Here is a 57085-nt window from a genome sequence, read left to right as displayed (position 1 = left end):
TCGAGCTGAACCCGCTGCTCCACGAGCTGGCCGCGGAGCTGCCGGCGCTGCGCGACCTGCTTTCTTGACACGTTCGGCACGCATGGCTCAACATGGCCGACGCCGCTCTCGCGGCACGCCTTGCGTCCGCAAGCACAACACCCGAGCACGGTGACCACTCCATGGCAGACGACGCCAAGCAAACGATCGACCGTTACGTCGCATCCACGCTGAGAGCTCGCACGGCGGAATCGACGGCCGCCGCGTCCGCGGCGCGCGACGAGATCCTGGCGGCCGTCGCCCGGCTGGAGGCGGCGCTCTCGGCAGCGGGCGAGGAATTCTCCCTTCCGGCGGAGCTCATGCCGGCTCCGGCCCCCGTTCCGGCGCCGGCGCCGCCGCCGGCGGCCGAGGTGGGGCTCACGTCGCACGTCCTCACGGCGCAGCGGGAGCTTCTCGCGGCAACGGATCAGGTCGGGCTGTTGACCCAGCTCCTTCTGGTGTCCACCGTCTCATGCTCCCGTGTGGCTTTCTTCATCGTGAAGAAGGACTCCCTCGCCGGATGGGCGGCGCGCGGCTTCGAGCGCGCGCAGGACGCGGACGTCCGGGGCCTTTCCATTCCATTCGGCGACGACACGATCGTGGGCGCGGCCTGCAGCTCGGGACAGACCGTGCGCGGACGCGCCGGCGATCACCCGAAGGATTCCCAGTTCCTGTCGCGACTCGGCGGTGAGATGCCCCGGGACGCGATGGCCGTTCCGATCTGGATCCGCGACAAGGTCGCGGCGGTTCTGTACGGCGACTGCGGGAAGGACGAGCAGATTCTCGACCCCGAGGTCCCCGAGATCCTCGCCGTTCATGCGGGGCTCTGCCTCGAGACGCTGGCGACGCGGCAGAAGGCCCCGCGGCCGAAGGGGACCGATGCCTCGGGGCCGCAGCCCCAGGCGCAGCCCTCGGCGGCGGCTCCCGCGCCGTCCATGTCGGCCTCCGGCCCCATCTCGATGACGGGGACGACGCCCGCCGTGCCGGAAAAGTCGGCGCTGACGGCCTCCACCCCGTCGGCATCCGCCTCGACGGCTTCCGCCTCGACGGCTTCCATGATGAGCGGCGGCTCGCGTCCCGCCAGCCCGAGCGCACCCGCGCCTCAGCCGGCCCCGGTGGCCGCTCCGGTGCCGCCTCCTCCCGCGCCACCGCAGGCGCCCGCGATGTCGCTCGACCACCTTCCCGACGAGGAGCGAAAGCTTCACGAGGAGGCGCGGCGATTCGCCCGGCTTCTCGTGAGCGAGATCGTCCTGTACAACGAGCGGCAGGTCGAGGAGGGGCGCCGCCAGAAGGATCTCTACGAGCGCCTCAGGGAGGACATCGACAGGAGCCGCGGCATGTACGATCAGCGGGTGAACGCGAGGGTCCGGGCGGCGACGAATTACTTCCTGCAGGAGCTCGTCCGGACGCTCGCCAACGGCGACGAAAGCGCGATCCGCGTCCCGTGGGCCTGAGGCCCGACCTCAAGGCCGATCTCTCGCTCCTCGCGCTCAGCGCCCTCTGGGGCGGAACGTTCGTCGTCGTCAAGCGCGCCCTCGTGGACGCCTCCCCTTTCGCGTTTCTCGCCGTGCGGTTCGGCATCGCGACGCTCGCGCTCGGCCTCGTCTTCCGCCGGGACGCCTTTCCGATCCGTCGGGACACGGCGCGCGCGGGCGCGTGGCTCGGGCTCCTGCTCGGCTCGGGCTTCGCCCTTCAGACCCTCGGCCTCACGCACACCACCGCGACACGCTCGGCGTTCCTGACAGGCCTCTCCGTCGCCGTCGTCCCGCTCCTCGCGGCGATGATCGGGCGCGGGGGCCTGACGCCCGGGTCGCTCGCCGGCGCGGCGATGGCGGTGGCCGGGCTTCGACTCGTCACGCTCCCCGCCGCGGGAGTCGAAACGGGAGGCTTCGGCGTCGGGGAGGTGCTCACGGTCCTCTGCGCCATCATCTTCGCGGCGCACATCGTCGGCGTGGACATCGCCGCCCGGCGCCACGAGGTCCGGAGCCTCGTCTTCCACCAGATCACCGCCGCGTTCCTCGTCTGCGCTCCGCTCGCGCTCTTCGCCGAGTCCACGCGGTTCACGCTCACCCCCGCGCTCGCCTCAGCGCTGCTCGTGACCGGCCTCGGGGGGACGGCGCTCGCGTTCGTCGTGCAGAACGCATTCCAGCCCGACACCACGGCGTCGCGCGCGGCGATCATCTTCGCCACCGAGCCGATGTTCGCCGCGCTCACCGCGTACGTCGTCGACGGAGAGAAGCCGACCGCGCGCTTCACCCTCGGGGCGGCGCTCATCGCCGGGGCGATGGTGGCGCCCCGGATCCCGCTCGGCCGGCGCCGGCGGGAGGTCTCCGCGGGATGACGGCGCCGCTCCTCGTCGCCGGCGTCGCCGCCCTGATCGCCGGAGAGGCCTTCTTCGCGCTCTCCGAGGTCGCCCTCGTCTCGGCGAACCGGGCGCGGCTGCGCGTCCGGGCCGACGCGGGCTCGGGCGCCGCGGCCTGCGCCCTCGGCATGCTGGCCCACCCGGAGACACTCCTCGCGACCACCCTCACGGGAACGAACCTCTGCGTCGTCTGCGCCTCGTTCACGGCGAACGAGGTGGCGGCGCGCGGGCTGGGCGATGCGCGCTCCGCCTGGGCGATCGTCGCTCTCGCACCGTTCATGCTGGTCTTCGGCGAGATCCTGCCGAAGGCTCTGGCGCGGAGGCACGCCGACTCGCTGGCGTCGCTCGTCGCCTATCCCGTGCGCGGCGCGATGACCCTGCTGGCCCCCGCGGTCGCGGTCGCCGGCGGGCTCTCCCGCCGCCTCGTCGCCTCGGTCGAGACGCCGGGGGCCAGGCATCCGTTCGTCACGCGCGAGGAGCTCCGCGCGCTGCTGCGCGCGGAGCGGCGCGCCGCCCTCGATCCGGAGGAGGCGCGGATGATCCACCGCCTGCTCGGCATGGCGGCCTCGAAGGTGCGCGAGGTGATGACGCCCCTCCCGGACGTCGTCTCGATCGAGGCGGGCTCCAGCGTGGCGGCGGCCTGCGAGACGATTCGCCGCGTGGGGTATTCCCGCCTGCCGGTGTACCAGGAGCGCACCGACAACATCGTCGGCGTCGTCCACGCGCTCGACATCGTGACGAGCGGCGCCACGGGCGCCGGGGTCGCCTCGGTGCTCCGCCGCCCCTTCTACGTCCCCGAGTCGGCGCGCCTGAACCAGATCCTCGACGAGTTCCGCCGCCGCGGCCAGGAGATGGCGATCGTCGTCGACGAGTTCGGCGCCTCGTGCGGGATCGTCACCTTCGAGGACGTGCTCGAGGAGATGGTCGGAGACATCCTCGACGAGTTCGATCGCCCCCATCGCGACGATCTCCAGCGCGAGCCGTCGGGGGATCACGTCGCAGCGGGAAGCGTCCGGTTGAGCGAGCTCTCCGACCGGCTCGGCGTGTCTTTTCCCAGGGCGGGGTACGAGACCCTCGCGGGCTTCATCGCTCACAGGCTCCAGCGGATCCCGCGGACGGGCGATGCCGTCGAGTTCGAGAACCTGGTCCTGACGGTCGTCGACGCCGGAGAGCGGCGCGTCCGGAAGGTCAGGATCCGGTCGAAGCCGGGGCCATCTTCCGGCTCATCGTGAGCCCGGTCGGCCCCTGCAGCGTCGCGTGAATCCTGACGACGCCCGGCGGGCCGGGAGATCCTCCGGGGGCGGGATCAGGCTCCGTCGGGAGGGGGACCTCGATCTCCGCGTCGATCTTCACGTCCGCCGCGAGCGACGTGAAGTGGCCTTCGCGAAGGTCGAACGTCGCGTGGCCGGCGCCCCGGCCCGAGAGCTTCACCTTCATGCGCGGAGTGGCCTCGCCGGAGGCGTCGGAGGTGACGGTGCTCTCCGTGTCGAACCGGGCCTCCCCCTCCCCCGCGCTCTTCAGCGTGAAGACGATCTTCGAGGCGACGGGAATCCGCCCCGCCATCGGCAGCCCCGGCACCGCTCCCCTGGAGACGACCTCGAAGGTGTCGCCCGGTCGCAGCGTCCGCTCCGGACGGGGCGGCAGCGCCTGCATGACGCGATCGGCCGTGTCCGGCGGAAGCCCCGGCGCCCCCTTCGCGGAGCCGGGATCGAGCTCCACGGCCCGGCCGTCGGGGCTCAGCCGCCCGCTCCACGACGGTGAGGCCGCCAGCGCCTCCCGGGCGCCCGGGATCTCGATCGTCTGGCCGGCCAGGGTCATCTCCATGACGCCGCCTGACAGCGTGAGCTCGACGGGCAGACCGCGATCCGCGGCGGGCTCGCCCGTTCGAAGGATCGTCCTGAGCTCGGTCCTCTGGCTCGCGTCGCCGAGGAGCGCCCGCATCATCGCGGCGGCCTCCTCGGGGAGCCCCTCCATCGTCACGTGCGTCGCCAGCGTCGCGCGCATCGTCCCCTCGTACACCGCTCCCGGGCGGAGCGCGTAGCGGAGACTCACTCCGTCGGCCGCGGCGGCCGGCGCGGCGGCCGGCGCCAGAAGGCACGCGAGCCCCGCGAGGACCGCGGCGATCGGTCGCGCCGGCTGGCGCGTCGAGGCGCTCATGGAATCCGGATCCTCCCGGTGAGCACCGTCACGGCCGTTCCGTGAATCGAGATGTTCTTCACGGAGGGCGGGGCCGCGCCGAGATCGGCGTCGAGCTCCACCTCGATGCGGCATCTCCTGCCCAGGAAGTCCCCCTGCTCGGCGGTGTAGCCGATCCTCCCGCCGGCGGCTCGGTGGAACTTTCGGATGGGACGCGTCGGCTCGTCGTCCCCACCCCCTGCCGTCCCCGCCCGCGATCCCGCCGCGCCCGAGAAGTAACCGGCGCGCGCGAGCCAGGCGGCGACGGGCCCCTGGGCCGAGCCGGTGCCCGGATCCTCGGCGAGGCCCGCGGCCGGAGCGAACATGCGAAGGTGGACCGCCGAGAGAGGCTCGGTCGTGTGCGTCGTGACGACGATGACGCCGTCCGCGCCCCCCGGAAGGGGAATCCGGCGAAGCGCCGTGACGTCGGGCTTGAGATCCTTGAGCGCCCTGAGGTGTCCCACCGGCAGGAGGACGTACTCGCCGCACTGGATCGGCGGCGCCTCGCGGGCCACCGCATCGGTCGCGAGCCCGAGCGCCGCGCGCACCGCGCCGGTGTCCTGCCATTCGGTGACGTGCGGGTCGGGAAGCCCCATCCGGACGAGCGCCGGCGCGCCCGGGCGGAGATCGACTTCGACCGGGAGGATCCCAGCCCGCGTCTCGACCCGCAGGCGGCGCGTCCCCTCCCCCGCGAGCCCCCACGACCCTTCCTCGGCGGCGACGTGGAACGACGCGATCGTGGCGTGCCCGCACAGGCTCACCTCGACCGCCGGCGTGAACCAGCGGATGCGGAGATCAGCCCCCGGCTTCGAGGCCGGGAGGAGGAAGGCCGTCTCCGAGACGTTCATCTCCCGGGCGATGCTCAGCATCTGCGCGTCGCTGAGATCCTCCCCGCCGCGCGTCACGACGCCCGCCGGGTTCCCCTGAAACGCGACGGCGGTGAAGGCATCGACCCTGGCGATCGCGAGATCCCGAGCCATCAGCGACCCTCCTTCCCCGCGGTCGCTGCGCGCGCCGCGGCCTCGCGCCGCCGCTTCGATCGCCGAAGCCTGAGGCGTGTCCTCGTGGTGACGATGAGCTTGCGGATCAGCCGGCTCTCCGGCGCAAGAAGAAGCAGGCCGGGCAGCGCGAACATCCACCCCTGGATCACGGGGAGGAGCACGCCGATGATGCCGAGCACGAGCAGGAGGATCCCCGCGACGAGGCGGATCACCCGCAGCACGGGGTGCGGGTGGGCGAGGCGCTTTTTCACGCCAGCATCTCGCGGACGAGGCGCCCGCGGAAGAGCATCCTCACCTCGCCCGCGAGCGTCGCCTCGAGACGGCCCGAGCTCCGCGACACGACCACGCGGCTCTCGAGCCCCTCGCGATTGCGGCAGACGATCGGAGAGCCGGGGATGCCGAGGAGGTCGCACGCGACGGCCACCGAGATGCTGCCGCTGCCGCTGCTCAGCGTCTCGGCCTCGACCCCTCGCTCGAAGAACCTCACGTCGCAGCGCCCCTCCCCGCGGGGCGTGAAGTAGTCCACGTTCGCCCCTTCGGCGCCGAGCCGCGGATGAGATCTGAGCTGGGGGGCCGAGTCGAGGACCCCCGCGGCGAAGGCGTCGTCGACCCGGACGACGAAGTGGGGGACCCCCGCCTTCACGCGCACTCCGTCGAAGGACCGGCCGCCCGCGTCGAGGGTGAGCCGCGTGGGCTCCGCCGCGCCCAGCGGGAGCGTGAACCAGGGGGGCTCGGCGACGCCATCGGCGGCGAGAACCCCGGCGCCGGTCTCCACCCGCATCGCGCGGGGGAAGGAGCCGGTCCGGGAGGCCCATCGCGCGACACACCGCAGGCCGTTGCCGCAGAGATCCGCGCGCCCCCCGTCGCGGTTGTAGTAGACCATCTTCAGGTCCGCTGAATCCGACGGCTCGATGAAGATCATCCCGTCGGCCCCGACGCCGAGCCCCCGGTGGCAGACGCGCCGCACGAGGTCGCCGAGATCCCCCGAGAACCTGCCGTTCCGGTTGTCGATGAGGACGAAGTCGTTCCCCCCGCCGGTCACCTTCTGGAACGGCGCCCCCTCGGCGGCCCGGATCAGCGCCTCGCTCACGACCGGACTCACGGCAGGATCTCCTCCGCAGGCTCGGACCACCCGCTCTCGTTGGGGCTCGCGGCCCCGTCGACGGCCGAGACGACGTAAGTGTACCGCGTTCCGCGGCGGACGTCGGTGTCCGCGTACGTCGTGGCGGGGATCGGTGTGGCGGTGAGCAGCCGGAACGGCTCGCGGGGCCCGTCGCTCCGGTAGACGAGGTAGCCCGCGATGTCGAGCTCGGGTCCGGGAGTCCAGAAGAGGCGGATCAGCTTGTCCTCGGCCGCCGCCGCGAGGCCCACGGGCCGGGCCGGAGGGAAGACATCGATGCGCGTCGCCGAGGCTGTCGCCGAGGCGCTCTCGCACCGGTTGGGCTCATCGGCGCGCCCGAACCGGATCTCGTACCGGTACTCGGCGCCGATCTCGGCCGTCTCGTCGAGGAACGTGGTGGTCCCCGCCGGCAGCGTCCGGTACGGCTTCTCGCCGAACTCCGCGGCGGGGGCCGCGCGGTAGATCTGCACTGGCGGTGCTCCCTTCTCCGCGGCCGGCCACCAGACGAGGATCCCGGTGGGGGCCGGCCGGGCTTCCGCGCGCGCCGGGGGGGCGGGGGCCGCGCAGAGCGTGATCGCGATCGGCCCGGCGGGCGCGCTGCGCCAGCGCTTCCCCTCCTGCACCTCCACCACGAAGGAGACGCGCCGCCCCGAGAGGCCTTCCTTCCCCGCGAGCTCCGGAAGGCCGAGGCTCGCGAGATGAATCGGGATCTCGAGCCGATCGCCGGCGGCATAGCCGGGCCATTCGTCGCGCGGAACGACCCACGAGGTCGATCCGGGGCGCTGGGACGGCGGGCGCTGCTTGACCCGCCTCCCCTCCTGGCGGCCCGGGCGCGCGGCGGCCTCGGGAAGCAGCGTGACGCGGAGCTGCACGGGCTGCTCGAACGGCTCCCCGTCGGTGCGCTCCTTCGGCGGCGCCAGGCTCACGACGACCTCGTCGCCGCGCTGCAGGAGGCGAAGGCCCTGGGCGGGCTTCGGGCGGATCCACTGCGGGGGCTTGGGGAGGCCCTTCTTCCCGCACGCCGCGGAGGCCGCGAGCGCGAGCACGGCGAGGGCGAGAAGGGCTTCGCTTCGGCGCGCGATCACAGGATGTACTTGCTGAGGTCCTGGTCCTTCACGATGTCCGCGAGCATCCGGTGGACGTACGCGGCGTCGATCACCTGGGTCTTCGACGGGAGATCGGCCCCCTCGAAGAGGATGTCGTCGAGGAGCTTCTCCATGATCGTGTGAAGACGTCGCGCGCCGATGTTCTCCATCCGGTCGTTCACCGTCGCGGCGTAGTCGGCGACGGCGCCGACCGCCTCGGGGGTGAAGCGCAGCTCGACCCCTTCGATGTCCATGAGGGCCGTGTACTGCTTGACGAGGGAGCTCTCCGGCTGCGTGAGGATGCGGATGAAATCGTCGCGCGTCAGCGCATCGAGCTCCACGCGGATGGGAAATCTCCCCTGCAGCTCCGGGATGAGGTCCGAGGGCTTGCTGACGTGGAAGGCCCCCGAGGCGATGAACAGGATGTGATCGGTCCGCACCATCCCGTGCTTCGTGCTGACCGTCGTCCCCTCGATGATCGGGAGGAGATCGCGCTGAACCCCCTCGCGGGAGACGTCGGGGCCCTGGCTCCCCTCGCGGCCTGCGATCTTGTCGATCTCGTCCAGGAAGATGATCCCCGACTGCTCGACGCGGCGGAGCGCGATCTTCGCGACCTCGTCCTGATCGACCAGCCGGTCTTCTTCCTCCCGCAGGAAGTGCTCGCGCGCCTCCTCGACCGTCATGCGGCGCGTCTTCGTTTTCCCCGGGAAGAGGCCGGGCATCATCGACTGGAGGTTGATGTTCATCTCCTCCATCCCCGCGTTCGAGAAAATCTTGAGCCCCTGGTTCGGGCGCTCCCGGACGTCCACCTCGATGACGCGGTCGTCGAGGAGCCCTTTCTTCAGCTCGTCGCGCAGCCTCTCGCGCGCCTCGACCATCTCGGCCGGAGTCGCCGCGCCGTCCCCGTCCTTCGGGGTGAGCTCGGACAGCAGGCGCTCCTCGACGCGCGCCCGGGCGCGCTGGCGGATCTCCCCCACCTTCTCCTGCCGGACCATGTCGACGGCCAACTCGGTGATGTCGCGGACCATCGATTCGACGTCGCGCCCGACGTACCCGACCTCGGTGAACTTGGACGCCTCGATCTTGAGGAACGGCGAGCGCGTGAGGCGCGCGAGACGGCGCGCGATCTCGGTCTTCCCGACGCCGGTCGGCCCGATCATGATGATGTTCTTCGGGGCGATCTCCTCGGCGAGCTCCGGCGCGAGCCGCTGGCGGCGGATGCGGTTCCGGAGCGCGATCGCGACGGCGCGCTTGGCGCGGGACTGGCCGACGATGTGCTTGTCGAGCTCCTGGACGATGGCGCGCGGCGTGAGGCCCGCGTCGGTCACCTCGGGAGCGGCGAGCGTCTTCATAGCTCCTCGACGGAGATGTTGTCGTTGGTGTAGATGTCCATCGTGCCGGCGATCTTCATCGCCTCGCGGGCGATCTCCGCGGCGGGCAGCGCCGTGTGACGGAGCATCGCGCGCGCCGCGGCGAGCGCGTAGCCCCCTCCCGAGCCGATCGCCGCGACGCCGTCGTCGGGCTCGATGAGGTCGCCCGTCCCCGAGAGGATGTAGACGTGGTCGGTGTTGGCCGCGATGAGGAGCGCCTCGAGCCTCCGGAGGGCGCGGTCGAGGCGCCAGTCCTTCACCAGCTCGACCGCCGCCCGCTCCAGATTCCCTCGATGCTCCTCGAGCTTGGCCTCGAAGCGGGAGAAGAGGGCGAAGGCGTCGGCCGCGGAGCCCGCGAACCCGGTCAGGACGGAGTCGCGGTGGATCTTCCGCACCTTGCGGGCGCCGTGCTTGAAGACGACGTTCTGGACGGTCACCTGCCCGTCGCCCGCGATCGCGGTCCGGCCGTCGCGGCGAACCGCGAGGACCGTCGTGCTCCGGATGTCCAGCCGTTTGACCATGGAAGTGCGGCGAGTCTAGCACTTCGCTGTTGCCTTCCCGAGGCTTGGGAGTATCATTCAACGGTCGTTCTGGGGGGAATGGTCATGCGAGTCCCTGTCTATTTCGCCTCCGCCCTCTGCCTCCTTCTCCTGGCCCTCGCACCGGCTGCCGCCATCAACGCGGGCCACGTCCAGGGGCGCATCTTCGACGATTCCGGCCACCCCATCCGCGGCGCCGTCGTCACCATCAGCGGCGACCGGGCCGTCGGGGTCTGGGACTGCGAGACCGACGAGAGCGGCTTCTACCGGATCGCGGGACTCCCCGCCACGACCGAGCTGAAGCTGAAGGTCGTCGCCCCCGAGCGCGCCACCGTCGAGCGCAGCGGCTACTCCGTCCGCGCCGACGAGACGGTGCACCTCAACTTCCGGCTGAGGCCGAAGGGGGTCTACGCCACCCTCGTCATCACCGATCCGCGCGTCCCGTACCACAAGACCGCGCTCGCCGGCGCGCGAGAGACCCTCCCCGCGGGAGTGCGCGTCTTCGAGGCGACCGAGCGCACTCCGGACGTCGTGCGCCGCCTGAACCGCGCCCTCGGCGCGCGCCCCGACGGCGTGCTGGCGATCGGATCGCTCGCGGCCCATCTCGCCCGCGAGACGATCTTCGACATCCCGGTCGTCTACACGATGGTCCTCGATCCCGAGAAAGAGGATCTCAAGGCCGACAACATGTGCGGCGTGCAGTCGAACGGAGCCTTCTCCGAGCAGCTCGACGTCCTCGAGCGGATGGCGCCGAAGGCGAAGCGGATCGGCACGCTCTTCGATCCCTCCCGCCTCGACGGCGTGGTGAGGCAGCTCCGCACCGAGGCCGAGGACGCGGGGTTCTCCCTCGAGGTGCGAGCGGTCCACGAGCGCGGCGACGTGAAGGAGCGCCTGCGGTCGCTCGCAGACTCCGGCATCGACGCGTTCATCCTTCTCCTCGACCCGGGCCTCTTCACGATGGACGTCTTCAGCGAAGTGCGCGCTTTCACGCAAGAGCGGGGCATCATCTTTATTGTTCCCGACGGCGCCATGGTCCGGTCGGGGGCGACCTTCTCGTACGCCCCGGGCTTCCGCGAGCTGGGCGCCTACGCGGGCCGGCTCCTGACGAACGTCCTGAAGCGCGAGGCGACCGTGGCGGACATCGGCGTCATCTTCCCGAGGACCCGTTACTTCGCGGTGAACCCGGTCGACGTCGAGCGCTTCGGGCTCACGGTCCCGCCGAACGTGAACCCCGCGGCTCTCGAGATGCCCCGCACGATCGTGAGCCCCGAGAACTGATCCCGGATCACCGCGGGAGCTTCTCCAGGATCTGAGACAGGCGCGGCGCGACGGTGTCCTTCGCCGAGAGAATCGGCTCCGCCACCGGCCAGACGACTCCCACGTCGGGATCGTTCCACAGGAAGCCGATCTCGTCGGCCGCGTCGTAGAAGTCGGTGCACTTGTACTCGACCTCCGCGACGTCGCTCACCACGCAGAAGCCGTGGGCGAAGCCCGGCGGCACCCAGCACTGCCGGAAGTTTTCGGCGGAGAGCGTGACTCCGATCCACCGCCTGAAGGTCGGCGACGAGCGCCGGATGTCCACCGCGACGTCGAAGATCTCCCCTTCGATCACGCGGATCAGCTTCCCCTGCGGGTGCGCGCGCTGCGCGTGAAGGCCGCGGAGGGTCCCCCGCGTGGAGCGGGAGTGGTTGTCCTGCACGAACCGGGCGTCGATCCCCCCCTCGCGGTACTTGCGCTCGTGGAAGGTCTCGAGGAAGAAGCCGCGCGCGTCGCGGAAGACGTCGGGGTCGACGATCAGGACGTCCCGGAGGTCGGTCGGCGTGATCCTCATCGGGCCTCGCCCCCGGCCACGTACCTGTCCATCCACGCCATGAGGCGCGTGACGGCGTCGAGGCGGTGCCACCGCTCGCGGAAGCCGTGCCCCTCGCGCGGGTAGGCGACGTACTCGACCGGGACCTTCTTCCACCGGAGCGCGGCGTACAGCTCGTCGCTCTGCGACTTCGGGACGCGCTCGTCGTCGGTCCCCTGGAGTATCAGCGTCGGCGTCGCGGCGCGATCGAGGTTGCCGAGGGGGGACCGTTCGCGGCAGAGCGCGGCGTTCTCGTAGCACCAGAGGTCCCAGTGCACGCTCGAGTTCTCCACGGGGATGTCCGAGACGCCGAGGTATGACTCCCAGCTCGTGATGCCGAACATGTCCACGCCGGCGGCGAAGCGGTCCGACCAGCGCGTCACGCCGAGCGCGGTGAAGTAGCCGCCGTAGGATCCTCCGGTGATGCCGACGCGCTTCGGATCCGCCCACCCCTTCGACGCGAGGAAGTCGACGCCGTCGAGAACGTCGGTGAACTCCACCCCACCCAGGTCTCTTTGGTCGGACTTCGCGAAGGCGACCCCGCGACCCGTCGAGCCGCGGTAGTTCGGGAAGAGGACGAGGTACCCGCGCTCCGCGAGCGCCTGCCCCGGATGCGACCAGGCGTTCTGCCACGCGTCGAGGTAGTACGACTCGGGGCCGCCGTGCGCGATCACGACGAGCGGGTAGCGCCGCCCATCCACGAAAGCCACCGGGCGGATCAGTACCGCCTCGATCTCGACGCCGTCCTTCGCGCGGTAGCGGATCGTCTCCTGCGCCCCGACGGGGAGCGGGTCGAGCTGGGGGTTCGACCTCGCGATCGGGTGCGGCGAGGCGGCCGGGCGCAGCGATCCCGACCAGACGTCGGTGGGCGACGCCGCCGTCGCCGCGGCGAGGGCGAATCGGCTCCCGTCGGCGGACCACGTCGAGGAGCTGAAGGCGGCGACGCCGGCGCCGACCACGTCCTGCCACGCGCCCGCCACCGGGTCGACGATCGACACGACGCTCCGCGTGCCCCGCGCGCTCGTCACGTTGATTTTTCCATCGGCGCGCCAGGAGATGGACGTCGAGGACTCCTCGCGGGCGCCGGTGAGGTTGCGCGGAGCGCCCCCCGAGGCCGGGACGACGAAGAGGCTCCCCGTCCACGGATCCGACGCGTCCACGCCCGAGAGCCACGCGATCGTCTTCCCGTCCCGCGACCAGGCGACCTCGGCGATCTTCCCCACCTCCGGCACCAGCTCGCGCCTCGCGCCCGCCCGGGGAAGGATCGCGATCCGTTTCTTCAGGTACGCGTCGTCCGTCCGGTTCAGGTCCGTGACCGTCGCGACGAGCGCCGTCGAGTCGGGCGCCCAGTCGAACTCCCACGCCGAGAGGTCGCCGAGGCTGTCGAGCTTCTCCCCTTTCCCCGTGAGGACGTCCCAGATCCAGAGCCTCCTCGGGAGGAGATTCTGATCGGCGACGCGGGCGTCGTTCCCCGCCTTCTCCTCCCGCTCGCGCGATTCGCTCTTGCGATCCACGGCGAGGCAGGCGATCGACTTGCCGTCGGGGGACCACTCGAAGGCGGTGATCTCGGCCTTCTCGTCGGTCAGCGGCGCCGCCTCTCCTCCCGCGAGCGGGAGGATGTACACGCGCGTCCTCGCGGCGTCCCCCGTCCCGCGCTTCGACATGAAGGCGAGGCGCCCTCCCTCGGGGGACCAGCGGGGACGGGTGTCCTCGGCGTCCGCGGTCGTGAGGCGCTGGGCCTCGCCTCCGCCGAACGGCACGCGCCAGAGGCTGGCCCACGCCGGGCCCGGCTTCGCGTCGTCGGTCCGCCATCGCGAGCGCGTGAAGGCGACGCTCGATCCATCGGGGGAGATCGTCACGCCCGTGACGGCGACCGTGTCGACGATCGCCTCGGGGGTCCACCTCCACGGCGACGGGGAGGCGGCGATCGCGGGGGCCCCGGCCACGCCGATGACGGCGAAGACGAGCGAGACGACGATTGTTTCTCTCATCGCGCCATCTTCCGGGCCTCCGGGCGAAGAGTCAAGGAACGATGTAGCATCGCCGCCATGCGCGTCGTGCTCGTCTCGGGGTGCTCCACGGGCATCGGCCGGTGCCTCGCCGATCGTTTCGCGGCCCTCGGCGACACCGTCGTCGCGGGGGCGCGCAACCCGTGCACGCTCGAGGACCTCGCGGCGCGCCACCCCGGGCGGCTGCACCCGATCGCGTGGGACGTCGCCGACGAAGAGGCGACGCGCGGCGCGGTCGCCTCGACGATCGCGCGGTTCGGCCGCATCGACGTGCTGATCAACAACGCCGGCTACGGCCAGATGGGGCCCCTCGTCGAGCTCTCGCGCGACGCATGGCGCCGGCAGCTCGAGACGAACGTCGTCGGCCTCGCCGACGCGGCGGCGATGGCGGCCCGCCTCCCCGGCGGCATGATCGAGCGCCGAGCGGGGCGCATCGTCAACATCGGATCGATCGTCGGGCGCGTCAGCATCCCCTTTGGCGGCGCCTACGCCGCGACCAAGCACGCCGTCGAGGCGATCTCCGACGCCCTCCGGATGGAGCTCGCGCCCTTCGGCGTCGACGTCGTCCTCGTGGAGCCGGGCCCCATCGAGACGGCCTTCACCGCCACCGCGGGGGGATCCATGACGGAGATCCTCGCCCGGCGCGACAGCCCGTACGAGTACCTTCGAGACGTGCTCGCCGAGAGGGCCTCAAGCGGCCGGCCGATGTCGATGTCGGCCGACGACTGCGCCGGCGCGATCGTGCGCGCCGTCACGAGGCGCCGCCCTCCCACGCGACTCCGCGTCACCGGCCTCGCCTCCCTGATGTTCTGGCTGCGCCGGTTACTCCCCGACCGGGCGATCGATTCGATCCTCAAGCCCCGGTTCGGCCTCTCGGGCCGGGCGCCCCGCTAGATCCCTCAAGGATTCCGCCGAACCGCCGATTCCCGAATCCCATGCGCATCCTCATCGCCGACGACGATCGCGCCTCCCGCCTCGTGCTCGAGAGGACCCTCGCGGGATGGGGCCACGACGTCGTCGTGACGGAGGACGGGGCCTCGGCGCTGGATCGGCTCTCGGCCCCCGACGCGCCGCGCCTCGCCATCCTCGACTGGATGATGCCGGGGATGGACGGCGGAGAGGTCTGCCGCCGCCTCCGGGATCGGGGCGACACCCCCTACATCTATCTCATCCTCCTCACCGGGAGGGACGGCAAGGACGACGTCGCCGAGGGGCTGGCGACGGGCGCCGACGACTACGTGACGAAGCCCTTCCATGCGGCAGAGCTCCGGGGACGCGTCCGCGCCGGCGGCCGGATCCTCGACCTCGAGGCGGCCCTGATCGAGAGGATGCGGGAGCTCCGCGCCGCGGGAGAGCACGTCCGCCAGCTCCAGGGGCTCCTCCCCATCTGCATGCACTGCCGCCGCATCCGGGACGACGGCGACACGTGGAAGAAGCTCGAGAGCTACATCGAGCAGCACACGGGGGCCCTCTTCAGCCACTCGCTCTGCAACGACTGCCTCGCCGCGCACTACCCCGACGTCGACGCCCGCATGAAGTCCAGGGTTTGACAAGGGGGGGCGCCCCCGGCTAGCCTCCCCCGTCGATAGTTCAAACCTGAACTAAACCACAGGCGGGCCGCCTCATGCCGATCGTCGCCCCTCCCATGACGGAAGGCCCCGTTCCCCCGATCTCGACCGCGCTCGTCACGGGCGCCGGCCGCGGCATCGGCCGGGCCGTCGCCACCGCCCTCGCGCGCGCCGGCGCGCGCGTCGCGCTCGTGGCGCGGACCGCCGCGGAGATCGAGGCGGCCGCCGCGGAGATCCGCGCCGGGGCGGGCCGCGACTCGGCGCTCGCCTTCCCCTGCGACGTGACGAACGCGGAGGAGGTCTCCCGCGCCGTCGCCCGCGCCGTCGCGGCCTTCGGTGAGATCGACGCGCTCGTCAACGCGGCCGGGGCGGCCGAGAGCGCGCCGCACGCGCGGACGGCGGACGATCTCGTCGAGCGCATGCTCCGCGTCAACCTCTACGGCCCGCACCACACGATGGGATCCGTCCTTCCCTCGATGACGGCGCGGCGCCGCGGCGCCGTCGTCAGCGTCGCCTCCACCGCCGGCGTGCGCGGCTACGCCTACACCTCGGCGTACACGGCGAGCAAGCACGCGCTCGTCGGCCTGACGCGCGCCGTGGCGGCCGAGGTGGCCGCCTCCGGCGTGCGGGTCAACGCCCTCTGCCCCGGCTTCGTCGACACGGCGCTCCTCGATCGCAGCGTCGACGCGATCGTCGGGAAGACCGGCCGCTCCCGCGACGAGGTCCGCGCGGAGATGGCGAGGATGAACGCCTCGGGACGGCTGCTTCACCCCGACGAGGTCGCCGGCGCCGTGATGTGGCTCCTCGCGGGGGCGGGGGCGTTCCTCAGCGGCGAGGCGATCGTCCTCGAGGGGCTCGCCCCTCCGGATGGGCCCGGCGAGGGGCTGCCGATCCACTCCGAGGCGCTGGGAGCGGCCGCAGGGTACAGCCAGGGGATGCTCTTCCGCGCGGGGCGGACCCTCTTCGTCGCCGGGCAGGTGGCCTGGGACCGGGATCACCGCCTCGTCGGCGGCGCCGACTTCGCCGCCCAGTTCGACGCCGCGCTCGGCAACGTCCTCGCCGTCGTGCGCGAGGCGGGGGGAGGCGCCGGGCAGATCGGGAGGCTCCGGATCTACGTCGCAGACCGCGCGGTGTACGTCGCTTCGCTGAAGGAGGTCGGCCGCGCGTACCGGCGGCACATGGGAGCGCACTATCCCGCCATGGCGCTCGTCGAGGTGCGCCGCCTGCTCGAGGAGGGAGCCCTCGTGGAAATCGAGGCCGAGGCGATCCTGTGAGCCGGCCCCCGTCCCTGGCGCTCTCGCTGTGGGTGCGCCTCATGAAAACGCACGGCCTGATCCTGAACCGCGTGCGCCGGACCCTCGACGGCCGCTGCACGCTCCCGCAGTTCGACGTGATGGCCCAGCTCCACCGCTCCCCGCAGGGGCTCACCTCCCGCGAGATCTCGCGGCGGCTGCTGGTCACCGCCGGGAACGTCACCGGGATCGTCGACCGCCTCGCCGGCGACGGGCTCGTGACGCGCACCATCCAGGCGCACGATCGGCGATCGTCCCGGGTGCGGCTCACGCCGCGAGGCCGGGCCCTCGCCGCGCGGCTGATCGAGCGGCACCGGCTCGACGTCGAGCGGATCCTGGCCGGCGTCCCCGCGAGGCGGCAGGCGGCGCTCCGCGCCCTTCTCGCCGACGCGGCGCGCCGGATCGAAACGCACTTCGAGGGTCGGGCTGAACCGAAGCGCCCCGCCGAGACGCGCCCCGCCGAGAGAAGAAGAGGAGGTCGCCATGCCCGGGCCGAAGACGTTTCTCTATGAGGAGAGCCATCGGGTCGCGCGCATCACGCTCAATCGCCCGGACCGGCGGAACTCCCTGACGTTCGAGATCTACGAGGAGCTCACCGCCACACTGAAGTCGCCCGCGGCGCGCGACGCGGTCCGCGCCGTCGTCCTCCAGGGGGCGGGGCCCGGCTTCTGCTCGGGCGGCGATCACGACGAGATCATCGCCCCTCTTCTCGCGGCCGACGCCGCCCGGCACCGCGCCTTCACGCGCCTCACGTGCGATCTCATCCTCGCGATCCGGAATCTTCCCAAGCCCGTGGTCGCGGCGCTGCACGGCGCCACCGTGGGCGCCGGGGCCGTCCTCGCCGCAGCGTCCGACATCCGCATCGCCGCCGACGACCTGCGCCTCGGCTTCGTCTTCGTCAAGGTGGGCCTCTCCGGCGCCGACATGGGGGCGGCGTGGCTCCTGCCGCGCCTCGTCGGCCTCGGCACGGCGACGCAGTGGCTCCTCACGGGGGAGATCGTCGACGCCCCGGCCGCGCGACGGGCGGGGTTCCTCCACGAGATCGTCCACGCCGAGAACCTGCCGTCCCGCGCGATGGCCTGGGCCGAGAAGCTCGCGAGGGGACCGGCCCGCGCCCTCGCCGTGACCAAGCGTAGCCTGAACCTGGAGGCGTCGATGGACCTCGAGACCGCGATGCGCCACGAGGCCGAGGCGCAGGCGGCCCTCATGGGAGAGGGGGCGTTCGCCGAGGGGTTCCGCGCCTTCAAGGAGAAGAGGGAGCCTGATTTTGACTGACGACCGCGAGATCGACGAGCTGGGGAGAAAGGTCCGGGCCCTCGCGCTCCGCGCCGAAGGCATGGCCGAGCCGCGCACCCCCGCCGAGGAGGACGCGGAGGCGCGCCGCCTCGTGGCGCTCCTCGCCCGTGAAGGGCTCCTCGATCACGAGCGGCTGTCCAATCGCGCCGTCTGCGCGATCCGCGAGGCCCTCGCCTACCAGTCTGGGATCGCGGACGTCGCCTTCGTGATGCAGGGGCTGGGCTCCGGCGCGATCGCGAGAGCCGGCACGCTGGGGCAGAGAGCGGAGTATCTCCCCCACCTCGCCGGCGGCGCGTCGATCGCGGCCATCGCCCTCACCGAAGCGGGGGCCGGCTCGGATCTCACGCTCATCGCGACGCGCGCCCGCCGGGACGGCGACGCGTACGTCGTCGATGGGGACAAGACGCTCATCAGCAACGCCGGCCTCGCGGACGTCTACACCCTCTTCGCGCGGACGGCGGACGACCCGCGGGGCGGCCTGAGCGCCTTCATCGTGCGCGGGGACGACGCAGGGCTCCGCGTGACGGAGCGGTTCCAGGGCCTCGCCCCCCACCCGATCGGCTCTCTCGGCTTCACCGGATGCCGGATCCCGGCCGCCAGGCGCCTCGGGGACGAGGGGGACGGGTTCGCGATCGCGATGAAGGTCCTCGACTTCTACCGGCCGACGGTCGGGGCGGCCGCCGTCGGGATGGCGCGGCGCGCCCTCGACGAGACGATCGCGCACGTGAAGGGCCGCCGGCAGTTCGGCGCGCGCCTCGCGGATCTCGGCGGCGTGCAGGCGATGATCGCCGACATGGCCGTGTCGATCGACGCGGCCGCGCTCCTCGTCGAGCGGGCCGCCCTCGCGATCGACTCGGGGCGGCCGCGCACCGCCCTCGAGTCGGCGATGGCCAAGTACCGGGCGACCGAGACGGCGCAGACGGTCATCGATCGCGCGGTCCAGCTCCGCGGCGGGATGGGGGTGGTGAGAGGGGCCGCCGTCGAGAGGCTCTACCGCGAGGTCCGCGCGCTCCGGATCTACGAGGGGGCCTCCGAGGTCCAGAAGAACATCATCGCGCGCGAGATCCTGAGAGGCGGGGGCGGCGCGTGAAGCTCCTCGAGCCCTTCGACGTGGGGGCGGCTCGCCTCCCGAACCGCGTCGTCCTCACCGCGATGGTGACGCGCTTGTCCGGCGAGGACGGGCACGTCAACCGCGAGATCCGCGACCGCTACGTCCGCTTCGCGAAGGGGGAGCCGGGGCTCATCGTCCTCGAGGCGATGGCGGTGCACGAGGCGAAGTCGGGGCCGCTCCTCCGCATCGGCGACGACCGGTTCCTGCCGGGGCTGACGGATCTCGGCCGGGCGATCCACGACGCCGGGCCGTCGAAGGTCTTCCCGCAGATCATCCACTTCCTCAAGATCTCCCGATCGGGGTGGCGCCAGAAGATCTCGGATCTCACGCTCCCCGAGATCCGATCCATCACGGAGAACTACGCCGCCGCGGCGGAGAGGGCGCGCCGCGCCGGCTTCGACGGCGTCGAGCTCCACATGGCGCACGCCTACACCCTCTCGTCGTTCCTCTCGGCGCGGAACGCCCGCGGCGACGAGTACGGCCGCTCGCTCGAGAACCGGATGCGCCTTCCCACCGAGGTGATCGCCTCCGTCCGCCGCGCCATCGGCGACGGCTTCCCCCTCGGCGTCCGCTTCGACGCCGAGGAGTGCATCAAGGACGGCTACACGATCCTCGACGCGCGGCAGATCGCCCTCCGCTTCGCGCGGCTCGGCGCCGACTACCTGTCGCTCTCGGCCGGCGGGAAGTTCGAGGACGCGATCCACAAGGCCGGCGATCCGCTGTACCCGTACACGGGGTATTCCGGCGATCGGTGCATGCCCCCCGACTCGTATCCCGACGGCGCGAACAACCTGCTGGCCGCCGGCGTGAAGGCATTCCTCCTCGCGCACCGGTCGGCGACGCCGGTCGTGACCACGGGGAAGATCCGCTCCCCCCGCGAGGCCGAGGAGATCCTCGCGCGCGGCGACGCCGATCTCATCGGGATGGCGCGCGCCCTCCTCGCCGATCCCGACTGGACGAAGAAGGTGAAGGAGAACCGCGAGGGGGCGATCGTCCGCTGCATCTATGGAAATGTCTGCAAGAACCTCGACGAGAACTTCAAGAGAGTTCGCTGCGTCCTGTGGCCGGCAGGCTCGCTCCAGGCGCCTCAGAGCTTCGACACCGAAGCCCCCACGTGGCCGTCGGGACGCGAGCTGGTGGCCACGGCGAAGGCGGGGCGCATCAGCCTCTTCTGGAAGCCGGCGGCGGACGGCGAGGCCGTCTACGGCTACGAGGTGCTGCGCGCGGAGGCCGGGGCCGCGGCGGTGCACGTCACGTCGGTGAAGGGGTGCTCGTACAACGACTACGACGTCGTCGCCGGCGTCGCCTACACCTACACGGTGCGGGCCTACGACCTCGCGGGGAACCGGAGCGTCCCGACCGACCCCGCCGGGGCCGTTCTGTCGTACCCTGAGGCGGCTCGGGAGCGCCTGAGCGGGAGGGTCTCTTGAAGGACAAGCTTCTCGATTACCGGAACGAGTTCCCCATCCTCGACACCTGCACGTACATGGTGTCGCACTCCCTCGGCGCGATGCCGAAGGGGGTTCACTCCCGCCTCGCCGACTTCGCGACGCTCTGGGAATCGCGGGGCGTCCTCGCGTGGAGCGACGCGTGGTGGAAGATGTCGCTCACCGTCGGCGACACGCTCGGCGAGATCTTCGGGGCGCCGCCGGGCTCCGTCTGCATGCACCAGAACGTGTCGGTCTGCGAGTCGATCATCGCGTCGAGCCTCGACTTCTCGAGGAAGCGCAACAAGGTCGTCTACACGCAGATGAACTTCCCCAGCGTCATGTACGTGTGGGAGGAGCGGAAGCGCTTCGGTGCGCGCGTCCAGGTCGTGCCGAGCGACGACGGCATCCACATCGATATCGACCGCCTCCTCCACGCCATCGACGAGGAGACGCTCATCGTCCCGATCTCCCACGTGCTCTTCAAGAGCGCCTTCATCGTGGACGCCGCGGCGGTCGTCGAGAAGGCCCACAAGGTCGGCGCCCTCGTCATGCTCGACATGTACCAGTCGGCGGGGACCGTCCCCGTCAACGTCACCGATCTCGGCGTCGACTTCGCCACCGGCGGGTCGGTCAAGTGGCTCTGCGGCGGCCCCGGAGCCGGGTACCTCTACGTCCGCCCCGACATCCAGCCTCAGTTCACTCCCGCCGTCACCGGCTGGGCGGCGCACGCGCAGCCCTTCGCCTTCGAGACCGGCGCCCTCCGCCCTGCCGACGGGATCGCGCGGTACCTCCACGGCACGCCGGTGGTCGCGCCTCTCTACCACGCGCTCCCGGGGTACGAGATCGTGCGCGCCGCCGGCGTCCCGAACATCCGCGCGAAGTCGATGCGCCAGACGGCCCGGATGATCGAGCAGGCGCTCGCCCGCGGCTGGAAGATCAACTCGCCGATGGATCCGGCGCTTCGCGGCGGCACGGTGGTGGTGAACGTGCCGCACTCCGAGGCGGTCGCGGTCGAGCTCGTCGCCCGGAAGTTCATCGTGGATCACCGCCCCGGCGCCGGGATCCGGATCGCGCCTCATTTCTACACGAGGGACGAAGAGTGCGACGCGACGATCGCCGAGATCGGGAAGATCCTCGACACGCGCGCCTACGAGCCGCACCTCGCGGCCGCGCGCGCCGGGCACTGAGGGGAGACGACGTTGGAGAAGAAGAAGGCGGAGTCGTACGGGGCGTACCTCAAGCTCCCCGAGCTCCTGGCGCTCCAGCAGCCGCTCTCCGATCCGACGGAGCACGACGAGCTTCTCTTCATCATCATCCACCAGGTCTACGAGCTCTGGTTCAAGCTGATCCTCCACGAGGCGACGGCGATCCTCGGGGCCGCGGGGCGCGGCGAGACGCGTCGCTGCTCGCGCCACTTCCGGCGGATCATCGAGATCCAGCGGGTGCTCTTGCAGCAGATCTCGGTTCTCGAGACGATGACGCCGGCCGACTTCCTGCGCTTCCGCGATCACCTGAACCCGGCGAGCGGCTTCCAGTCGCACCAGTTCCGGGAGCTGGAGTTCCTCTCGGGGATGAAGGACGCTTCGACCTTCCCGCACCTGAAGCTGCTCCCGGAGGATCGCGCGCGTTTGGAGCGGCGGCTGGTGGAGCCGGATCTGCGCGATGCGTTCGATCAGCTTCTGGGCTTCGGGGGGTTCGTCGTCTCGGAGCCGCGGCGCGAGTCACGCATCGAGGCGCTCAAGACGATCTACAACTCGCCGTCGTCGCACCACGATCTGTACGACCTCTGCGAGGCGATGATCGAGTACGACGAGAACTTCCAGCTCTGGCGGTACCACCACGTGCTGATGGTCGAGAGGATGATCGGCCACAAGATCGGCACCGGCGGCAGCGAAGGGGTCGGGTATCTCACGGCCACGCTCAAGAAGCGGTGCTTCCCGGAGCTGTGGGAGGCGCGCACGCATCTGGGGACGGGCGGGTACGGGGGCTGAGCCTCGCACTCCTCCAACACAGCGCTACGAGAGAATTGAGGCGCCGCAATTCGCCCTCCCTACGTGTCCGGCGAGTTCCTCGGTCTCCTCCGACGGTAGAACACCAAAGCAACAACACCGCTCAGAAAGAACCCCCACGCGGCGATGAGCCGGACCGTTGTCGGTGGATTCCCTATCCATACCGCCGCAGAGGCCTAGCCCGAAGAACCAAGTGTAGAGTGACAGCAATCTGCGCTTGAAGAGAACCGCTTCCGCCCAACCGATGAGGAAGATCACCGCCAGTAGCAAGACGCGCGCTGTCATCGGATCTCCGTGCGGTAAGGCCCTCGAATCGACGTCCACGAAGGCGATTATCATTGAACGTCGCCGCATTGCTGCCTCGCCCTATACTCCGGAGCGCTCGCGAACACGGTGAGCGCCCCCGACACACCAAGGAGCCCCGCTCCGATCGTCACGCCCGCCGCCTTCCAGGTGAGACCTTCCTCCAGCAACTCGGCGCTAGCCGATGCCTTTCAAGAGTAGTCTGCCAGAAAAGTGCCCTGACTGCCGAGACACTTGCCATAGGCAATTGGACCCGATGAGAGAGCGGCCTTCAAGCCAGGACTCACCGCGACGCCAACCCCGACCGCTTGGAGGTTGTTAGCGACGGAGTAGACACTGAATTCTGGGATGACGACATCTGCCAAGAGGAAACCAAACTTGTCTTCCAAGAGATTCCGGACGCATTGCTCCTTCGTCTGCGGTTTACTCTTCTTCACGGGGCGTCGTCGTCACCGCGCCGATCTTGTCGACACTTGTTGACAACTGTAGACACGAACGGCCGCCAGGCAGTGACCTCCCCCCGGCGGACGCATGTCATCATCCAGATGCCTTCGCGGTTCCAAGCTGCGTCGATGGAGGCAAGAAGACAGATGATGAAGATCTTGCGCCTGCTCGTCCTCTCGAGTGCCCTCAGCGCGGCGTTCCCTTCCGTGCACGCAGCTTCCGAGATCCGCCCCTCCGGCGCGGATCTGAAAAAGACTGCGCTCGACTACCTCTCGTCCGAGCGGGCGCGGCAGGTTGAAGGAGTCACGGCGAAAGAGGTCGAGGCCTCCCTGGCGTTCCTGACGGACACCGCGGTCTACGAGCATCCGAAGGCCGGCGCGCGCATCGAAGGGAAGGAATCGATTCGACGCGGGATGCTCGGGCACGCCGGCTCCATCCGGAACCCGCATGACGAGGTGCTCTCGGCGGTCGTCGGCTCCGGCGTCGTCGTTCTCGAGCTGCACCAGTCGTTCGAGTTCCAGGACGAGACCGGCTGGAAGGATCGCGCGTTCGATACGGCCAAGGTTTTCGAGTTCGACGGCGACAAGATTCGGCGCATCATCGACTATCGGTAGCGCGAGCGGCCATAACGAACTTCTCCCCGCCCCGGCGATGTGACATAGTTTCCGCCGCCATGACCGACGGACCGCGCGACATCGCCTTCCCCGAGCGCTTCAACCTCGCGCGCTACCTCCTCGACGACCGAATCGCCGAGGGCCGCGGCGACGCGCCGGCCGTCTACGAGGGCGATCGCGTCTACACCTACCGTGACGTCCAGGCGCTCGCGAACCGGGCGGGCAACGTCCTCAGGGATCTCGGCGTCTCCCCCGAGGACCGCGTCCTCATCGTCCTTCCGGACGGGATCGAGTTCGTCGCCACGTGGTTCGGCGCGCTGAAGGTCGGCGGCGTCTTCGCCATGGCGAACACCATCCATCCCGCGAGCGACTACGCCTACTACCTCGAGTACACCCGCGCCCCCGTCGCCGTGATCTCCGCCGAACTCCTCCCGAAGTTCGAGGAAGTACTTCCGACCGCGCGCCACCTCGAGTGGCTCCTCGTCGTCGAGCCGCGAGGCGCCGCGCACACGACGAGACATCCCTCGTTCTGGAAGAAGCTCGAGGAAGCCGACGACGATCTCGTAACCTACGACACCCACCGCGACGACATCGCGGGGTGGCTCTTCACGTCGGGGACGACCGGCCACCCGAAGGCCGCTGTCCACTTCCACCGCGACTTCGCCTTCAACATCGAGACGTACGCGAAGCAGGTCGTCGGCTACACCGCGAAGGACGTCACTCTGAGCGTCCCGAAGCTCTTCTTCGGCTACGCGACCGGAACGAACCTGATGTTCCCGTTCGCCGCCGGCGGCGCGACGGCCCTCTATCCGGAGCGCGCCGCCCCCGAGAAGATCTTCGAGATGATCGAAAAACATCGCCCCACCGTCCTCACCTCGGTGCCGACGATGATCAACTCGATGCTCCAGTCCCCCGGCGCCGCCGCGCGGGATCTCTCTTGCCTCAGGGTCTGCCTCTCCGCCGGCGAAGCTCTCCCCGCCGAGCTGTACCGCCGCTGGATCGACACCTTCGGCGTCGAGATCCTCGACGGGATCGGATCGGCGGAGATGTTCCACATCTACATCTCGAACCGGTTCGGCGAGGTGACGCCGGGATCCCTCGGGCGCCTCGTCCCCGGGTACGACGCGCGCGTCGCGGGGCCGGACGGCGCGGACGTGCCGATCGGCCAGACGGGGACGCTCTGGGTCCGCGGCGGATCGACCGCCCTCTGCTACTGGCAGGACCGGGGGAAATCGCGCGAGACCTTCCGCGGCGACTGGTGCGTGACGGGGGACCAGTTCCGCCGGGACGACAGGGGGCTCTTCTGGTACGAGGGGCGCACCGACGACATGCTGAAGGTGTCGGGGATCTTCGTCTCCCCTCTCGAGATCGAGGAGTGCCTGTACCGACACGACGCCGTGAAGGACGTCTGCGTCGTCGGGGGCGCCGATCGCGAGGGCCTGACGCGCCCGCGCGCGTACGTGACGGTGCGCGAGGGGGCCTCCCCTTCCGAGGCGCTCGCGCGGGAGCTGAAGGACCTCGCGAAGAAGAACCTCTCGCCGTACAAGTACCCGCGCTGGGTCTGCTTCGTCGAGGACCTGCCTCGGAGCGATCGCGGGAAGGTGCAGCGGAAGCTCATCCGCGAGGGGTATCCCCTGACGCCCATCCACGCGGAGATCGATCTCGGGGGGAAGGAGTGACGCTGGCGTTCGCCCGCCTCACCTACCCCGAGGCGGAGGCGGCGGCGAAGCGCGGCGCCGTGCTCATCCTCCCGGTGGCGTCGGTGGAGCCTCACGGGCCGCACCTTCCGCTGGACACCGATGCCGTCATCGCCGAGGGGATGGCCGAGCGGGCGGCGGCCACGCTTCGCGGCGAGGGGATGGAAGGCTACGTCCTCCCGACGCTCGCCTACGCCGTCACCGACTTTGCGCGCGGCTTCGGCGGCGTGGTCTCGATCTCGCGAGCGACCGCGGTCTCGATGCTGACGGAGGTCGTCACGGCGCTCGTCGGCCAGGGGTTCCGGCGCGTCGTGATCGCGAACGCGCATCTCGAGCCGGCTCACCTCGAGTCGATCCGCGAGGCCGTGGCCGCAATCCGCGCGGCGACGGGCGTCGAAACGCTCTTCCCCGATCTGACATCGAAGCGGTGGGGACGGATGCTCGGCGCGGAGTTCCGCTCGGGCGCGTGCCACGCCGGGAGCTTCGAGGGCTCGATGGTCCTGGCGAGGCGCCCCGAAGGTGTGAAGGGGGAGATCATGACGTCGCTGCCGCCGAACCCAACGAGCCTCTCGAAAAAGATTCTGGAGGGCGCCACCGACTTCCGGTCGGCCGGAGGGGATCGCGCGTACTTCGGCGACCCCGCGGCGGCCACGGCCGAGGAGGGGGAGCTGCTGCTCGACGTCCTCGCCGGGATCCTCGTCACCGCGGTGCGCGAGGGGCGATCGGAGTGACGCGCGCGATCGCGGGGCTCGTCGTGGCCCTGACCCTCATGGGCTCCGCGCTCGCGGCGGACGCGCCCCCCGCCCCCTGGATCGTCGGCTACCACGGCTACGCCTTCCTCGACGTGAACCGCCAGGAGGCGACGTCCACGGAGCGCGACTTCCAGTCCGAGAACCACCTGATGGTCTTCGCGAGCCGCCCGTGGGGGCGCGGGACGCTCCAGCTCCTCGGCACCTTCACCCTCGAGCCGGCGACGTACCGTCCCGAGGGGGAGCCCGAGCTGTTCCAGCGCGGCGAGACCTTCGACGGCATCCTCCTCGTGGACCGGCAGCACCCGCACGACCTTTTCACGCAGATCGCGGCGTCGTGGCGGACGCCTCTCGGCGCGAGCCGATCGTTCCGCCTCTACGTCGCGCCGCGCGGCGAGCCGGCCATCGGCCCCGTCGCCTACCCGCACCGACTCTCGGCGTCCTTGAACCCGACGGCCCCGCTCGCGCACCACAACCAGGACTCGACGCACGCGTCGCAGGACGTCATCACGGCGGGGTTCGACCTCTCGCGCTTCACGATCGAGGCGTCGGGGTTCCACGGCCGCGAGCCCGACGCGAACCGGTGGGACCTCGAGCAGGGACGCGTCGACTCGTACTCGGGGCGCGTCGTCTTCCGCGCGACCAGCGCGCTCTCGTTCCAGGTCTCCTCGGCCCGGCGCGAGCACCCCGAGGAGCTCGAGCCGGGGGCGCAGACGCGGACGACCGGGTCCGGGATGTACGAGCACACGCTCACCGACGGGTTCATCGCGGTGACGGCGACCGTCGGAAAGGACCAGACCCCCGAGGGGCAGGAATGGGGGAACGGCGTCGAGGCGGCGTGGAAGTTCCGGAAGACGAACTCCGTGTACACGCGCATCGAAGGGGTGACGCGGGATCTCTTCGAGCTGGCGAACAAGAGGCAGCGCCCTGCGGGGGTCGCGGCGGACAGGACGATGATCGAGGCGGCCACCTTCGGCTACGCGCGATCGATCCCGCTTCTCGTCGAGGCCGGGACCGATCTCGGCGCCGACGTGACGGTGTACCGCTTCACCTCGCGCCTCGACCCGGTTTACGGGGACCGCCCGGTCTCCTGTCATTTCTACTTGAAGGTTTCGTTCGCGTCGAAGGGGGCTTCGGGGCACGAGCATCACCACTAGGCGCCGGCGGCTTCGGCTGGGTGGCGAGCGGCTGAGCCATGGCCGGAAACGTGCGGCTCGGCGCGTCGAAGGCCCCCGGCACCTTCTTCCGGAAATCGCGCGGCACGCTCGAGACGAACTCGAGGGGCTTCCCCGTGACGGGGTGCGTGAACCCCAGCACCCACGCGTGGAGGAAAAGGCGCTCGGCCCTCTCCGCGCCGTAGAGGACGTCCCCCGCGATCGGGTGCCCCGCCTCCGCGAAGTGGACGCGGATCTGGTGCTTCCTCCCCGAGAGGAGCTTCACCTCGAGGGCGCTCACCCCGTTCCCCTCGCCGCGCTTGCGGTACCGCGTGATCGCGTCCTTCGCCGCCTCCCGGAGCGACTCGGGATCTTTCGGCGTGATGCTGCGCACGCGGTGCATCGGCTCATCGAGGGGGACGAGGCGGCTCCGAATCTCCCCTTCGTCCTTCAGGATCGTTCCCTCGACGATGGCGGCGTACCGGCGATCGATCGTGTGCCGCTCGAAGAGGGCCTTGAGGGATCTCTTCACCCCCTCGGTCTTCGCAAAGACGAGGAGCCCCGAGGCGCGCTCGTCGAGGCGGTGCACGAGATGAATCGACTCGTCCTTCGCGCGCGCCTTCAGCATCCGCCTCAGCGACGACCAGAGCGACTCCTCGCCTTTCGAGCGCGCGGAGACGGTGATGAGGCCGGCGGGCTTTTCGGCGACGATCAGGTGCTCGTCCTCGAAGAGGATCGGGACCGGCGGGGCCGCCGCCTCGGCGGCCCGGGGGAGGACGGTGATCTTCGCCCCGTCGGGGATCTCGTCGTTCCCGCGCCGGGCCACGCGCCCGTCGACGAGGACGCGGCTGTGCTCGAGGATCTGCCGGAGCGTGCGCCGCGACGCGCCGGGGATGACGGTCTCGAGGCGATCGAGGAGCGAGGGCAGGGTGAGAGCCTCCGAAGGGTGGACGTGAATTTTACCTGCCCGGCACTTTACTAGCCCGGCACCTTACCAACCCCGCACTTTACCAACGATGATACGCGGGGTGCCCCTCCGTGACGGCGACGAACGTCGCGCGGCAGCTCGCGGTGACCTTCCCGTTCGCCTCGATCGTCGCCTCGACCACGGCGCGATCCTCCTCCGACTCGACGACGCGCGCGCGGATCGTCAGCGTGGCCGCGATCGGCGTGGGCCGCTTCAACGTGACGTGGAATTCGGCGGTGACCGTGGACGGAAGCGCCGCCGCGCCGCGCGCCTTCATGAGATGGCGCGCCGCCGTCCAGTTGCTGTGGCAGTCGAGGAGCGCGCCGCAGATGCCGCCGCTCACCACCCCTTCGAACGCGAGGTGATGGGGGGAGGCCTTCCACTCGGCGACCACCTCGTCGCCCCGCTCGAAGCTCCGGATGCGGAGCCCCTTCTCGTTCGCGGGGCCGCAGCCGAAGCACATGTTGTTCGGGGCGTACGTCTCCTGAAGGCTCTTCGTCACGGGCGGGTCTCCTCGATCTCCTTGAGCCTCACGCGCGCATCCACGGCGGCGGACGCTCCGCGCGTCTCGGCGGCGAAGAAGGGGTTCACGTCGAGCGCTTCGATCGAAGGGTGGTCCGAGATCAGCCGGCTGAGGCGCAGGAGCATCTCCTCGAGGACCGCGAGATCGACCGGCTTTTCCCCGCGCACCCCCGCGAGGATCGGGAAGCCGCGGACGCCGCGGACCATGTCCCCCGCCTCCCGGTCGGTCAGGGGGAGGATTTTGAACGTGACGTCCTTGAGGACCTCGACGTAGACGCCGCCGAGGCCGAACATCGCGAGCGGGCCGAACTGAGAGTCGTGCGTGACGCCGAAGATCACCTCGCGCCCGGCCGTCATCTTCTGCGCGAGGATGCGGGATCCCTCGCCGAACCTCGCCAGATCCTTCGCCATCTTGCGATACGCGGCCCCCGCCTCGTCGCCGTTCCGCAGATCGACGCGCACGCCGCCCGCCTCGGTCTTGTGGCTGAGCGCCGTCGCCACGACCTTGAGCACGATCGGGTACCCGGCGTCGAGGCCGAAGGCGATCGCCTCGGCCTCCGAGGCGACGACGCGGCGCGCGGCCGTGGGGATGCCGGCGGCGTCGAGGAGGTCGAGCGATTCGACCAGGCTCAGATCCCTGCGGCCGGCGGCGCGCGCCCCCGCGAGGATTCCCGAGGCCGCGGCGCCGTCGAGGTCGAGCGCGACGACGTTGCCCGCCTCGCGCGCCCGGAGGGCCCGGCACCGCTCCATCGACGCGAGCCCGACGGCTGCGAGCTCCGGGAAGACGTAGACGGGGATGCCGGCCGCGTCGAAGACCTTGCGACCTTCTTCCTGTCCGAGCTTCCCCATGAAGCACATCGCGACCGGCTTGTCGGTGCCGCGCGTCGCCTCGACGATGGCGACGGCCACCGAGTGCGCGTCGATCATGATCGGCGAGACGAAGATGACGAGGAGGGCGTCGACGTTGGGATCTCCCGCCGCGATCTTCACCGCGGCGCGGTAGCGATCGTCGCGGGCCGAGGCGATGAGGTCGATCGGGTTGGCGGGGGTCGCCTCCGGGGGGAGCACGGCGCGCAGCGCGTCGAGCGACGCGGGGGCGAGCGGCGGGAGGCTCATCCCGAGGTTCTCTAGGGCGTCGGCGGCGAGGATGCCGGGCCCGCCGGCGTTCGTGACGACGGCGACCCGCTTGCCGCGCGGGAGCGGCTGCGTGGCGAGCGCCTGGGCGAAGACGAACATCTCCTGGATCGTCGAGGCTCGCAGGACGCCGCACTGATCGAGGAGCGTCTCGACGGCCACGTCGAGCCCGGCGAGGGCGCCCGTGTGGGTCCCGGCGGCGCGCGCCCCCGCGGCCGATCGCCCGGCCTTCACCGCGAGGATCGGCTTCGTGCGCGTGATGCGCTGCGCGAGCTGGCGGAACTTCCGCGGGTTTCCGAACGACTCCAGGTACAGCAGGATCAGCGACACGCTGTCGTCGTCGGCCCAGTACTCGAGGAGGTCGTTGCCGGAGATGTCGGTCTTGTTGCCGACGCTCGCGAACATCGAGACGCCCAGGCCCATCTCGCGCGCGTGCGCGAGGATCGCCTCGCCGAGGGCGCCGCTCTGGGAGACGAAGCCGATCTTCCCCGGGAGCGGCTTTGCCCGCGCGAAGGTGGCGTTCAGGCTGATCCGGCTCTCGGTGTTGATGACGCCCATGCAGTTCGGGCCGATCATCCTCATGCCGTGGTGGCGGACCTTGTCCCTCAGCTTCGCCTCCAGGCGACCTCCCTCCTCCCCCGCCTCCTTGAAGCCGGCGGTGATCACCACGAGCCCCTTCACCCCCTTGCGCCCGCACTCCTCGACGGTGTCGAGGACGAGGTCGCGCCTCACCACGACCACGGCGAGATCGACGGGATCGGGGATGTCCAGGACGCTCGGGTACGACTTGAGCGAGTGGACCATCGGAGATCGGGGGTTCACCGGGAAAATCGGGCCGTTGTAATCCCCCTCCAGGAGGTTGTGGAGGATCTCGCGCCCGATCGAGCTCTTGTCGCGCGAAGCGCCGATGACGGCGACGGAGCGCGGGCGGAAGATCGGGTCGAGGGAACGGGCGTTCGGCAAGCGATTCGGGCCTCCAGCGGCGCGGCTGAAGGGTATACTTTCCCGAGGGGAGGGGGCATGGGCCGGGCGAAAGCGGGGATTGCGGTGGGGATCGCCCTCCTGCTCGCCTTCCTCACGCAGGGCCGCCTCCCGGCCTCGAACGAAGGGTTCTACTCCCAGACGCATGTCTTCGCCGCCGGCGCGCGCCCGCGGGGTTTCAACATGCTCGCCCTCCCGCCGCGCAGCTCCTACCAGGGGCGGTTCGGGCTGACGAAGCTCTGCGCGGATCTGCACCTCGGCCCCGACGGCGAGATCATCCAGTTCGACGGCCAGGGTCAGATCTTCTCGCACTCGTGCGCCTCGGCGGCGCCGCAGTTCCAGCTCCTCGACGGGCGCGGCGTCGTCGTCCTCGACATCATCGCGCGGGACGGCGCCCTCGCGGGGACGGACGTCCTCTTCAAGACGCTGCCCATCTCGGACCTCGGGACGGCGCCGAAGGGGATCAACCTGTATCCGGTGGACTACCACACCGCCCTCTTGACCCCCGAGGATCTCTGCCTCGACTGCGGTCTCAGCGCCTCGGCGATCGTCACCCGGATCGACGCCGGCTCCGGCGGCGTCCTCTCGCACGGCTGCGGGCAGGTCCCCGGATGGAACCTCGTCCCCGGTGAGGCGGTCCTCGTCATCGAGGACCAGGGCCCCAGGAGCTGCTCACCCCCTCACCTCTGAGCCGCCCTCGACGATTTCGACGCTAACGCCCGGCCCGTCATGGAGTTGGCTTGACCGCGGTCGGATCCTGCGCTATCTGTATCCGCCCCCGACCCCACAGAGGAGAGCCCGGCACGCATGAAGATCCTTGGACTGGCCTACGAGACGCACGAGAGCGGCGCGGCGCTGCTCGAGGACGGCCGGATCCTCGCCGTCATCAACGAGGAGCGCCTCACGCGCGTGAAGATGGACGAGGCGGCCCCCGCCCTGAGCGCCCTCGAGTGCCTCCGGATCGCCGGCGTCAAGGCGTCTCAGATCGACGTCATCGCCCTCTCGGGGTTCGAGCCCGCGAAGAAGCTGAGGCACTACGCGTCGTACATCTACAAGCCCTTCCTCTACACGAAGGGGAAGAGCATGTCGATGACCGTCTTCCCCAACGGCTCGGTCGTCGGCGGGCCGCTCGCGTACCTGTACAACGCCGCTCTCTCGACGGGCATCCCGCAGTACACGCTGATCTACAAGCGGCGCCTCGCGAAGGTCCTCGCGAAGCTCCCTGGGTTTCGCGGGCGCATCGTTCACGTCCCTCACCACGACTGCCACTCGGCGACGTCGTACTTCACCGGGCCGTACCGGGAGTGCCTGAGCGCGGTCGTGGAGGGGTCCGACTGGGAGCACAGCTTCGTCATCGAGACGGTGAAGGACGGCGAGTTCCGGCGCGTCGCCGCCACGCCCTGGCCCCACTCCCCCGGCGCCTTCTACAAGCTCATCACGCGCATCCTGGGATTCAACCCGCGGCGCCACGCCGGGAAGATCACAGGCCTCGCCGCCTACGGCGACCCCGACAGGGAGTACGACAAGGTCCGCGCGCTGATGTGGACCGAGGGGATGGAGCTGCGGGTCAGCCCCCTCGTCTTCTCGCTCCACACCGAGTACGTCCGGACGAAGAAACTCCCCTCGTACTTCGGCTCACCGAAGCGCGAGGACCTGTCCGCCGCCTTCCAGCGGGTCCTCGAGGAGACCGTCACCCTCGCGATCCGGCGCGCCGTCGAGGCGACCGGCCAGAAGAACATCATCCTCGCCGGCGGCGTCTGCGCGAACGTGAAGATGAACCAGAGGATCCAGGGGATCCCCGGCGTGACGGGTGTCTCGATTCACCCCGGCATGGGCGACACCGGCCAGCCCCTCGGCGCGGCGCTGAAGGCCTGGGACCGCGAGCTCCGCAAGAACGGGAAGCGCCTCGAGCCGAAGGCGATCCCGCACGTCTACCTGGGGCCCGAGTACAGCGACGCCGAGATCGAGTCGGAGCTGAGGGCGCACGGCCTCGCGTACGAGAGGCCCGAGGACCCCGCGAGGACGGCCGCCGAGGCGATCCACGCCGGGAAGGTCGTCTGCCGCTTCAACGGGAAGATGGAGTACGGCCCGCGCGCGCTCGGGAACCGCTCGATCCTGTACCACGCCCGCGACGCGACGATCAACGACTGGCTCAACAAGGCGCTCAAGCGGACCGAGTTCATGCCCTTCGCGCCGTCCACGCTCATCGACTACGCCGACCAGTGCTACCTGAACGTCGCGCCGTCGAAGTACGCGGCGGAGTTCATGACGATCACGTACGACTGCACCGACTGGATGAAGAAGAGCTGCCCCGCCGTCGTCCACGTGGACGGCACCGCGCGGCCCCAGTTCGTCACGAAGGAACAGAACCCGTCGTACTACCGCCTCATCGACGAGTACCGGAAGCTCTCGGGGGTCCCCGCCGTCGTGAACACCAGCTACAACATGCACGAGGAGCCGATCGTCTGCTCCCCGAACGACGCCGTGCGGGCCTTCCTGCAGTCGGGGCTCGACTACCTGGCGATCGGGCCGTTCTGGGTGAAGGGGAACGGAAGGGCAGCGAAGTAGGCGGCGCCGGACATGAATCGAAGAGAAAGGAAGGTGTACCAGGCGCCATGAAAAAGATCCCGAAGTTCAAGTCGGAGGATGACGAGAGGCGCTTCTGGGCGAGAGCGGATTCGACGAAGTACGTCGACTGGAAGAAAGGCGGGAGATTCCTTGCTTCCAACCTCCAACCCTCCCTGAAGACGATATCGCTGCGGTTGCCCGAATTGATGCTCGAGGAGATCAAACTCCTCGCGAACAAGCGGGACGTCCCCTATCAGTCCCTGCTGAAGCTCTTTCTCGCCGAGCGCATCGAGAAGGAGCTGAAGTCCGCGGACAATCGCCTCAACTAGTCGGACTTCAGGGCTGCCGCACGCACTCTCAGCCTCACCCGCCAGACCTCGGCAAGCGGGACATTCCGGCCGTGACTGGCAGGCTCCTCGGGGAGCGGAACGCTGCGAACCGCGCAGCCCGTGCGTTTCGCCCGCACGGCGATTTCCAGAAGCGAGCGCGGGGCGCCCGACTTGTCCGCGCCGATCCTTTCGAACAGAGCTCGCCTGAACATCACGGGGCCTGAGAAATCGCTGCCGTAGACGCCGACGAGACCGTAGACGACGACTCTCCGCGTCAGACTCCTCGCTCTCACGACCATCGCCAGGTCCGCGGCGGGGGAACCCGGCAGGTACGAGTACGCGCCGAACGACTCCATCGCCTCGCGAAGCGCCCTCGTCTCGCCGGCAGCCGGGATGGCTCCCGAGAGCAGCGGCACGATGAACTCCGTAGCCGCGGCGAGAACACCGGCGCGAAGCTCCTCGCCGCGATCGGACCCCTCGGCGCACGTCACGAAGCGAACCCGGGGATCCGCAGACGCGATTCCGGCTGGCGCCACGACCAGTAGCTCGAAGGGCTCACCGCCCGCCTCGAGCCCCGTGACCGCCCGCTCGATGGCGTCCCCCGGCTCCCCGGCGCACGCCGACAGCGGCAGCACGACGCTGATCTCGGCGGAGGCGGCGGCCTGCGCTTCCGGTTTCTTCGAGGGGCGGATCCCGATCAGCGGTCCGCCCGATGATGAGCTCGATGCCATCGTGTCCGCTCGAACCGTTCCCGGGCGACCGGCTCGATCAGCCGCCGGCCGCGGCGGCCGTCCCCTGGGCGTAGAAGGCGGCGATGCCGGCGCAGACGGTGTCGACGTCGGAGTCGGCCATCTCGGGGAAGATCGGGAGCGAGAGGATCTCGCCGGCGAGGCGCTCGGCGACGGGGAACGAACCCGGGCCCAGCTTCAGATCGGCGAAGGCCGGCTGGAGATGGATCGGGATCGGGTAGTGCACTCCGCACGAGATGCCGGTCGCCTCGAGGTGCGCCTTCAGATCGTTGCGACGCGGCGCGCGGATGACGTACAGGTGATAGCAGTGCGTCGTGCCCGGCGCTTCGCCCGGCGGAACCACCGGGAGGTCCTTGAGGGCGTGATCGTAGTGGGTCGCGTGCCGGCGCCTCGCCTCGTTCCACTTGCCCAGGTGCCGGAGCTTCACCCTGAGGACCGCCGCCTGGACGGAGTCGAGGCGCGAGTTGACCCCCTTGACGACGTGCTCGTACCGGGCGTTCTGGCCGTAGTTGCGCAGGAGCCGGACCTTCTCGGCGACGTCGTCACGCTCGGTGACGATCATGCCGCCATCGCCTAACGCCCCGAGGTTCTTGCTCGGGTAGAACGAGAAGCAGCCGGCGTCCGACATCGTGCCGCACTTCGCCGCGTCCGTCGCGGCGCCGTGCGCCTGGCAGGCGTCCTCGACGAGAGCGATCCCCTTCGTCGCGGCGAGATCCTTGAGTGGGGCCATGTCGGCGCTCTGCCCGTAGAGGTGCACGGGGAGGATCGCCTTCGTCCTCTTCGTGATCGCCGCGGCGACGGCCTCGGCGTCGATCGTGTACCGGACCGGGTCGACGTCGACCAGGACCGGCTTCGCCCCCGCCGCCGAGACGGCGAGCGCGGTCGAGATGAACGAATTTGCCGGCAGGATGACCTCGTCCCCCTTGCCGACGTCGAGGGCCCAGAGCGAGAGGGTGATCGCGTCGAGCCCGCTCGCGACGCCGATCGCGTGCCGCGCGCCGAGGAACGAGGCGAACTCCCGCTCGAAGGCCTCGACCTCCTCGCCCAGGACGAACTCGGATCCCTCGAGCACGCGGGCGAAGGCCTCGCGGATGGGGCGCTCGAGGGCCCGGTGCTGGGCCGCGAGATCGATGAAAGGTATCGGTGTCGTCAGCCGGCGCTGGCGCGCCGTGACGGCCGCCACCGGGGCGGTCGTGGTTCTCTCGATGTCATTCATCCGCTGGTTCCCCGTCGATCCGGCGCCCGCCGCGGCGCCGCGTGAAGAGTACCCCCTGAGTGCACTCCGGGGAGACGGCGATCATACCCTAGCGGCGCGACGGTTTGGCGAAAATTTTCAGTGGAGCCGATGGCGCGCGCTCCCGATCCCCGTATACTTTCGGCGTCGCCGCCGCGCCCCCTGCCGGCGTCGCCGCCCCGGAAGGCACGACCGACGATGATCGCATTCGCTGTCATGGCCTTTCTCCGCGCCGCCGCGGAGCTCGCGTGGTCGCTCCGGGGCTCGCGCGCCCGCCGCGCCCGCCGCGCCGCCGGCATCCCCGGGCCCTCCGCGATCCTGCTCCGGCACCCCGCGGTCACCACGCTCGTGAGGGACGGCGAGATGATCCTCGCCTTCCCGAAGCAGTGCGAGGGGCTGGCGCTGAACGCCGTGGCGGCCCGGTGCTGGGAGCTGATGGACGGAAAGGTGACGCTCGCCGAGATCGGGCATCGCGTCGCGATGGAGTACGGCGTCTCGCGCGCCGACGGCCTCCGGGAGGCGCGCACTTTCGCGCGCCGCCTCAAGGAGGAGCTCCTGGCGATCGAGGGGGACGAGCGCGATCTGGTGCACCTCCACCTCCACGACGTCTTCTGCGGCGCGGCGGGCGACGGCCTCGTCGAGTTCCGCATCTCCGAGACCGTCGTCGTGCACGCGGCCGACGTCCTCGTCGCCCCCGGCGGCGCGATCGAGCCGTGGCGGGGGACGCGCGGGGCCCGGCGGCGAGGCGCTCGGCGCATGCGCGCCCACCGCCGGAGCGAGGCGGCGCTCGAGGGGGCGGCCAGGGAGTTCGACTCGGGATGGGAGCACTGCGGCGACGCGCGGCTTCTCGACGCGGAGGCGGCCTTCCGGCGCTGCGCGGAGGCCGCCCCAGGATGGGCCAACGCCCATTACCAGCTCGGCTACGTCCGGTTGCGCCTCGAGCGGCACGGCGACGCGATCCGTTGCTTCGAGCGGGCCGAGAGGATCAGCCCCGGCTTGTTCATGGTCCGCGAGTATCTCGATCAGGCGCGCCGCCTCGCGGCGGGCGCCCTCTCGCACGACGCGTTCGTCCTCTTCGATCGCGCGAGCGCCGCGGGCTTCCGCGATCCCGACGCGACGATCCGCCTCGCGCGGAAGGCGATCGAGATCACGCCGCAGTACCCCTCGGCCCACCTGATCCTCGCCCGCGCCTACGAGAAGAAGGAGAGGTTCGATCTCGCCCTCGCCGCGCTGAGCCGCGCGATCGAGCAGCGCCCCGACGAGGCGACGCTCTGCCATGCGCTGTTGAGCCGCGGATCGATCTTCATGTCGATGGGGCGGCACGACCAGGCGACGCGGGAGCTCTCCAAGGTCATCGAGATCAACGGGTCGAGCAGCGCCACGCGCACGGCCCTGGCGGCGCTCGCGCAGTCGGCCCCGGCTCACTGAGGCGAAGGGGCGGTGGACTCCCCACTCCGGGGTTCCTAGATTGGCCCGGTGTCCTCTGGACGGAGCGCCCCGACTTGATCCGCATGGGAAGTGCCGGCTGGTCCTACCCTGACTGGGACGGAATCGTCTATCCGAAGCCGCGGGGCCGGGGGTTCGACCCGCTCTCGTGGCTCGCCGCGTACCTCGACGCCGTCGAGATCAACGCGTCGTTCTACCGCATCCCCACCGCGTCGGCCGCCGCCGGATGGGCGCGCCGCACGGCCCCTTTCGAGCGGTTCGCGTTCACGGCCAAGCTCTGGCGCGGCTTCACGCACGACGCGACTCCCGAAGCGGAGATGCGCGAGGCGGAGAAGGCCTTCCGGCTCGCGATGCAGCCGCTCCGCGACGCCGGGAAGCTCCGCGCGATACTCCTCCAGTTCCCCTACTCGTTCCACGACACGGCGGCGAGCCGGAGCCGATTGTCGGATCTGTCGGAGAGATTCGGGGATTTCGGGCTTGTCGTCGAAGTCCGGCACGCGTCGTGGCTGAAGGGCGATCTCCTCTCTCTCCTGAGGAAGCGCGGAATATCCTTCTGCAATCTCGATCAACCGGCCATCTCGGCCAATATTCACCCAACGGCCCACGTGACCGCGCCTCTGGCGTACGTGAGGCTTCACGGCCGGAACGCGGCGGCGTGGTTCGAGGAGGGGGCGGGGCGGGACCGCCGCTACGACTACCTGTACCCGGCCGAGGAGCTCTCGGGATGGGCGCAGCGGATCACGCAGCTCGCCGCCAAGGCGAGCGACGTGATGGTCATCGCGAACAATCATTTCGGCGGGCAGGCCGTGACGAACGCACTGGAGCTTCGATCGATGATCGAATCGACGCGGGTGAAGGCGCCGCCGGGGATCCTGGCGGCCTTCCCGCGCCTCGCCGATCGCGCGGAGGCTTTCGTTCCGGAGGCGCCCGGCCGCGCGCCCACGCAGGGAGCGTTCCCTTTCGCCGGAGAGCGCCCATGACGGCCGATCTGCTCAAGGAGGCGAGGCGCGCCGCCAAGCGCGGAGATCACTCCCGCGCGGGCGACCTCTACGATCTCGCCGGCCATCCGCGCGAGGCCATCGAGATGTACGTCCAGGCGCGGCAGCACGTCCTCGCCGGGCAGGTCGCCTCGCGCATCGGCGAGCATGCGGCGGCCGCGGGCTACTTCGCGTCGGGAGGCGACTTCGTCCAGGCGGCGGAGATGTACATCCGCGCGGGACAGCGGAAGAAGGCGTCGCTCATGTACGAGCGCGGCGGGCAGTACTTGAAGGCCGCCGATCTCGAGGAGAAGATGGGGAGCCTCGGGTCGGCCGCCGTCTTCTACGAGATGGGAGGCCAGCTCGAGAAATCGGCGTACCTCTACGCGCAGTCGGGCGACAGCACGAAGGCCGCGTCGCTCTACGAGACGCTGCTGACGAGCTCGGGGGCCGCGGACTCCCCGGCGAGCGGGGTCTTCGCCCTCGAGGAGACGCGCAAGCGCCGCGCGCGCTACGCGAGGTTCTCCGGCATCCTCTACTACAAGGCCGGAAAATTCGACAAGGCCGCCCCGCGCCTCGAGGAGGCCGGGCTCTACGAGCAGGCGGTCGACGCGTACCGGAAGGCGGGGCGCACCGAGCGCGCGGCCGAGCTGCTGGTGCGCCTCGAGAACTTCTCGGAGGCCTTGCGCATCGTCGAGGAGGATCCGTCGGCGAAGATCGAGGGGAAGCTCCTCGGGGAGCTTCTCCTGCGCTCCGGCCAGTTCGCGCGCGCGGCGGAGACGTTTCTCAAGGAGAACCTCGCCTTCAAGGCGGCCGAATGCTTCGAGAGCGCCGGCGATCTCCAGCGCGCCGCCGAGCTCTTCTCGTCGGAGGGAGAGCACATCCGCGCCGCGGACCTGTACGCGGGGATCGGGCGCCACCGCGACGCCGCGCAGAGCTACGAGCGCGGGAAGGAGTACCTCAACGCGGCCCGCGGGTTCCAGACGGCGGGGATGCCGGCCGACGCCGCGCGCGTCCTCGGCCTCGCGGGGAAACCGACGGCCGCGGCCGAGCTGTACCTCAGCCGCGGCGAGGAGAGCGAGGCGATCCGGATACTCCAGCAGGTCAAGAAGGAGGACCCGGAGCACGGCCGCGCCTGCTTCCTTCTCGGCTCGCTCTTCTCGAAGCAGGGGCTTCACTCGCTGGCGGTGGAGAAGCTCGACGCCGCGCTGAAGCTCACGACCGACGAGTCCGACCGCGCCCGGTGCCTCTACCACCTCGGCGTCGCCTTCGAGCAGATGGGCCGGAGCGCGGAGGCCCGGCGCGCGTACGAGCAGGTTCTCAGCATCGACTACCACCACGCCGACGTCGCCGACAGGCTCAAGCGGCTCGCGCAGCAGCTCGCCGCGCAAAAACCGACGGCCGCGGAGGCGAAGCTCTCGATGGCGCGCCCCGAGGGGGGCGCGGGGGCGGCCGGGCCGCGACCTCCGGCGCGGGCGACGCCGCTCCCCGGCACGCTCATGGCCCCCGGCAGCCCGACGGCGCCCGGCGCCCAGGCGACCCCCGCGTCGATCTCGACGCGCCTCGATTTCGTGCGCGAGCTCGGCCGCGGGAGCTACGGCGAGGTCCTCGAGGCGTACGATCGGGCGCTCCAGCGCCGCGTCGCCGTGAAGCGGTTCCCCCCCTCGACCGGCCAGCCCGACATCTACCGGCGCTTCCTCCAGGAGGCGATGCGGGCCACGGACCTCGCGCACCCGGGGATCGTCACCGTCTTCGGCGCCTTCGAGGCGGCCGAGGGGCGCTACATCATCATGGATCTCGCCGACGGGAGATCGCTCCGGGCGGTGCTCAAGGAGAAGATCCGGATCGAGCCGGGGAAGATCCTCTCGTACGCGCAGCAGCTCGCGGAGGCTCTCTCGTACGCGCACCGCAAGGGGCGGCTGCACCGGGACATCCGGCCCGAGAACCTCTTCCTGTGCCCGGACGACACGATCCGGCTCGGCGATTTCGGGCTGAAGGCCCGCCTCTCGGACACGATCTCGCAGGGAGGGGTCGGCCTCTGCTACGCCCCCCCCGAGCAGATCCGCGGCGAGCGCGTCGACGCCCGCAGCGATCTCTACACGCTGGGCGTCGTCCTGTACGAGATGCTGATGGGCGAGCCCCCCTTCCCCTCCGAGACCGCGTACTTCGATCACCTGAACACGCCGCCGACGTTTCCCCAGAAGGTCGATCGGATCGTGCCGGCCTTCCTGAAGAAGATCATCTCGAAGTGCCTCGAGAAGGATCCCTCCCGGCGCTACCGGAGCGCGGCCCTCCTCGTGGACGATCTGAAGGCCTCGGGGATCATCCCGGGCGTCGTCGTCGCCGATCGCTACGAGATCGTGCGCGAGCTGGGGATCGGCGGGATGGGGCGCGTCTACCAGGCGGTGGATCGCGATCTCGACGAGACGGTCGCCATCAAGGTCCTGCGCGGCATCGACGCCGAGGGGAAGCAGGCCGAGCGGTTCCTCCGGGAGATCAAGCTCACGCGGCGCATCGCGCATCCCAACGTGGTGAAGGTCTACGACATGGGGACGTGGCGCGAGCACAAGTACATCACGATGGAGTACATCGACGGCGTGAACCTCGAGCAGTGGCGGAGGCTCCAGCCGAGCCTCGACGTGCTCGCGACGGTGAAGATGATGATCGACGTCGCGAGGGGCCTCGAGGCGGCGCACGGCTTGGGCATCATCCACCGCGACATCAAGCCGCAGAACATCCTGCTCAAGGACGGGCGCACGCCGAAGATCCTCGACTTCGGCATCGCGCGCGGCGGGGGGGGGCGAGGGGGATCTCACGACCACGGGGTTCGTGATGGGCTCGCCGAAGTACATGTCGCCCGAGCAGGTGCAGGCGCTTCCCCTCGACGCCCGGACCGACATCTACTCGCTCGGCGTGGTGATGTACTTCGTCTTCACCGGCCGGGAGCCCTTCGTCGGCGACACGGCGACGGGAATCGCCTACAGGCACCTCCAGGAGACTCCCCGCCCTCCGGTGGAGCTGAACGCCCAGCTCCCCTCCTGGCTTGGCGCCGCGATTCTGAAGGCCCTCGAGAAGGATCGCGAGAAGCGGTTCCTGACGATGGGGGGGCTGGCGGAAGCTCTCGAGGCGGGGATGAGGGTCCCGGCCAGGGCCTGACGGCCGGAGCTAGGAGCCGCCCGAGGCGACCGGGCGATCAGTCTCCACGCTCGAGGACTTCTTCTCGCGCGGCGTCTCCGCGGTCTTCTCCCCCGAATCGCGCTTCGCGAGCGCGCCGACCGCCTGGGCCCGGTAGCGGCTCTTCGGGTACGCGTCGATCACTTTCTGGAAGTAGAGCCGCGCCTCCTCCTCCTTGCGCGCCCCCCGCAGCGCCTCCGCGAGCAGGAAGGTGACCTGATCCGCATGCGGGTACTTCGGGAACTCCTGAAGGACCGAGCGGAAGCGGCTCACCGCCCCCTCGTAGGCCTTGCGCTTCGCGTAGAACATCCCGACGCGGACGTCGGCATCGGCGAGTCGCTGCCGGCAGACGTCGGCCTTCTCGCGTGCGAGCGCCACGAAGGGACTCGCCGGGAACCCCGTCTCCACCTTCCTGAAGGCGTCGAGCGCCTGCCGCGTCGTCGCCTGATCCTTGTCGGGGGTGAGGGCCTGCCTGAGATACGAGAGGCCGAGCTGGTACTGCGCGTAGTCGGCCCGCGCGTGAGTCGGGTAGAAGGTGAGAAACGACGTGTACCGGCTGAGGGCCTCGGCGACGTTGATGATGCCGCCGTCGTAGTAGTAGGCGTCGGCGACCGCCAGGTTCGTGTTCCCGAGGATCTCCGGGCCCACGTTGGCGCGGGAGAGGACCTTCTCGAGGATCTGTCGCGCCCTGTAGTAGTGCCCCCGCCGGCTGAGCTCCGTCCCCTTCTCGTAGAGCTGCTGCGGCGTCAGGGAGGCGTCGCGATCCTTCGGGACCTTGTCGAGGTTCTTGCGGCCGCATCCGGGGGCGAGGAGCGCCGACGCGACGAGCGCGAGGGCGAACGCGACGCGCGGGGCGCGGAGGAGCCTCCCGGCGCTCATCGCGTCGCCGACCCGCAGAGGGCGTCGAGCTGATCCTGCGACATGCGCCGTGGAGCGCCGCCGGCGTCGGTCGCGACGTGCACGGTGCGCCCCTCGGCGAGCACCTTCCCGTCCGCCGGGCGGGAGACGACGTAATTGAACTCGACCCTGACGCGGCTCGCCTCGACGAGGCGCGTCTCGATCTCGATCTCGTCGTCGTAGCGGGCGGACGAGAGGTAGCGGCACGCGGCCTCCACCACGGGCATGAAGATCCCGTCCCGCTCCATCTCGGCGTAGCTCCTTCCGCGTTCGCGCATGAGCTCGGTCCGCCCCACCTCGAACCAGGTCAGGTAGTGGGTGTGATGGGCGACCCCCATGGAATCGATCTCGGGATATCGGACACGCAGGCGGGTCCTTCCGGCGCCGTCAGGCGCCGCCTTCGGGCCCGCGCGCTCCGGGGAGTGCGCCTTCAGGATCGCGCCCCTTCCGCGAGCTGGCGGAGCCGCGCCACCGCGGCGGCGGCTCCGGCGCCGCTCGCGAAGACCGCGGAGCCCGCCACGAGAAGATCCGCGCCGTCCCGCACGAGGTCGGCGGCGTTCCCCGCGTCGACGCCTCCGTCCACCTCGATGAGGGCGTCGAGGCCGCGCTCGCGGAGTGTGGCCTTCAGCGCGGCGATCTTGCGGCGCACCGCCGGGATGAACTTCTGGCCGCCGAAACCGGGATTCACGGACATGAGAAGGACGTAATCGACGTCCGCAAGAATGTCGTCAAGGGCCGCGAGCGGCGTCGCGGGGTTCAGCACCACCCCCGGGCGGCTCCCCGCCGCGCGGATGGCGGAGACGGTGCGGTGCAGGTGCGGGCAGGCCTCGGCGTGGACCGAGACCATGTCGGCGCCCGCCGCGACGAAGCGCTCCACCCATCGGTCGGCGTTCTCGATCATGAGGTGCGCGTCGAGCGGGAGCTTCGTCGCCTTGCGGATCGCGGCGACGACGGGGGGCCCGATCGTGAGGTTCGGCACGAAGTGGCCGTCCATGACGTCGACGTGGATCAGCCCCGCGCCCCCCCCGTCCACCGCGCGGACCTCCTCGGCGAGGCGGCCGAAGTCCGCCGACAGGATCGACGGGGCGATCGCGGGAAGCTTCATGCCGGGTGGGATCATCACTGGCCGATGACGAGGCTGATGGCGTCGCCCGCCGCCACCGGGTACCCGGCCTCGGGATACTGTTTCACAATCGTTCCGGCCGTCGCCCCCGACGTCCTCTCGCGCCGCACGACGCCGATCTTGAGACCGCGCGCGCGCAGGCCGGGCTGCACCGAGGCCGACTCGAGGCCCACGAGAAGAGGCATGACGTAGACCGGCTCTCTCGGCCCCTTGCTGACGAGGAGGCTCACCCCCGATTCCCCGAGGTTCTCCCCCGAGGGCAGGGGATCCTGCGAGACGACGACGCCCGAGTCGACCAGAGGCGCGCTCGCGTAGGCGACGCGGCCGGCGGGGAGCCCTTCCGACTCGATCGCGAGCCGGGCGGCCCGCAGCGACTGCCCCCGCACGTCCGGCACCTTGAAGACCCGCGGTCCGAGGCTCATCACCACCTTCACCTTCCTGTACTTCTTGATCTTGGATCCCGCCGGGGGTTCCTGCGCCAGGACACGGCCGCTCTCGAGGCGATCGTCGTGGCGCTGGGTCGTCGTCTCGAGGAAGAGCTGCTCCTTGAGGAGGCTCGCCGAGGCCGCCGTGGCCGTCAGCCCCGTCACGTCCGGGACCGTGACGCCGCTGCTCATGAGGGCCAGGCGCATCGTCAGGTATCCGCTCGTCAGGAAGATGGCCATGAACGCGATCCCCGCCGCGACGATCTTCACGGCGACGACGGCGAGGCGGGTCGCCCGCTTTCGGTTTCCGGCCAGCTTCTTCACTCCCGGTGGTGGTCGACGGCGGGCATCGTATCACAGGCCTCCCGGGGGGGGCGAGCCGACGCTTGCTCAAAGCGTGCCGATGTCCTTAGAATGGCGGCTCCTGACGGGACCCGACACACCCATGTCGCACACTCACAGCTACCGGACCGACGAGGAGATCCTCGAAGGGCTGCGCCGCGGAGACCCCGCCTCCGCCGAGGCGCTCTTCGATCACTTCGCCGATCGGATTCACGGATTCGGCCTGAAGGCCAGCCGGCGAAGCGAGGACGCGCGAGACATCCTGCACGAGACGCTCGTCCAGGCGGTCAGGTCGGTCAAGGACATCAAGCACGCGAAGGCCCTCCCCCGCTGGCTCTACCGCGTCGCGTCCGCGGCCATCCTCGCGCGGGAGCCCGCTGACGGAAAGGAGATCCCGATCGAGGCGCTCACCCCGGAGAGGCGCGCGGGCGTCACCTCCCCGATCCACGACTGGTCTCTCGATCCCGACGAGGAGATCAGGCGGCAGGAGGAGAAGCTCCTCCTCAAGGAGGCGGTCGCCGCGCTGCCGTCCCACTACCGCCTCGTGCTCGTGCTGCGCGACATGGAGGAGATCTCGGAGCACGACGTCTCGGACATCCTTCAGATCCAGGAGTCGACGGTGAAATTCAGACTGCATCGCTCGAGACTCTTCGTCCGCAAGGAATTGACGCGGCGCCTCACGGAGAATCGAGGAAGCGTGAGGGTCTCATGACCTGCAAGGAAGTCTTCGAGTCGCTGTCCGGCTACCTCGACGACGAGCTCATCCCCGATGAAGCGGACGAGATCGAAACGCACGTCGAGAGATGCGCTCCGTGCCTAGCATTCCTGAACACGCTGCAGCGGACGGTCGCGTTTTGCCGCGATGCGACGGTGATACCCCTGTCCGACGCGGCGCACGCGGATGACAGGGCGTCGATGAAACGCCGTTTCATCGAGGCCGCGAAGGCGCTCCCCCGGGACTGAGCCCGTGCTCTCGAACGAACGCCGCGGCCCGCTTCAAACGCGCGACCGTTCCATCCCGGCCCATGAGGGCCATCACCTCGAAAATGCCGGGGCTGACGGCGCTCCCCGTGAGCGCGACGCGCGCCGGATGGATCAGCTTCGCGGCCGCCACCCCCATCTTCTCGCCTAAGGCCCGAAGCGACGCCTCGAGGGACGCCTCGCCCCACGGCGCGACGGCGCCCAGCGCCCCCGCCATGGCGTCGAGGCGATCCGCGGCCTCCGCGGCGCCGAAGTGCTTGCGCGCTGCCTCGTCGTCGTAGGAAAAATCCTCGGTCAGGAAAGGCCTCGCGGCGACGACGACCTCGCTCACCTTACGGCTGCGCGTCTTGAGCGTCTCGATGAGCCGGATCATCCACTCCCGATTTCCCGCTTCCAGCTCCGCGCGCCACAGCCCGACCGCCACGAGCCCTTCCTTCACGTCGGCGAAGATCGCCTCGCCGGGGAGGCGCGACAGGTACTGCCCGTTCATCCAGTCGAGCTTGTCGTGATCGAACACCGCGCTCCGCGGGTTCACCCCCTCGAACGAGAAGAGGGACACCATCTCGTCGCGCGTCATGATCTCGCGGTCGCCTCCCGGGGACCAGCCGAGGAGCGCGAGGAAGTTGAAGAGGACCTCGGGAAGATACCCCATGCGCCGGTACTCGGTGACGCTCACCGCTCCGTGGCGCTTGCTCAGGCGCTTCTTGTCGTCGCCGAGGATCAGGGGGAGGTGACCGAACCGGGGCTCTTCGAGGCCGAGAGCGCGGTACAGCAGGATCTGCTTCGGCGTGTTCGAGATGTGATCGTCGCCGCGGATTACGTGCGTGATCTTCATGTCGACGTCGTCAGCGACGCACGAGAGGTTGTACGTCGGCGAGCCGTCCGAGCGCAGGAGCACCAGGTCCTCGATGTCGGTGTTCTCGAACGAGACCGGGCCGTGCACCAGATCGTCGTAGGCCGTCGTCCCCTCCGGGACCATCAGCCGCACGCACGAAAGGCTCCCCGATGATTCGTGCCGGGCGCGCTCCGCCGCGTCGAGGCGGGCGCACGTGCGGTCGTACTTGAAGGCCTGGCCCCGCCCTTCGGCCTCCTTGCGCTTCGCGTCGAGCGTCGCCGGATCGCACCAGCAGGCATAGGCTTTCCCCGCGGCCACGAGGCGGCGCGCCCTGGCCACATGGTCCGCCCGCCCGAGGGACTGGAGGAACGGCCCCTCGTCCCACGCGAGGCCGAGCCACGAGAGGCCGTCGAGGATCGCCTGCGTCATCTCGTCGGAGGAGCGCGCGAGGTCGGTGTCCTCGATCCTGAGGACGAACGTCCCCCCCTCCTTCCGCGCGTAGAGCCAGTTGAAGAGGGCCGTGCGCGCCCCGCCGACGTGGAGGAAGCCGGTCGGAGAAGGGGCGAAGCGCACTCTCACGGGGCGGGCGGGCATCGGCTCGATCTCCTTTTCGGCGAGGCGCCATCTTAGCAGCCTCCGAGACGGGCGTCCGCCGCGCGTGGGCTATACTGGCGCCCTTTTTCCGGGAGACGAGGCGACATGCCCAAGGACATCGACCACCCCGCACCGCGCAAGCCCCGAAGGCTGACTCCGGCGGAGCTCCGGTGGACCTGCGATCCGTCCAAGTACGATCTCGACGTCCCCGAGTCCGAGAGCCGCCTCATCGGCATCATCGGCCAGGAGCGCGCGATCCGCGCCATGAAGATGGGGATTGAGCTCTACTCCCCCGGCTACAACGTCTTCGTGTGCGGCATCACGGGCACCGGGCGAACCTCCACCGTCAAGCGCATCCTCGACAACATCAAGTCGTCCTGTCCCCTGCCGCTCGATCGCGCCTACGTCCACAACTTCCGGCAGCCCGAGCGCCCCAGCCTCGTCGTCCTCCCGCGCGGCCGGAGCCGCGAGTTCCGCAAGGACATCGAGCGGTTCCGGAAAAACGTCGGCGACGCCGTCCCGCGCCTCCTCGAGTCGGAGGAGCACAACAAGCGCCGCGAGCGGATCATCGAGAAGCACGAGCAGGAGGGGGACAGGCTCATCGAGAAGTTCGAGCGCCGCGTCGAGAAGGAGGGGTTCGCGCTGAAGCGCGTGCGCGAGGGGGCCATCTCCCGGCCCGAGCTCTTCCCCATGATCGCGGGGCAGGCGGTCGCCGTCGGCGACCTCGAGCGGCTCCAGGCGGAGAAGAAGCTCACCGAATCGCAGTTCAGGCTCATCCAGAAGCGCTACGTCGCCCTCCACACCGAGCTCGAGTCGGTGGCCCGCGCGAGCCGCACGATCCTCCAGCACATGGAGTCTTCGATCGCGACGGCCGAGCGCGACCAGGTCAAGAATACGCTGGAGGAGCCGGCGAAGGCCATCGGCGAGAAGCACGGGAACAAGGCCATCGAGGCGTACCTGGCCGATGCCATCGAGCACATCGCCGAGAAGATGGACCTGTTCCGCCCTCCCGCCGTCCCCCCGGTCCAGGCGGCGGAGGGCGCGGAGACGAAGGAGGACATCCTCTCGCTTCTCGACGTGAACGTCCTCCTCGACAACGCGGAGCGCGAGCACTGCCCCGTCGTGATCGAGAACCTCCCCACGTACCGGCGCCTGTTCGGCTACTTCGACCGCGACGTCGACCGATCCGGGCACTGGACGAGCGACTACCGGAAGATCCGCGGGGGCTCGTTTCTCCTCGCCGACGGCGGCTACCTCGTGCTCAACGCCGAGGACGTCTTCCAGCAGCGCGGCGTCTGGCAGAACCTGAAGCGCTCGCTGGTGAACCGCGTCGTCGAGATCCACGAGGAGGACACGCCGTTCCAGGTCCCCGTCTCCGTCGTCACGCCGGAGCCCATTCCGGTCAACGTGAAAGTCATCCTCATCGGCGACACGCGCACGTACCACTTCCTGCACCAGTACGACACCGACTTCCGGAAGATCTTCAAGGTCCTCGCCGACTTCGACTACGAGATGGACAACAACAGGAAGAACCTCCGCCAGTACGGGGCCTTCATCGGGAAGATGTGCCAGGACGAGGGGCTCGCCGCGTTCGAGCCGGGCGCCCTCGCGGCCGTCGCCGAGTACGGCGCGCGCCAGGCCGGAAGGCAGGGGAAGCTGACCGCGCGGTTCGGCGAGATCTCGGACCTCCTGCGCGAGGCGGACTACTGGCGGCGGCGCGAAGGGGGGGCGACGGTCTCCGCGAGGCACATCAGGACGGCGCGGGACGAGGCCGACCGGCGCAGCGGCATGTGGGAGGAAAAGGTCCGCGAGATGGTCACGACGGGGAGGCTCCTGATCGAGGTGAAGGGGGCGCGCGTCGGCCAGGTCAACGGCCTCACGGTGCAGGACACGGGCGCCCACGCTTACGGCATGCCGGCCCGCATCACCGCGTCGGCGGCGCCGGGGGACACCGGGATCATCAACATCGAGCGCGAGGCGCACCTGTCGGGGAACACCCACGACAAGGGGGTGCTGATCATCGGCGGCTACTTCCGCCACACCTTCGGAGTGAGCCGCCCGGTCACCTTCAGCGCGTCGCTGGCATTCGAGCAGTCGTACGGCGGCATCGACGGGGACTCGGCGTCGTCCACCGAGATCTACGCCCTCCTCTCCGCGCTCTCCGGGCTGCCGATCGACCAGGGGATCGCCGTCACGGGCTCCGTCGATCAGAAGGGGAACATCCAGCCGGTCGGAGGCATCCACCACAAGATTGAAGGCTTCTTCGCGGTCTGTCGCGCGCGCGGGCTCACGGGCCAGCAGGGGGTCATCATGCCCCGGGCCAACGTGGCGGACCTGATGCTGCGCGAGGAGGTCGTCGACGCCGTGAGGAAGCGGAAGTTCCACGTGTACCCCATCACCACGATCGACGAGGGGATCGAGATCCTCACGGGCACCGCCGCGGGGGTTCGCGGCAGGGACGGGAGCTTCCCGCCCGGAACGGTCCACGCGCGCGTCGAGAGGCGCCTCGTCGAGATGGCCGAGGCCTCGCGCCGGCAGGCGCCGCCGAAGGCCCCGTGAGCGACGCCGCCCGCAGGCTCGCCTCGGAGATCGCCGCCCGCCTCGCCCTTCGCGTGCGGGCCGTCGCGTCGCGCGTCCTGCGCCCGACGTACGGACGGGCCTCGCTCGAGCGCTGCGACGCGACGTGCTGCAAAGGGGGGGTCGCGCTCTCGCTCGCGGAACGGGACACGATCCTCGCCCACCGCGAGGCCGTCGCCGCCGCGATGAGGGAATCGCCGAGGCCGGGGGTCAGAGCGAAGGGACACGACTGGTTCACGGTGCGCGCGCGCCGCGATGCCGACTTCGTCGACGGACGCTCGGTCGACACGCGCGTCGCGTCGGGGGGGTGCGTCTTCCTGAGGGAAGACCGCCTCTGCGCCGTGCACGTCGCCTCGGGGCGCGTCGCGGGGCATCCCTACGCCATCAAGCCGGCGTACTGCATCCTCTTCCCGGTCTGCGTCGAAAAAGGGAAGGTGGACGTCTGCCGCGGCTCGTACACGAAGAAACCCGACTGCTGCTCCCCCATCCGCGGAGGCACGCGGACCCCCCTCGCGCTCTTCGAGCCCGTCACGAAGCTGCTCTCGACGACCCCTCCGCGCGCGCCGCGGAAGGTCAGGGGACGCGGGCGAGCTTGAGGTAGATCGCCTTCTCCTGCTCCGCCTCCGCCGCCCGGCCCATCTGCTGGTAGAGGATCGCGAGGAACTTGTGCGGCTCGGCGGCGTTGGTGTCCGCCGCCGCGGCGCGCTTCAGGTACGGGATCGCCTCCTCCCCCCTCCCGCCGAGCGCGAGGAGGCGGCCGACCTCGACGAGCGCCATCCCGTCCGCGGGATCGATCTCCGCGGCCCGCTTGAGCTCGGCGAGGGCCTCGCCGTTCCTCCCCATCTCGATCAGGAGGCTTCCGAGAAAACCGTGCGCGCTGGCGGAGCCCGGATCGGCCGCGAGCGCCTCCCTCACCTTCGCCGCCGCGGCCTCGGTCTTCCCCCCCTCGGCGAGGGAGTCGGCCTCGAGGAGCGCGAAGTGGACCTTCTTCTCGGCCTCCTTCCTCGCCTTCTCGTCGGCGGCGGCCTTCCGGAATCGCGCGAGGACCTCGGCCGCCTCGTCGCCGTGCCCCGTCCGGCTGAGGCAGTTCCCGAGCTGGAAGAGAGCCGTCACGCGCGCCGGCTGCGCCGCGACGACCCTGCGGAACTCGGGGATCGCGGCGGCGCAGTCCCCCTGGATCGCGTGGGCGAGAGCCTGCTCGAAGAGAGTGTCGAAGTCGGTCGGATCGCCGGCGAGGAGCTTCTGGAGGATCGCCGAGGCCTCGTCACCTTTCCCCTGCCGGCCGAGAAGGGAGGCGAGCGCTCGGGAGGCCGCCTTGTTGGGGCCGAGGGCGAGAGCCTCGCGGTAGCGCCGCTCCGCCCCCGGGAAGTCGCCCGTCCCCTCGTCGATCGACGCGAGCCCGAGGAGGGCGCCCTGGTGCTTCGGCTCGATCTTGAGGGCCAGCTCGAACTGCTCCGCCCCGGGCTTGAGCCGCTTGAGCCCGGTCAGCGCCCGTCCGAGCTGATAGTGCGCGGGAACGCTGTCGGGCCGGAGCTTCACGGCGCGCTCGAGGAGCTCGCGGGCCGTGTCGTAGTCCTCCGATGAGACCGCCTTCGCGCCCCGGGAGAGAAGCGACCGGTACTCCGCCTCGACGCGGCGCGAGGCGTCCGGCGCCCCACCCTGCGCGAGAGCCGCCGCGGTGCCGGCCGCGGGAAAGGCGATCGCCAAGAGGAACGCCGGGAGCGCGCGGATCACCTTTGCAGCTCCGATTCCCCCTCGATGAGCGTCACGCGGCCGGCGGCGACGTGCTCGAAGCGATCGACGCGGCCGTCCGGCCAGCGGATCTCGAGCTTCTCGGCCTCGGCCCCCTCCCCCAGGCCGAACTCGAGCCGCGTGTCGCTCTGCGACTGGTACGAGGCGCCGCTCCGGACTTCGTCGATCTGCGTCCTCCCTCCCGCCGTCACCGTCACGCGCGCCCCGAGGGCGTCGCGGTTCGAGACGGTCCCCGCCAGCCGCACGAGAAGGGACCTCTTCGCGTTCCCCCCGTCGTTGCGGAAGAGTCGCGGCCGCCCGCCGCAGACCGTCACGAGGAGATCCACGTCGCCGTCGAGATCAATGTCCCCCGACGCGAGGCCGCGCCCGACGTTCGGGATCGCCATGTCGGGGCCCAGGCGAAGCCCCACCTCCTCGAACTTTCCGCCGCCGAGGTTGTGGTGCACGAAGTTCCGCTCGGCGTACGTGGTCGAGTCGTTGAAGTAGGGGGCGTTGTCCAGGATGTGGCCGTTGGCGATCACGAGATCGGGGAGGCTGTCGTTGTCGTAGTCGACGAAGCGCGACCCGAAGCCGACGAACGAGAGGCTCACCGCCCCGATCCCCGACGGGAACGAGGCGTCGGAGAAGATCCCTCCCCCCTCGTTCCGGTAAAGGGTGTTGTTCTCGAAGTCGAGGTTCGTGACGATCAGGTCGAGATCGCCGTCCCCGTCGATGTCCCCGAAGTCAGTCCCCATCCCCGCGTGAGGGGCCCCCTCGAGCCCGTACCCCACGCCCGCGAGGAGCGAGACGTCCGTGAAATGCCCGGTCCCGTCGTTGCGCCAGAGCGTGTTGGGCGTCTTGTCGTTGGCGACGTAGACGTCGGGGTCGCCGTCGTTGTCGTAGTCCGCCACCACGACGCCGAGGCCGTTGCCGTAGGTGTCCTTGATCCCCATCTCGCGCGACGCATCCGTGAAGGTGCCGTCCCCCTCGTTGCGGTAGAGGACGTCGGGCTGCGAGTTGTAGACGTTCGGGTGGCAGTACGTCCGCACGTTGTGCGTGTAGTCGCCGCAGAACTTGTTGTTCTCGAAGCTGAAATCGACGTAGTTGGTCACGAACAGATCGAGGTCGCCGTCGCCGTCGGCGTCGAAGAAGGCGCACGAGGATCCCCACGCCGGGCTCCCCGTCCCCGAGAGCTTCGTCGCCTCGCTGAAGCGGCCGTCGCCGTCGTTGTGGAGCAGCACGTCGGGGCCGAAGTTCGGAAAGTACAGGTCCTGGTAGCCGTCGTTGTCGTAATCCCCGGCGCAGACCCCCATCCCGTAGCCGCGGTTCACCGCGCCGCTCGTCGCGGTCACGTCGGTGAAGTGCCCCTCCCCGTCGTTGCGGTACAGCGCCGACGAGAGGTCCTTCGGCCCCTGGTATCCGGGAACCGGCGCGCCGTTCACGAGGACGATGTCGAGGTCCCCGTCCCGGTCGTAGTCGATGAATCCCCCGCCGGCGCCCATCGTCTCGATCATGTACTTCACGCCGCTCTTCGCCATCGTGTGGACGAAGGTGATCCCGGACTCCCGGGCGATGTCCTTGAAGGTGATCGCGGGGGCCGGGGCGCCGGCCGCGGCGCCGAGGACGAGGGGGGCTGCCGCGGCGAGGAATGCGATCCGCGGGCCGATCCGTCGCGCGAGCATGGGTGGGCGCATCTTACGGGGACCCCGCGCAAACCTCAAGGAACCGGCCCAGGAACCGGTATGCTAGGATTCGAGCCTCCCCGGCCGGCGACGATTTCCGGTCGACACCCCCCTATCGGACTCTCAATGGCGCGACGCGGAACGACAATGACGGGATCGAGGCGTGCGGACCGGCTTTCCGCGCTCGCGGGGGCGGCCGCGCTCGTCCTTCTCGCCGTCGTCGCCCCCGCCTCCGCGCAGGCCTTCTCCACCGCGAAGGTGCTGACCGCCCGCGCGGCGGTCTCGGTCGACCGCGTGCACCCCGGCACGTCGTTCCAGATCGCCGCGGTCGTGACGATCGCTCCGGGGTGGCACATCAACGCCCACAACCCGACCCTCGACTACCTCATCCCGAGCCTCCTCGCGATCGCCCCGGCGGAGGGGTTCACCTATCACGAGCCCGTGTACCCCGCCCACGTGGAGAAGGCCTTCGCCTTCACCGAGGGGAAGACTCTCCGCGTCTACGAGGGGGAGATCGTCGTCGGCCTCGACGTCGCCGCCGCCGCGTCGATCGCCCCCGGACCGGTCACGCTGCGGGCGACCTTCTCCGCCCAGGCCTGCAACGACGAGTCGTGCCTCGCCCCCGGGAAGGTGTCGCTCGACGTCCCCGTCGTCATCGCCTCACCCGGCGACGCGGTCGCCCTGGTGGACCGCGAGATCTTCTCCCGCGTGGCGTTCGTCGCGGCAGGAGGCGCCTCCGCCCCTGCGGGAGACGGCGGGGGGGGCGACGTGGCGGCGATGGTCGCCCGTCACGGCCTGCTCCTCGCGTTCCCGCTCATCTTTCTCGGCGGCCTCGCGCTGAACCTGACGCCGTGCGTTTACCCCCTCATCCCGATCACGATCTCGTACTTCGGGGGGCAGGCGGCGGGACGCGCGCCGCGACGGCTCCTCCTCGCGAGCCTCTACGTGCTCGGCATGGCCGTCACCTACTCGACCCTCGGAGCCGTGGCCGCCGCAACCGGCGGGCTCCTCGGATCGGCGCTCCAGAGCCCCTGGGTCCTCGGCTTCGTCGCCGCCGTGCTGGTCGCGCTCGCGCTCAGCATGTTCGGCTTCTTCGAGATCGCGCTGCCCGGATTCATCGTGAACAGGATCAGCTCGCGGCAGGGGGCGTTCGGCGCGCTCTTCATGGGGCTCACCGTCGGCCTCGTGGCCGCGCCGTGCATCGGCCCGTTCGTCTTCGGCCTCCTCGCCTACGTCGGCCAGCAGGGAAGCCCGGCCCTCGGGTTCGTCATGTTCTTCGTCCTCGCGCTCGGGCTCGGCGTTCCCTTCCTGGTCCTCGCGATGTTCAGCGGCGCCCTCTCGACGATGCCCCGCGCGGGGGCTTGGATGATCTGGGTGCGAAGCCTCTTCGGCTGCGTGCTCGTCGGCATGGCGATCTACTTCCTGCGCCCGGTCCTCCCCGAGACGGCGGCGCGCGTCGGCCTCGGCGCGCTCGTCATCGGGTCCGGGATATTCCTCGGCTTTCTCGAGCGGAGCGCGGTGAAGACGGCCGCCTTCCGCGGCGTCCGTTACGCGACGGCCGCCCTCGCGGTCGCGGTCGGCGCGTGGACGCTCATGCCGGGAGGGCCCGCGAAAGCGGGGATCGAGTTCCGGCCCCTCGACGCGGCGGGGCTCGCGCAGGCGGCCGCGGCGGGGCGCCCCGTCCTGATCGATTTCTCCGCCGAGTGGTGCATCGCGTGCAAGGAGCTGGAGCGCTACACCTTCACCGACCCTCACGTCCGCGACGAGGCGGCGCGGTTCGTCGCGATGCGGGCCGATCTCACGTCGTACGCCGACCCCGCCGTCGAAGAGATCAAGAAGCGCTTCGGCATCCTCGGGCTCCCGTGGGTCGTCCTCCTGGATCGGTCCGGCGAGGAGCGGAAGGATCTCAGGGTCACCGGGTTCGTCGAGCCTGCGGACTTCCTGGCGCGCCTCCGGCAGGTGCCCGGCGGCTGACGATCTCCCGGCCCGCCGACCGACAACCACACGCGCGCCCCCGTACCGGGGGCAGGGGAGATCGACACAGTGAAAGCAACTCAGCTCAAGAAGGGAATGGTCGTCAAGGTCGAGGCGCGCCTCTACCGGATCGTCGCGACCCATCACCTCACGCCGGGGAACTGGCGCGGCATGGTCCAGGCCAAGATGAAGGATCTCATGTCCGAGTCGATCGTCGAGCACCGGTTCCGCTCGGAGGACGACGTCGACAAGGTCCACTGCGACGAGGCCGAGATGGAGTTCCTCTACGAGGACGGCGGGGACTACCACTTCATGAACACGGCGACCTACGAGCAGGTCCACCTGACGAAGGAGTTCCTCGGCGACGGGGTCGACTACCTCACGCCGAACATCAAGCTCAAGATCGACTTCATCGACGGGAGGGCGGTCAGCGTCGAGCTGCCGATCACGGTGGAGCTCAAGATCATCGAGACGGAGCCGGAACTGAGGGGAGCCACGGCGTCGCAGTCGAAGAAGCCCGCGAAGACCGAGACGGGGCTCATCGTCAACGTCCCGCCGTTCATCAAGGAGGGGACGGTCATCCGCGTCTCGACCGAGAGCGGGGAGTACCTCGAGAAGGTCTGATCAGTAACGCGCGGTGAAGTAGTCCTCGAGGACCTGCGGGTGATCGAAGACGAGATCCGCCGGGAGCGTGCTCCGCGTGAAGACGCGCGCCTCCAGCGCGTCGTCCCCTCCGGCCGGCGCGCCGCGCGCGGTCCCCACGAAGACGACCGTCACCGTGTGCCCCCGCGGATCGCGCGCCGGATCCGAGTAGATGTGGAGCTGGCGGGTGAGCGTGACGTCGAGCCCCGTCTCCTCCTTCATCTCGCGGACCGCGGCCGCCTCGACCGACTCGCCGTAGTCCACGAACCCCCCGGGGATCGCCCACCCGTGCGGCGGATTCCTGCGGCGGACCAGGACGATGCGCGCGGGGTCTCCGTCGATCTGGATGATGCAGTCGGCGGCGAGGCGGGGCTGACGGTCCGGAACGGGCATCGGGCCACTCTACCTCACGCGAGTCCGGAGTAGATCTCCTCGATCCGCGCGCCGATCTTCCCCCAGTCGTGGCGCTCGAGGACGCGCGCCCTCGAGGCGCGCCCCATCTCCGCCAGCCTCGCGGGGCTCTCGAGGATCCCGCCGAGGATCTCGGCCCCCTCGGCGATGTACTGCTCCGGCGAGACGACGGGGATCCTCGCCCCCGCGAGGCCCGCGATCTCCGCGGGTCCGCCGCAGTCGCTGACGACGACGGGCAGGCCGCACGACATCGCCTCGACGAGCGCGATCCCGTACGTGTCGGCGAGCGACGGGAAGCAGAAGACGTCGTGGGAGCGGTACATCTCGATCAGCTCCGCGCGTGGAATCGGGGCGAGGAAGCGGACGCGATCTCCGATCGATTCCCGATCGGCCACGCTCTCCAGAAAGCCGGTGTACCACGGTGAGCCGCGGCCGACGATCGTGAGGGTGAAGTCGCAGCGCGCCCGGAGGCGGCCGCACATGCGCAGGAGCAGCTCGATCCCCTTGTAGGGCATGAGGCGCCCGACCGTCAGGAGCTTCACCGGCCCGCCGGCGCCGCCCCGCGCGATCGGCGGCCCCGGGGTGAAGACCTCGTGCTCGACGCCCGCGTACACGATCGGCTCGCAGCGACCGCGGAACCGCGCCGGGATCTTCTGGAGCGTGGCCTCGCTCCCGACGAGGATGCGCGTCGCCTTCTTGAGATGCGTCCAGGAATGAAGCATCGCGCCGAACATCACGCTCGAGAGCCGCGCGTGCGGCCTGAGCCTCCGGAACCAGGCCGTGTCGGCCTTGTAGCGCGAGATCTCCCGATCGGTGATCTCGCGGAACGAGACCGGAGGATCGTCGTTGGTGAGGACCGGCCCTATCGCCAGCGGCCGGTTCATGAAGGCAAGGAAAGTCGGGTCGGCCAGGCTGCACGGGTTGACGCGGTGGATGAGGTCGACGCCCGCCCGGCGCGCGCGGGACGCCGGCCCCCACTGGCGCATCTCGAAGGAGAGCAGCGAGGCCCGCGAGACCTCGTTGAAGTCGCGCCCCCCGAGATCGATCGTGTGGACCGCCCTCACGCCCGGTATCTCCGTGGAGAGATCGGTCGGCTTGCACGTGATGACCGTCAGCTCGTGGCGGCGCGCGAGGACGCGCGCGTAGTTGTACCCGACGAGCGATTCGCTGCCGTAGGGGGAGTAGGCCGAGAAGGCCGAGAAGAGGACCCTCACTGGCGGCGTGGCGGAGAGGGAGGGATTCGAACCCTCGGCACAGTTTTACCCGTGCAACCGCTTAGCAGGCGGTTGTGATCGGCCACTCCACCACCTCTCCGCGCGGTCGGCCCAGGGAATCTCAAAGGCGGGGGAGGATAGCGGCTCCCCGCCCCGCCGTCCATTCCCCGGCGCCCGGCGCTTCACGTCACCGCCCGGCCTTCGCGGTCCTGAAGACCACCGGCTTCGACGCGTCGCGCTTCTCGGGGTTGTAGTACGGGTAGACGGCCGACTCGCCGTTCACCGCCTTCACCACCATCGTCGCCTTGAGGTGGAACGAGAAGGCCAGGGGCTTCCCCGGCTCGACGCGATCGACGTAGACGATGATCTGCCGCGCCGCCG

Annotated in this window: 52 protein-coding genes, 1 tRNA gene and 1 pseudogene (1 of these 54 cut by a window edge); 30 read left to right on the top strand and 24 right to left on the bottom strand. The window is 70.2% G+C overall.

Annotation, left to right across the window (positions count from 1 at the left end):
- From HY049_19945 to HY049_19930, 4 genes are all read left to right on the top strand, one after another.
- Positions 1–68, top strand: partial view of a tetratricopeptide repeat protein gene (locus tag HY049_19945; GenBank protein MBI3451172.1) — the 3' end only. 877 nt of this gene lie to the left of the window's left edge; the window shows 68 of its 945 coding nt (coding positions 878–945); the start codon falls outside the window, past its left edge; its stop codon occupies positions 66–68.
- A gap of 93 nt (positions 69–161) precedes the next feature.
- A complete protein-coding gene (locus tag HY049_19940; protein MBI3451171.1) occupies positions 162–1472 on the top strand; it encodes a hypothetical protein in 1311 nt (436 codons plus the stop codon).
- Positions 1463–2359, top strand: coding sequence for a DMT family transporter (locus HY049_19935; GenBank protein ID MBI3451170.1), 897 nt, complete (start codon positions 1463–1465; stop codon positions 2357–2359). The genes HY049_19940 and HY049_19935 overlap by 10 nt, the downstream gene beginning before the upstream one ends.
- The gene (locus tag HY049_19930; protein ID MBI3451169.1) at positions 2356–3612 is read left to right on the top strand and encodes an HlyC/CorC family transporter; all 1257 of its coding nucleotides are present in this window, start codon (positions 2356–2358) and stop codon (positions 3610–3612) included. The genes HY049_19935 and HY049_19930 overlap by 4 nt, the downstream gene beginning before the upstream one ends.
- On the opposite strand, the gene HY049_19925 is transcribed toward HY049_19930, so the two are convergent.
- From HY049_19925 to hslV, 7 genes are read right to left on the bottom strand one after another with little or no spacing between them, the layout of a single operon-like run.
- Positions 3569–4537, bottom strand: coding sequence for a hypothetical protein (locus tag HY049_19925; protein ID MBI3451168.1), 969 nt, complete (start codon positions 4535–4537; stop codon positions 3569–3571). The genes HY049_19930 and HY049_19925 overlap by 44 nt on opposite strands.
- On the bottom strand, positions 4534–5535 hold the full coding sequence (locus HY049_19920) for a PhzF family phenazine biosynthesis protein (GenBank protein MBI3451167.1): 1002 nt from the start codon (positions 5533–5535) through the stop codon (positions 4534–4536). Before HY049_19920 ends, HY049_19925 begins: the two co-directional genes overlap by 4 nt.
- Complete coding sequence (locus tag HY049_19915) at positions 5535–5807, bottom strand: hypothetical protein (GenBank protein MBI3451166.1); 273 nt, start codon at positions 5805–5807, stop codon at positions 5535–5537. The genes HY049_19920 and HY049_19915 overlap by 1 nt, the downstream gene beginning before the upstream one ends.
- Positions 5804–6658 carry a diaminopimelate epimerase gene (dapF, locus tag HY049_19910; protein MBI3451165.1) on the bottom strand — a complete coding sequence of 285 codons (855 nt, stop codon included), beginning with the start codon at positions 6656–6658 and terminating at the stop codon, positions 5804–5806. Before dapF ends, HY049_19915 begins: the two co-directional genes overlap by 4 nt.
- Positions 6655–7761 (bottom strand): fibronectin type III domain-containing protein, encoded by a 1107-nt coding sequence (locus HY049_19905; GenBank protein ID MBI3451164.1) that lies wholly within the window; start codon positions 7759–7761, stop codon positions 6655–6657. Before HY049_19905 ends, dapF begins: the two co-directional genes overlap by 4 nt.
- Positions 7758–9113, bottom strand: a complete 1356-nt coding sequence (gene hslU / locus HY049_19900; GenBank protein MBI3451163.1) for an ATP-dependent protease ATPase subunit HslU — start codon at positions 9111–9113, stop codon at positions 7758–7760. The genes HY049_19905 and hslU overlap by 4 nt, the downstream gene beginning before the upstream one ends.
- Entirely contained in the window at positions 9110–9652 is a 543-nt protein-coding gene (gene hslV / locus HY049_19895; GenBank protein MBI3451162.1) for an ATP-dependent protease subunit HslV, read from the bottom strand. The genes hslU and hslV overlap by 4 nt, the downstream gene beginning before the upstream one ends.
- An 84-nt stretch (positions 9653–9736) precedes the next feature.
- Between hslV and HY049_19890 the strand changes: the two genes are divergently transcribed.
- The gene (locus tag HY049_19890) at positions 9737–10948 is read left to right on the top strand and encodes a carboxypeptidase regulatory-like domain-containing protein (protein ID MBI3451161.1); all 1212 of its coding nucleotides are present in this window, start codon (positions 9737–9739) and stop codon (positions 10946–10948) included.
- A gap of 7 nt (positions 10949–10955) precedes the next feature.
- Here the strand turns inward: HY049_19890 and rfbC are convergent, their stop codons facing one another.
- Positions 10956–11501, bottom strand: coding sequence for a dTDP-4-dehydrorhamnose 3,5-epimerase (gene rfbC / locus HY049_19885; protein ID MBI3451160.1), 546 nt, complete (start codon positions 11499–11501; stop codon positions 10956–10958).
- Entirely contained in the window at positions 11498–13510 is a 2013-nt protein-coding gene (locus tag HY049_19880; GenBank protein ID MBI3451159.1) for a S9 family peptidase, read from the bottom strand. Before HY049_19880 ends, rfbC begins: the two co-directional genes overlap by 4 nt.
- 57 nt (positions 13511–13567) lie before the next feature.
- Here HY049_19880 and HY049_19875 point away from each other — a divergent pair, with 57 nt between their 5' ends.
- The 13 genes and pseudogenes from HY049_19875 to HY049_19815 all read left to right on the top strand — a co-directional run bounded on the left by HY049_19875 (position 13568) and on the right by HY049_19815 (position 27198).
- Positions 13568–14422: an SDR family oxidoreductase gene (locus tag HY049_19875; protein ID MBI3451158.1), complete on the top strand. Its 855-nt coding sequence runs from the start codon at positions 13568–13570 to the stop codon at positions 14420–14422.
- 41 nt (positions 14423–14463) lie between these two features.
- Complete coding sequence (locus tag HY049_19870) at positions 14464–15078, top strand: response regulator (protein MBI3451157.1); 615 nt, start codon at positions 14464–14466, stop codon at positions 15076–15078.
- A 74-nt stretch (positions 15079–15152) separates the two neighbouring features.
- Positions 15153–16370 (top strand): SDR family NAD(P)-dependent oxidoreductase, encoded by a 1218-nt coding sequence (locus tag HY049_19865; protein MBI3451156.1) that lies wholly within the window; start codon positions 15153–15155, stop codon positions 16368–16370.
- 41 nt (positions 16371–16411) lie between these two features.
- Positions 16412–16675, top strand: a pseudogene (locus HY049_19860) (MarR family transcriptional regulator).
- Positions 16676–16871: 196 nt separating this feature from the next.
- Positions 16872–17663, top strand: a complete 792-nt coding sequence (locus HY049_19855; GenBank protein ID MBI3451155.1) for an enoyl-CoA hydratase/isomerase family protein — start codon at positions 16872–16874, stop codon at positions 17661–17663.
- A complete protein-coding gene (locus HY049_19850) occupies positions 17656–18774 on the top strand; it encodes an acyl-CoA dehydrogenase family protein (GenBank protein MBI3451154.1) in 1119 nt (372 codons plus the stop codon). Before HY049_19855 ends, HY049_19850 begins: the two co-directional genes overlap by 8 nt.
- The gene (locus tag HY049_19845) at positions 18771–20225 is read left to right on the top strand and encodes an NADH:flavin oxidoreductase (protein ID MBI3451153.1); all 1455 of its coding nucleotides are present in this window, start codon (positions 18771–18773) and stop codon (positions 20223–20225) included. Before HY049_19850 ends, HY049_19845 begins: the two co-directional genes overlap by 4 nt.
- 56 nt (positions 20226–20281) lie before the next feature.
- Positions 20282–21412 (top strand): aminotransferase class V-fold PLP-dependent enzyme, encoded by a 1131-nt coding sequence (locus tag HY049_19840; GenBank protein ID MBI3451152.1) that lies wholly within the window; start codon positions 20282–20284, stop codon positions 21410–21412.
- A 12-nt stretch (positions 21413–21424) separates the two neighbouring features.
- A complete protein-coding gene (locus HY049_19835; protein ID MBI3451151.1) occupies positions 21425–22216 on the top strand; it encodes a tryptophan 2,3-dioxygenase in 792 nt (263 codons plus the stop codon).
- A 914-nt stretch (positions 22217–23130) separates the two neighbouring features.
- The gene (locus HY049_19830) at positions 23131–23595 is read left to right on the top strand and encodes a nuclear transport factor 2 family protein (protein MBI3451150.1); all 465 of its coding nucleotides are present in this window, start codon (positions 23131–23133) and stop codon (positions 23593–23595) included.
- A gap of 59 nt (positions 23596–23654) precedes the next feature.
- A complete protein-coding gene (locus HY049_19825; GenBank protein ID MBI3451149.1) occupies positions 23655–25274 on the top strand; it encodes a benzoate-CoA ligase family protein in 1620 nt (539 codons plus the stop codon).
- A gap of 2 nt (positions 25275–25276) precedes the next feature.
- A complete protein-coding gene (locus tag HY049_19820; protein ID MBI3451148.1) occupies positions 25277–26023 on the top strand; it encodes a creatininase family protein in 747 nt (248 codons plus the stop codon).
- The gene (locus tag HY049_19815; protein MBI3451147.1) at positions 26020–27198 is read left to right on the top strand and encodes a hypothetical protein; all 1179 of its coding nucleotides are present in this window, start codon (positions 26020–26022) and stop codon (positions 27196–27198) included. The genes HY049_19820 and HY049_19815 overlap by 4 nt, the downstream gene beginning before the upstream one ends.
- On the opposite strand, the gene HY049_19810 is transcribed toward HY049_19815, so the two are convergent.
- From HY049_19810 to HY049_19800, 3 genes are all read right to left on the bottom strand, one after another.
- Complete coding sequence (locus HY049_19810; GenBank protein MBI3451146.1) at positions 27089–28021, bottom strand: RluA family pseudouridine synthase; 933 nt, start codon at positions 28019–28021, stop codon at positions 27089–27091. The two genes, HY049_19815 and HY049_19810, sit on opposite strands and share 110 nt — an antisense overlap.
- Positions 28022–28202: 181 nt before the next feature.
- A complete protein-coding gene (locus HY049_19805) occupies positions 28203–28625 on the bottom strand; it encodes a PaaI family thioesterase (GenBank protein MBI3451145.1) in 423 nt (140 codons plus the stop codon).
- 35 nt (positions 28626–28660) lie between these two features.
- The gene (locus HY049_19800; protein ID MBI3451144.1) at positions 28661–30781 is read right to left on the bottom strand and encodes an acetate--CoA ligase family protein; all 2121 of its coding nucleotides are present in this window, start codon (positions 30779–30781) and stop codon (positions 28661–28663) included.
- A 57-nt stretch (positions 30782–30838) separates the two neighbouring features.
- Here HY049_19800 and HY049_19795 point away from each other — a divergent pair, with 57 nt between their 5' ends.
- The 3 genes from HY049_19795 (at position 30839) to HY049_19785 (ending at position 33696) form a co-directional block, all read left to right on the top strand.
- The gene (locus HY049_19795; GenBank protein ID MBI3451143.1) at positions 30839–31489 is read left to right on the top strand and encodes a hypothetical protein; all 651 of its coding nucleotides are present in this window, start codon (positions 30839–30841) and stop codon (positions 31487–31489) included.
- A gap of 117 nt (positions 31490–31606) precedes the next feature.
- A complete protein-coding gene (locus HY049_19790) occupies positions 31607–33367 on the top strand; it encodes a carbamoyltransferase (protein ID MBI3451142.1) in 1761 nt (586 codons plus the stop codon).
- Between the two features lie 47 nt (positions 33368–33414).
- Complete coding sequence (locus HY049_19785; GenBank protein MBI3451141.1) at positions 33415–33696, top strand: BrnA antitoxin family protein; 282 nt, start codon at positions 33415–33417, stop codon at positions 33694–33696.
- On the opposite strand, the gene HY049_19780 is transcribed toward HY049_19785, so the two are convergent.
- Both HY049_19780 and HY049_19775 read right to left on the bottom strand, forming a co-directional pair.
- Complete coding sequence (locus HY049_19780) at positions 33693–34427, bottom strand: hypothetical protein (protein MBI3451140.1); 735 nt, start codon at positions 34425–34427, stop codon at positions 33693–33695. The two genes, HY049_19785 and HY049_19780, sit on opposite strands and share 4 nt — an antisense overlap.
- A 37-nt stretch (positions 34428–34464) precedes the next feature.
- The gene (locus HY049_19775; GenBank protein MBI3451139.1) at positions 34465–35661 is read right to left on the bottom strand and encodes a DegT/DnrJ/EryC1/StrS family aminotransferase; all 1197 of its coding nucleotides are present in this window, start codon (positions 35659–35661) and stop codon (positions 34465–34467) included.
- 216 nt (positions 35662–35877) lie between these two features.
- On the opposite strand from HY049_19775, the gene HY049_19770 reads away from it, so the two are divergent.
- The 3 genes from HY049_19770 (at position 35878) to HY049_19760 (ending at position 41491) form a co-directional block, all read left to right on the top strand.
- Positions 35878–37107, top strand: coding sequence for a tetratricopeptide repeat protein (locus HY049_19770; GenBank protein ID MBI3451138.1), 1230 nt, complete (start codon positions 35878–35880; stop codon positions 37105–37107).
- 74 nt (positions 37108–37181) lie between these two features.
- The gene (locus HY049_19765) at positions 37182–38105 is read left to right on the top strand and encodes a DUF72 domain-containing protein (protein MBI3451137.1); all 924 of its coding nucleotides are present in this window, start codon (positions 37182–37184) and stop codon (positions 38103–38105) included.
- Entirely contained in the window at positions 38102–41491 is a 3390-nt protein-coding gene (locus HY049_19760; protein MBI3451136.1) for a protein kinase, read from the top strand. Before HY049_19765 ends, HY049_19760 begins: the two co-directional genes overlap by 4 nt.
- Before the next feature lie 660 nt (positions 41492–42151).
- On the opposite strand, the gene HY049_19755 is transcribed toward HY049_19760, so the two are convergent.
- The 3 genes from HY049_19755 to HY049_19745 form a co-directional block, all read right to left on the bottom strand.
- Positions 42152–42511: an acyl-CoA thioesterase gene (locus HY049_19755; protein MBI3451135.1), complete on the bottom strand. Its 360-nt coding sequence runs from the start codon at positions 42509–42511 to the stop codon at positions 42152–42154.
- A gap of 92 nt (positions 42512–42603) precedes the next feature.
- Entirely contained in the window at positions 42604–43278 is a 675-nt protein-coding gene (locus tag HY049_19750; protein ID MBI3451134.1) for a ribulose-phosphate 3-epimerase, read from the bottom strand.
- Between the two features lie 14 nt (positions 43279–43292).
- Positions 43293–44045: a PASTA domain-containing protein gene (locus HY049_19745; GenBank protein MBI3451133.1), complete on the bottom strand. Its 753-nt coding sequence runs from the start codon at positions 44043–44045 to the stop codon at positions 43293–43295.
- Between the two features lie 121 nt (positions 44046–44166).
- On the opposite strand from HY049_19745, the gene HY049_19740 reads away from it, so the two are divergent.
- Together HY049_19740 and HY049_19735 are read left to right on the top strand one after the other, a co-directional pair.
- Entirely contained in the window at positions 44167–44775 is a 609-nt protein-coding gene (locus tag HY049_19740; protein ID MBI3451132.1) for a sigma-70 family RNA polymerase sigma factor, read from the top strand.
- On the top strand, positions 44772–45026 hold the full coding sequence (locus HY049_19735; protein MBI3451131.1) for a zf-HC2 domain-containing protein: 255 nt from the start codon (positions 44772–44774) through the stop codon (positions 45024–45026). Before HY049_19740 ends, HY049_19735 begins: the two co-directional genes overlap by 4 nt.
- On the opposite strand, the gene HY049_19730 is transcribed toward HY049_19735, so the two are convergent.
- On the bottom strand, positions 44992–46473 hold the full coding sequence (locus tag HY049_19730; GenBank protein MBI3451130.1) for a glutamate--tRNA ligase: 1482 nt from the start codon (positions 46471–46473) through the stop codon (positions 44992–44994). The two genes, HY049_19735 and HY049_19730, sit on opposite strands and share 35 nt — an antisense overlap.
- Positions 46474–46578: 105 nt before the next feature.
- On the opposite strand from HY049_19730, the gene HY049_19725 reads away from it, so the two are divergent.
- Positions 46579–49032, top strand: a complete 2454-nt coding sequence (locus HY049_19725) for an AAA family ATPase (GenBank protein MBI3451129.1) — start codon at positions 46579–46581, stop codon at positions 49030–49032.
- The gene (locus HY049_19720) at positions 49029–49646 is read left to right on the top strand and encodes a DUF3109 family protein (GenBank protein ID MBI3451128.1); all 618 of its coding nucleotides are present in this window, start codon (positions 49029–49031) and stop codon (positions 49644–49646) included. The genes HY049_19725 and HY049_19720 overlap by 4 nt, the downstream gene beginning before the upstream one ends.
- Here the strand turns inward: HY049_19720 and HY049_19715 are convergent.
- Both HY049_19715 and HY049_19710 read right to left on the bottom strand, forming a co-directional pair.
- The gene (locus HY049_19715; GenBank protein MBI3451127.1) at positions 49624–50784 is read right to left on the bottom strand and encodes a tetratricopeptide repeat protein; all 1161 of its coding nucleotides are present in this window, start codon (positions 50782–50784) and stop codon (positions 49624–49626) included. The genes HY049_19720 and HY049_19715 overlap by 23 nt on opposite strands.
- On the bottom strand, positions 50781–52463 hold the full coding sequence (locus HY049_19710) for a CRTAC1 family protein (protein MBI3451126.1): 1683 nt from the start codon (positions 52461–52463) through the stop codon (positions 50781–50783). Before HY049_19710 ends, HY049_19715 begins: the two co-directional genes overlap by 4 nt.
- A 147-nt stretch (positions 52464–52610) precedes the next feature.
- Here HY049_19710 and HY049_19705 point away from each other — a divergent pair, with 147 nt between their 5' ends.
- Both HY049_19705 and efp read left to right on the top strand, forming a co-directional pair.
- Positions 52611–54437, top strand: a complete 1827-nt coding sequence (locus tag HY049_19705; protein MBI3451125.1) for a thioredoxin family protein — start codon at positions 52611–52613, stop codon at positions 54435–54437.
- 96 nt (positions 54438–54533) lie between these two features.
- On the top strand, positions 54534–55061 hold the full coding sequence (gene efp, locus HY049_19700; protein ID MBI3451124.1) for an elongation factor P: 528 nt from the start codon (positions 54534–54536) through the stop codon (positions 55059–55061).
- Here the strand turns inward: efp and HY049_19695 are convergent, their stop codons facing one another.
- From HY049_19695 to HY049_19680, 4 genes are all read right to left on the bottom strand, one after another.
- Positions 55062–55472, bottom strand: coding sequence for an NUDIX hydrolase (locus tag HY049_19695; protein MBI3451123.1), 411 nt, complete (start codon positions 55470–55472; stop codon positions 55062–55064).
- A 14-nt stretch (positions 55473–55486) separates the two neighbouring features.
- The gene (locus HY049_19690; protein ID MBI3451122.1) at positions 55487–56704 is read right to left on the bottom strand and encodes a glycosyltransferase family 4 protein; all 1218 of its coding nucleotides are present in this window, start codon (positions 56702–56704) and stop codon (positions 55487–55489) included.
- Between the two features lie 8 nt (positions 56705–56712).
- Positions 56713–56804, bottom strand: a tRNA-Ser gene (locus HY049_19685).
- Between the two features lie 87 nt (positions 56805–56891).
- Positions 56892–57085: hypothetical protein (locus HY049_19680; GenBank protein ID MBI3451121.1), on the bottom strand; the 194-nt coding region annotated here is incomplete at its 5' end.

The organism is Acidobacteriota bacterium, from assembly GCA_016195325.1.
Classification (GTDB): Bacteria; Acidobacteriota; Polarisedimenticolia; order JACPZX01; family JACPZX01; genus JACPZX01.
The sequence above is the reverse complement of the archived record's forward strand: the minus strand, read 5'-3'. Positions and strand labels throughout refer to the sequence as shown.

What these genes read in the sequence shown, in the direction of transcription:
- HY049_19750 (MBI3451134.1), bottom strand. Translation starts at nt 43,278, where the DNA reads ATGAAGCTTCCCGCGATCGCCCCGTCGATCCTGTCGGCGGACTTCGGC.
- HY049_19795 (MBI3451143.1), top strand. Translation starts at nt 30,839, where the DNA reads ATGGGCCGGGCGAAAGCGGGGATTGCGGTGGGGATCGCCCTCCTGCTC.
- HY049_19730 (MBI3451130.1), bottom strand. Translation starts at nt 46,473, where the DNA reads ATGCCCGCCCGCCCCGTGAGAGTGCGCTTCGCCCCTTCTCCGACCGGC.
- HY049_19855 (MBI3451155.1), top strand. Translation starts at nt 16,872, where the DNA reads ATGCCCGGGCCGAAGACGTTTCTCTATGAGGAGAGCCATCGGGTCGCG.
- HY049_19735 (MBI3451131.1), top strand. Translation starts at nt 44,772, where the DNA reads ATGACCTGCAAGGAAGTCTTCGAGTCGCTGTCCGGCTACCTCGACGAC.
- HY049_19790 (MBI3451142.1), top strand. Translation starts at nt 31,607, where the DNA reads ATGAAGATCCTTGGACTGGCCTACGAGACGCACGAGAGCGGCGCGGCG.
- HY049_19920 (MBI3451167.1), bottom strand. Translation starts at nt 5,535, where the DNA reads ATGGCTCGGGATCTCGCGATCGCCAGGGTCGATGCCTTCACCGCCGTC.
- efp (MBI3451124.1), top strand. Translation starts at nt 54,534, where the DNA reads ATGGTCGTCAAGGTCGAGGCGCGCCTCTACCGGATCGTCGCGACCCAT.
- HY049_19755 (MBI3451135.1), bottom strand. Translation starts at nt 42,511, where the DNA reads ATGGGGGTCGCCCATCACACCCACTACCTGACCTGGTTCGAGGTGGGG.
- HY049_19870 (MBI3451157.1), top strand. Translation starts at nt 14,464, where the DNA reads ATGCGCATCCTCATCGCCGACGACGATCGCGCCTCCCGCCTCGTGCTC.
- HY049_19760 (MBI3451136.1), top strand. Translation starts at nt 38,102, where the DNA reads ATGACGGCCGATCTGCTCAAGGAGGCGAGGCGCGCCGCCAAGCGCGGA.
- HY049_19805 (MBI3451145.1), bottom strand. Translation starts at nt 28,625, where the DNA reads ATGTGCTTCGGCTGCGGCCCCGCGAACGAGAAGGGGCTCCGCATCCGG.
- HY049_19840 (MBI3451152.1), top strand. Translation starts at nt 20,282, where the DNA reads ATGGTGTCGCACTCCCTCGGCGCGATGCCGAAGGGGGTTCACTCCCGC.
- HY049_19925 (MBI3451168.1), bottom strand. Translation starts at nt 4,537, where the DNA reads ATGAGCGCCTCGACGCGCCAGCCGGCGCGACCGATCGCCGCGGTCCTC.
- HY049_19890 (MBI3451161.1), top strand. Translation starts at nt 9,737, where the DNA reads ATGCGAGTCCCTGTCTATTTCGCCTCCGCCCTCTGCCTCCTTCTCCTG.
- HY049_19770 (MBI3451138.1), top strand. Translation starts at nt 35,878, where the DNA reads ATGATCGCATTCGCTGTCATGGCCTTTCTCCGCGCCGCCGCGGAGCTC.
- HY049_19780 (MBI3451140.1), bottom strand. Translation starts at nt 34,427, where the DNA reads ATGGCATCGAGCTCATCATCGGGCGGACCGCTGATCGGGATCCGCCCC.
- HY049_19930 (MBI3451169.1), top strand. Translation starts at nt 2,356, where the DNA reads ATGACGGCGCCGCTCCTCGTCGCCGGCGTCGCCGCCCTGATCGCCGGA.
- HY049_19825 (MBI3451149.1), top strand. Translation starts at nt 23,655, where the DNA reads ATGACCGACGGACCGCGCGACATCGCCTTCCCCGAGCGCTTCAACCTC.
- HY049_19695 (MBI3451123.1), bottom strand. Translation starts at nt 55,472, where the DNA reads ATGCCCGTTCCGGACCGTCAGCCCCGCCTCGCCGCCGACTGCATCATC.
- HY049_19775 (MBI3451139.1), bottom strand. Translation starts at nt 35,661, where the DNA reads ATGAATGACATCGAGAGAACCACGACCGCCCCGGTGGCGGCCGTCACG.
- hslU (MBI3451163.1), bottom strand. Translation starts at nt 9,113, where the DNA reads ATGAAGACGCTCGCCGCTCCCGAGGTGACCGACGCGGGCCTCACGCCG.
- HY049_19880 (MBI3451159.1), bottom strand. Translation starts at nt 13,510, where the DNA reads ATGAGAGAAACAATCGTCGTCTCGCTCGTCTTCGCCGTCATCGGCGTG.
- HY049_19940 (MBI3451171.1), top strand. Translation starts at nt 162, where the DNA reads ATGGCAGACGACGCCAAGCAAACGATCGACCGTTACGTCGCATCCACG.
- HY049_19875 (MBI3451158.1), top strand. Translation starts at nt 13,568, where the DNA reads ATGCGCGTCGTGCTCGTCTCGGGGTGCTCCACGGGCATCGGCCGGTGC.
- HY049_19705 (MBI3451125.1), top strand. Translation starts at nt 52,611, where the DNA reads ATGACGGGATCGAGGCGTGCGGACCGGCTTTCCGCGCTCGCGGGGGCG.
- rfbC (MBI3451160.1), bottom strand. Translation starts at nt 11,501, where the DNA reads ATGAGGATCACGCCGACCGACCTCCGGGACGTCCTGATCGTCGACCCC.
- HY049_19865 (MBI3451156.1), top strand. Translation starts at nt 15,153, where the DNA reads ATGCCGATCGTCGCCCCTCCCATGACGGAAGGCCCCGTTCCCCCGATC.
- HY049_19785 (MBI3451141.1), top strand. Translation starts at nt 33,415, where the DNA reads ATGAAAAAGATCCCGAAGTTCAAGTCGGAGGATGACGAGAGGCGCTTC.
- HY049_19710 (MBI3451126.1), bottom strand. Translation starts at nt 52,463, where the DNA reads ATGCTCGCGCGACGGATCGGCCCGCGGATCGCATTCCTCGCCGCGGCA.
- HY049_19740 (MBI3451132.1), top strand. Translation starts at nt 44,167, where the DNA reads ATGTCGCACACTCACAGCTACCGGACCGACGAGGAGATCCTCGAAGGG.
- HY049_19725 (MBI3451129.1), top strand. Translation starts at nt 46,579, where the DNA reads ATGCCCAAGGACATCGACCACCCCGCACCGCGCAAGCCCCGAAGGCTG.
- HY049_19830 (MBI3451150.1), top strand. Translation starts at nt 23,131, where the DNA reads ATGAAGATCTTGCGCCTGCTCGTCCTCTCGAGTGCCCTCAGCGCGGCG.
- hslV (MBI3451162.1), bottom strand. Translation starts at nt 9,652, where the DNA reads ATGGTCAAACGGCTGGACATCCGGAGCACGACGGTCCTCGCGGTTCGC.